49 protein-coding genes (2 of these 49 running past the window's edge) are annotated in these 57,671 nt (G+C 53.4%); 26 read left to right on the forward strand and 23 right to left on the reverse strand.

Annotated elements, in window-relative coordinates:
• The 8 genes from ACOVRA_RS15240 to ACOVRA_RS15275 all read left to right on the forward strand — a co-directional run.
• Positions 1–418: the 3' portion of a hypothetical protein gene (locus ACOVRA_RS15240; RefSeq protein WP_421721038.1), read on the forward strand. It extends 152 nt beyond the left edge of the window; the window shows 418 of its 570 coding nt (coding positions 153–570); the start codon falls outside the window, past its left edge; it ends in the stop codon at positions 416–418.
• A gap of 36 nt (positions 419–454) precedes the next feature.
• Positions 455–1,060 (forward strand): 3-isopropylmalate dehydratase small subunit, encoded by a 606-nt coding sequence (gene leuD, locus ACOVRA_RS15245; RefSeq protein WP_421721039.1) that lies wholly within the window; start codon positions 455–457, stop codon positions 1,058–1,060.
• Positions 1,061–1,159: 99 nt separating this feature from the next.
• Positions 1,160–1,363, forward strand: a complete 204-nt coding sequence (locus tag ACOVRA_RS15250; RefSeq protein WP_421721040.1) for a hypothetical protein — start codon at positions 1,160–1,162, stop codon at positions 1,361–1,363.
• A 56-nt stretch (positions 1,364–1,419) separates the two neighbouring features.
• Positions 1,420–2,487, forward strand: coding sequence for a 3-isopropylmalate dehydrogenase (leuB, locus tag ACOVRA_RS15255; RefSeq protein ID WP_421721041.1), 1,068 nt, complete (start codon positions 1,420–1,422; stop codon positions 2,485–2,487).
• Positions 2,488–2,786: 299 nt separating this feature from the next.
• Positions 2,787–5,354 carry a TonB-dependent receptor gene (locus tag ACOVRA_RS15260; protein ID WP_421721042.1) on the forward strand — a complete coding sequence of 856 codons (2,568 nt, stop codon included), beginning with the start codon at positions 2,787–2,789 and terminating at the stop codon, positions 5,352–5,354.
• 106 nt (positions 5,355–5,460) lie between these two features.
• Positions 5,461–6,510: a chromophore lyase CpcT/CpeT gene (locus ACOVRA_RS15265; RefSeq protein WP_421721043.1), complete on the forward strand. Its 1,050-nt coding sequence runs from the start codon at positions 5,461–5,463 to the stop codon at positions 6,508–6,510.
• 165 nt (positions 6,511–6,675) lie between these two features.
• Positions 6,676–8,760 carry a methyl-accepting chemotaxis protein gene (locus tag ACOVRA_RS15270; protein ID WP_421721044.1) on the forward strand — a complete coding sequence of 695 codons (2,085 nt, stop codon included), beginning with the start codon at positions 6,676–6,678 and terminating at the stop codon, positions 8,758–8,760.
• A gap of 121 nt (positions 8,761–8,881) precedes the next feature.
• Positions 8,882–9,703: a TauD/TfdA dioxygenase family protein gene (locus tag ACOVRA_RS15275; RefSeq protein ID WP_421721045.1), complete on the forward strand. Its 822-nt coding sequence runs from the start codon at positions 8,882–8,884 to the stop codon at positions 9,701–9,703.
• Here the strand turns inward: ACOVRA_RS15275 and ACOVRA_RS15280 are convergent.
• On the reverse strand, positions 9,700–11,901 hold the full coding sequence (locus ACOVRA_RS15280) for a S9 family peptidase (RefSeq protein ID WP_421721046.1): 2,202 nt from the start codon (positions 11,899–11,901) through the stop codon (positions 9,700–9,702). The genes ACOVRA_RS15275 and ACOVRA_RS15280 overlap by 4 nt on opposite strands.
• A gap of 135 nt (positions 11,902–12,036) precedes the next feature.
• Here ACOVRA_RS15280 and ACOVRA_RS15285 point away from each other — a divergent pair, with 135 nt between their 5' ends.
• Genes ACOVRA_RS15285 through ACOVRA_RS15295 form a run of 3 tightly spaced genes read left to right on the forward strand, consistent with a single transcriptional unit; the run spans position 12,037 to position 14,680 of the window.
• Entirely contained in the window at positions 12,037–12,921 is an 885-nt protein-coding gene (locus ACOVRA_RS15285; RefSeq protein ID WP_298230209.1) for a hydrogen peroxide-inducible genes activator, read from the forward strand.
• The gene (locus ACOVRA_RS15290; protein WP_421721047.1) at positions 12,918–13,700 is read left to right on the forward strand and encodes a sterol desaturase family protein; all 783 of its coding nucleotides are present in this window, start codon (positions 12,918–12,920) and stop codon (positions 13,698–13,700) included. The genes ACOVRA_RS15285 and ACOVRA_RS15290 overlap by 4 nt, the downstream gene beginning before the upstream one ends.
• Positions 13,701–13,759: 59 nt before the next feature.
• On the forward strand, positions 13,760–14,680 hold the full coding sequence (locus ACOVRA_RS15295; protein ID WP_421721048.1) for an alpha/beta hydrolase: 921 nt from the start codon (positions 13,760–13,762) through the stop codon (positions 14,678–14,680).
• Positions 14,681–14,683: 3 nt separating this feature from the next.
• On the opposite strand, the gene ACOVRA_RS15300 is transcribed toward ACOVRA_RS15295, so the two are convergent.
• The 4 genes from ACOVRA_RS15300 to ACOVRA_RS15315 all read right to left on the reverse strand — a co-directional run bounded on the left by ACOVRA_RS15300 (position 14,684) and on the right by ACOVRA_RS15315 (position 19,479).
• Positions 14,684–16,705, reverse strand: coding sequence for a glycoside hydrolase family 97 protein (locus ACOVRA_RS15300; RefSeq protein WP_298230206.1), 2,022 nt, complete (start codon positions 16,703–16,705; stop codon positions 14,684–14,686).
• Between the two features lie 77 nt (positions 16,706–16,782).
• On the reverse strand, positions 16,783–17,670 hold the full coding sequence (gene folD / locus ACOVRA_RS15305; protein ID WP_421721049.1) for a bifunctional methylenetetrahydrofolate dehydrogenase/methenyltetrahydrofolate cyclohydrolase FolD: 888 nt from the start codon (positions 17,668–17,670) through the stop codon (positions 16,783–16,785).
• A gap of 84 nt (positions 17,671–17,754) precedes the next feature.
• Entirely contained in the window at positions 17,755–18,045 is a 291-nt protein-coding gene (locus ACOVRA_RS15310; RefSeq protein WP_290801732.1) for a YggT family protein, read from the reverse strand.
• A 69-nt stretch (positions 18,046–18,114) separates the two neighbouring features.
• Entirely contained in the window at positions 18,115–19,479 is a 1,365-nt protein-coding gene (locus ACOVRA_RS15315; RefSeq protein WP_421721050.1) for a tetratricopeptide repeat protein, read from the reverse strand.
• Between the two features lie 516 nt (positions 19,480–19,995).
• On the opposite strand from ACOVRA_RS15315, the gene ACOVRA_RS15320 reads away from it, so the two are divergent.
• Both ACOVRA_RS15320 and ACOVRA_RS15325 read left to right on the forward strand, forming a co-directional pair.
• Positions 19,996–20,997: a transglutaminase-like cysteine peptidase gene (locus ACOVRA_RS15320; RefSeq protein WP_298229876.1), complete on the forward strand. Its 1,002-nt coding sequence runs from the start codon at positions 19,996–19,998 to the stop codon at positions 20,995–20,997.
• A 135-nt stretch (positions 20,998–21,132) separates the two neighbouring features.
• The gene (locus ACOVRA_RS15325) at positions 21,133–21,915 is read left to right on the forward strand and encodes a metallophosphoesterase family protein (protein ID WP_298229878.1); all 783 of its coding nucleotides are present in this window, start codon (positions 21,133–21,135) and stop codon (positions 21,913–21,915) included.
• A gap of 24 nt (positions 21,916–21,939) precedes the next feature.
• Here the strand turns inward: ACOVRA_RS15325 and ACOVRA_RS15330 are convergent, their stop codons facing one another.
• Together ACOVRA_RS15330 and ACOVRA_RS15335 are read right to left on the reverse strand one after the other, a co-directional pair.
• Entirely contained in the window at positions 21,940–23,220 is a 1,281-nt protein-coding gene (locus ACOVRA_RS15330; protein ID WP_421721051.1) for a hypothetical protein, read from the reverse strand.
• A 231-nt stretch (positions 23,221–23,451) separates the two neighbouring features.
• Entirely contained in the window at positions 23,452–24,741 is a 1,290-nt protein-coding gene (locus ACOVRA_RS15335; RefSeq protein WP_421721052.1) for a cell wall hydrolase, read from the reverse strand.
• A 440-nt stretch (positions 24,742–25,181) separates the two neighbouring features.
• On the opposite strand from ACOVRA_RS15335, the gene ACOVRA_RS15340 reads away from it, so the two are divergent.
• Complete coding sequence (locus ACOVRA_RS15340) at positions 25,182–26,519, forward strand: O-antigen ligase family protein (protein WP_421721053.1); 1,338 nt, start codon at positions 25,182–25,184, stop codon at positions 26,517–26,519.
• Here the strand turns inward: ACOVRA_RS15340 and ACOVRA_RS15345 are convergent.
• Positions 26,494–27,126, reverse strand: coding sequence for a hypothetical protein (locus tag ACOVRA_RS15345; protein ID WP_298229886.1), 633 nt, complete (start codon positions 27,124–27,126; stop codon positions 26,494–26,496). The two genes, ACOVRA_RS15340 and ACOVRA_RS15345, sit on opposite strands and share 26 nt — an antisense overlap.
• A gap of 604 nt (positions 27,127–27,730) precedes the next feature.
• Between ACOVRA_RS15345 and ACOVRA_RS15350 the strand changes: the two genes are divergently transcribed.
• The 12 genes from ACOVRA_RS15350 (at position 27,731) to ACOVRA_RS15405 (ending at position 42,090) form a co-directional block, all read left to right on the forward strand.
• On the forward strand, positions 27,731–28,366 hold the full coding sequence (locus ACOVRA_RS15350; RefSeq protein ID WP_421721054.1) for a sugar transferase: 636 nt from the start codon (positions 27,731–27,733) through the stop codon (positions 28,364–28,366).
• Positions 28,367–28,628: 262 nt separating this feature from the next.
• Positions 28,629–29,717, forward strand: a complete 1,089-nt coding sequence (locus tag ACOVRA_RS15355) for an SLBB domain-containing protein (RefSeq protein ID WP_421721055.1) — start codon at positions 28,629–28,631, stop codon at positions 29,715–29,717.
• 224 nt (positions 29,718–29,941) lie between these two features.
• Positions 29,942–30,391 (forward strand): hypothetical protein, encoded by a 450-nt coding sequence (locus tag ACOVRA_RS15360; RefSeq protein WP_298227789.1) that lies wholly within the window; start codon positions 29,942–29,944, stop codon positions 30,389–30,391.
• A gap of 124 nt (positions 30,392–30,515) precedes the next feature.
• Positions 30,516–31,859, forward strand: a complete 1,344-nt coding sequence (locus tag ACOVRA_RS15365) for an outer membrane beta-barrel protein (RefSeq protein WP_298227787.1) — start codon at positions 30,516–30,518, stop codon at positions 31,857–31,859.
• A 264-nt stretch (positions 31,860–32,123) separates the two neighbouring features.
• Positions 32,124–34,337 (forward strand): GumC family protein, encoded by a 2,214-nt coding sequence (locus tag ACOVRA_RS15370; protein ID WP_298227785.1) that lies wholly within the window; start codon positions 32,124–32,126, stop codon positions 34,335–34,337.
• A 157-nt stretch (positions 34,338–34,494) separates the two neighbouring features.
• A complete protein-coding gene (locus ACOVRA_RS15375) occupies positions 34,495–35,706 on the forward strand; it encodes a nucleotidyltransferase family protein (protein WP_421721056.1) in 1,212 nt (403 codons plus the stop codon).
• Entirely contained in the window at positions 35,703–37,532 is a 1,830-nt protein-coding gene (locus ACOVRA_RS15380; protein ID WP_421721057.1) for an ABC transporter ATP-binding protein, read from the forward strand. Before ACOVRA_RS15375 ends, ACOVRA_RS15380 begins: the two co-directional genes overlap by 4 nt.
• 150 nt (positions 37,533–37,682) lie before the next feature.
• Positions 37,683–37,970 carry a PqqD family peptide modification chaperone gene (locus ACOVRA_RS15385; RefSeq protein ID WP_271817171.1) on the forward strand — a complete coding sequence of 96 codons (288 nt, stop codon included), beginning with the start codon at positions 37,683–37,685 and terminating at the stop codon, positions 37,968–37,970.
• 117 nt (positions 37,971–38,087) lie between these two features.
• Positions 38,088–38,243 (forward strand): hypothetical protein, encoded by a 156-nt coding sequence (locus ACOVRA_RS15390; protein ID WP_271817172.1) that lies wholly within the window; start codon positions 38,088–38,090, stop codon positions 38,241–38,243.
• A 299-nt stretch (positions 38,244–38,542) separates the two neighbouring features.
• Positions 38,543–40,432: an asparagine synthase-related protein gene (locus tag ACOVRA_RS15395; protein ID WP_421721058.1), complete on the forward strand. Its 1,890-nt coding sequence runs from the start codon at positions 38,543–38,545 to the stop codon at positions 40,430–40,432.
• A gap of 260 nt (positions 40,433–40,692) precedes the next feature.
• The gene (locus ACOVRA_RS15400) at positions 40,693–41,100 is read left to right on the forward strand and encodes a lasso peptide biosynthesis B2 protein (protein WP_421721079.1); all 408 of its coding nucleotides are present in this window, start codon (positions 40,693–40,695) and stop codon (positions 41,098–41,100) included.
• A 36-nt stretch (positions 41,101–41,136) separates the two neighbouring features.
• Positions 41,137–42,090, forward strand: a complete 954-nt coding sequence (locus ACOVRA_RS15405; protein WP_421721059.1) for a hypothetical protein — start codon at positions 41,137–41,139, stop codon at positions 42,088–42,090.
• 342 nt (positions 42,091–42,432) lie between these two features.
• Here the strand turns inward: ACOVRA_RS15405 and ACOVRA_RS15410 are convergent, their stop codons facing one another.
• From ACOVRA_RS15410 to ACOVRA_RS15480, 15 genes are all read right to left on the reverse strand, one after another.
• Positions 42,433–43,263 carry a glycosyltransferase family 2 protein gene (locus tag ACOVRA_RS15410; RefSeq protein ID WP_421721060.1) on the reverse strand — a complete coding sequence of 277 codons (831 nt, stop codon included), beginning with the start codon at positions 43,261–43,263 and terminating at the stop codon, positions 42,433–42,435.
• On the reverse strand, positions 43,260–43,838 hold the full coding sequence (locus ACOVRA_RS15415) for a colanic acid biosynthesis acetyltransferase WcaF (protein ID WP_421721061.1): 579 nt from the start codon (positions 43,836–43,838) through the stop codon (positions 43,260–43,262). Before ACOVRA_RS15415 ends, ACOVRA_RS15410 begins: the two co-directional genes overlap by 4 nt.
• A complete protein-coding gene (locus ACOVRA_RS15420; protein WP_421721062.1) occupies positions 43,831–44,988 on the reverse strand; it encodes a glycosyltransferase in 1,158 nt (385 codons plus the stop codon). The genes ACOVRA_RS15415 and ACOVRA_RS15420 overlap by 8 nt, the downstream gene beginning before the upstream one ends.
• Entirely contained in the window at positions 44,978–46,405 is a 1,428-nt protein-coding gene (locus tag ACOVRA_RS15425) for a hypothetical protein (RefSeq protein ID WP_421721063.1), read from the reverse strand. The genes ACOVRA_RS15420 and ACOVRA_RS15425 overlap by 11 nt, the downstream gene beginning before the upstream one ends.
• A gap of 2 nt (positions 46,406–46,407) precedes the next feature.
• On the reverse strand, positions 46,408–46,998 hold the full coding sequence (locus tag ACOVRA_RS15430; protein ID WP_421721064.1) for a glycosyltransferase: 591 nt from the start codon (positions 46,996–46,998) through the stop codon (positions 46,408–46,410).
• 126 nt (positions 46,999–47,124) lie between these two features.
• Positions 47,125–47,697 (reverse strand): hypothetical protein, encoded by a 573-nt coding sequence (locus tag ACOVRA_RS15435; RefSeq protein WP_421721065.1) that lies wholly within the window; start codon positions 47,695–47,697, stop codon positions 47,125–47,127.
• A 38-nt stretch (positions 47,698–47,735) separates the two neighbouring features.
• The gene (locus tag ACOVRA_RS15440) at positions 47,736–48,926 is read right to left on the reverse strand and encodes a glycosyltransferase family 4 protein (protein WP_421721066.1); all 1,191 of its coding nucleotides are present in this window, start codon (positions 48,924–48,926) and stop codon (positions 47,736–47,738) included.
• Positions 48,927–48,931: 5 nt separating this feature from the next.
• Positions 48,932–49,948 carry an acyltransferase family protein gene (locus ACOVRA_RS15445; protein WP_421721067.1) on the reverse strand — a complete coding sequence of 339 codons (1,017 nt, stop codon included), beginning with the start codon at positions 49,946–49,948 and terminating at the stop codon, positions 48,932–48,934.
• Positions 49,945–51,225 carry a glycosyltransferase gene (locus ACOVRA_RS15450; RefSeq protein WP_421721068.1) on the reverse strand — a complete coding sequence of 427 codons (1,281 nt, stop codon included), beginning with the start codon at positions 51,223–51,225 and terminating at the stop codon, positions 49,945–49,947. Before ACOVRA_RS15450 ends, ACOVRA_RS15445 begins: the two co-directional genes overlap by 4 nt.
• A gap of 151 nt (positions 51,226–51,376) precedes the next feature.
• Positions 51,377–52,507 carry a glycosyltransferase gene (locus tag ACOVRA_RS15455; protein WP_421721069.1) on the reverse strand — a complete coding sequence of 377 codons (1,131 nt, stop codon included), beginning with the start codon at positions 52,505–52,507 and terminating at the stop codon, positions 51,377–51,379.
• On the reverse strand, positions 52,504–53,550 hold the full coding sequence (locus ACOVRA_RS15460) for a glycosyltransferase family 4 protein (protein ID WP_421721070.1): 1,047 nt from the start codon (positions 53,548–53,550) through the stop codon (positions 52,504–52,506). The genes ACOVRA_RS15455 and ACOVRA_RS15460 overlap by 4 nt, the downstream gene beginning before the upstream one ends.
• Positions 53,537–54,547, reverse strand: coding sequence for a glycosyltransferase family 2 protein (locus ACOVRA_RS15465; RefSeq protein WP_421721071.1), 1,011 nt, complete (start codon positions 54,545–54,547; stop codon positions 53,537–53,539). Before ACOVRA_RS15465 ends, ACOVRA_RS15460 begins: the two co-directional genes overlap by 14 nt.
• 139 nt (positions 54,548–54,686) lie before the next feature.
• The gene (locus ACOVRA_RS15470; RefSeq protein ID WP_421721072.1) at positions 54,687–55,631 is read right to left on the reverse strand and encodes a glycosyltransferase family 2 protein; all 945 of its coding nucleotides are present in this window, start codon (positions 55,629–55,631) and stop codon (positions 54,687–54,689) included.
• Positions 55,632–55,633: 2 nt separating this feature from the next.
• The gene (locus ACOVRA_RS15475) at positions 55,634–56,974 is read right to left on the reverse strand and encodes a glycosyltransferase family 4 protein (RefSeq protein WP_421721073.1); all 1,341 of its coding nucleotides are present in this window, start codon (positions 56,972–56,974) and stop codon (positions 55,634–55,636) included.
• Positions 56,975–57,057: 83 nt separating this feature from the next.
• Positions 57,058–57,671: the end of an ABC transporter ATP-binding protein gene (locus tag ACOVRA_RS15480; RefSeq protein ID WP_421721074.1), read on the reverse strand. The gene runs 625 nt beyond the window's last position; only the last 614 of its 1,239 coding nucleotides appear in the window; its start codon lies beyond the right edge, outside the window; its stop codon occupies positions 57,058–57,060.

Below are 57,671 nucleotides of genomic sequence, written 5' to 3' on the forward strand. Positions count from 1 at the left end.
ACCACCGCCGCCTGCGGCGAGCAAAGACGCTGCGCAGCTAGCGGCTGAAGAGAGCGCTACAGAAGGCAAAGCAGACGCAGCACCAGATGCCGCAAAGACGCTGAGGCTCAATGACGCCCCTTGGCTGAAAGCCATCATGGGCGGCGTGTTGGGCGAGTTTCGCGGCACTGTCGTTAAAGCGCTTCAAAAGGAGCAAGCCAATGGCAACCTCAATTGTAGCCCGGTTTTGACGAAGGCTTCAGAAGCTACCCTGAGTGCCTTGGAGGAAGTGAGCTGTACCGACAAGGAAGGTGCTGTGTTCACAGGGCAGTTCGATTCGGACGGCGAAGGTACACTAGAGATCAAGTCGCAAGATAAAGAGAAGGTCACGATCGAGAAGTCTGGCGGTTCATTTAGCGTCACCGTCAACGAGCCCTAACCCGCGATCGCCACATTTCTAAACAGGACAAATCCCATGAAGAAGTTCACAAAACTGGCCGCCCATGCAGCGCCCTTGCCCGTCGCCAATATTGATACCGATCAGATCATTCCTAAGCAATTTTTGTCGACGGTGGAGCGCACGGGCCTGTCGCGAGGTCTCTTCTTTGATATGCGGTTCTTGTCCGATGGATCACCAAATCCGGATTTCGTTTTGAATAAGCCAGCCTATGAGGGTGCAAAAATCCTGATTGCCGGGCCTAACTTTGGCTGCGGTTCGTCGCGTGAGCATGCACCTTGGGCCCTGTTGGATTATGGCATCGAATGCGTGATCTCCGCCTCCTTTGCAGACATCTTCTTCAATAATTGCTTCAAGAATGGCGTGCTGCCGCTTATCTTGGATGCGAGCCAAGTTGATGCCTTGATGAGCCAAGCCAACGGGCAGAATGCGCGCTTTGAAATTGACCTTGCCGCCCAAACTCTTACCGGCCCCGATGGGAATATTTACCATTTTGAGATCGATCCGGGTCGGAAAAAGTCCTTGCTGGTGGGTTTAGATGAAATCGGGCAAAGTCTTATGCAGCAGGATCAAATCTCGGAGCACGAACACAAAAGAAAGTTAATGACGCCTTGGTTGGGCTGAAGTACCTAAAAAAATTAGATTAAATGCTTTTCAATTTGATTCATATCTGCTTAACTTCTGTTACCAATTCGTTAATGGTATCAGCAAGAGGCAGATTTCGTGCTCGATCAATTCTTGGATCCAGGCTTTTTGAGCGCTTTAGCAGCGACAATTGGACCATTGGCGGTGTTCGTTGCTCCGACTGAAGAAATCGAAGCGATGATTTTCGATTCCTACGCGAATGAAGAAGCCCTGACATCGGAAGAAATCGGTGTCACTGCGGCCCAACCCATCTTGCCAGCGGGCTACCGCGAAGCCGCTTAGGCGATCCCTCTGCATTCGTCCGTGACAGTCACGCATTTCGTGGTTATGGGCGATGCATGACAAATAAACTCCTTCTATTGCCCGGTGATGGTATTGGCCCTGAAGTAATGACTGAGGTTGAGCGCGTGCTCGACCGATTAATGTCTCGGCACGGCCTACAGCTTGATGTTGAAACTGCCTCGTTTGGTGGGGCGAGCCTGGATGTGCAGGGTGTCCCAATAACCGATGCGGTGGTGGCAACGGCCAAATCCGCCCAAGCGGTGTTGATGGGGGCGGTTGGTGGGCCAAAATGGGCAAACGTTGCCCGCGAGCTTCGCCCAGAAATGGGCCTATTGCGCCTTCGCAAAGAGATGGACGTCTATGCCAATCTTCGTCCTGCTCTCTGTTTCGCCGCATTGGCCGATGCCTCAGGTCTAAAGCGACACCTTGTTGAGGGGCTCGATATTGTCTTTGTTCGTGAACTGACCGGCGGGGTCTATTTCGGCACGCCGCGCGGGATCGAGACCTTGGCCGACGGCAGCAAGCGTGGCTTTGACAATCAAATCTATACCAGCGCCGAAATCCGCCGCGTCGCCCGGGTTGCCTTTGAACTTGCGCGCAAGCGTTCCAACAAGGTGACAAGCCTTGAGAAGTCGAACGTCATGGAATCCGGACTTTTATGGCGTCAGGAAGTCACGGCTTTGCATGCCAGCGATTATGGTGATGTCCAGCTAGAGCATATGTATGCCGACAATGCGGCCATGCAATTGGTGCGCGCGCCACAGCAATTCGACGTTCTATTGACCGACAATCTCTTTGGCGATGTCTTGTCTGACCTTGCCGCTGCTTGCACAGGCTCCATTGGGCTTTTGCCGTCCGCAGCTCTCGGGGATGCTGGTAAGCCCGGGCTTTACGAGCCGATCCATGGCTCGGCACCCGACATCGCTGGCAAGGGCCTCGCCAATCCGGTTGCCGCAATCCTTTCGTTGGAAATGGCCTTGCGCTGGTCCTTGGGGGAGGTGCCGCTTGCAGACAGACTCTTCATGGCGGTTGAAGCGGCTTTGAATAAAGGGGCACGCACAGCAGATTTAGGCGGTAGCCTCTCGACCGCCGATATGGGCACCGCGATCCTCGCCGGGCTTTAAGACAAGTGCAAGCCGGCCCCCTTTAATCCGTCGCGGAACCTCGATCGCTTGAGTGCCTTCCTGCCAAGGGAGGCACTCAAAGGCGTGACCTAAACAGAGTATTTAGCCCGAATATCGGATCATTTTGCGCCCAAGTTGGCGATAAGTGTTGCTCATTGGCCACTAAAGCAAGACAACGATATAAATTTTCACAGAACACACCTTCCCAGAATTTGATATACTCTTTACACAAATGTCATCATCCGTGATCCAGTCGTAAGTGTGTGCGGCGGGGACCACATTCCATAGAGGAAGACCATATGACACAGCGCTTACTTTTGACTGGTTCTGCAGCCCTGATGGCCCTCGCAATTGCGATGCCCGGTACTTCCTTCGCTCAAGCCGCAACGGACACGGAAGCAGATCGTTCCAAAGTTGAAACCATCATCGTGACGGCTCGTAAGACTCAAGAGAGTTTGATTTCAACGCCAGTTGCCGTAACCGCGGTTGGCGCATCGGACGTGTCGCGCTTGAACATTCAGGCGATTGACGATTTGGCGCGCTTCACCCCCGGCCTGTCTTTCTCCAAGGCCTTTGGTCGCGCAACCGACCGCCCAGTGGTTCGCGGTGCAGCGTCCATTCTGGCAGGTACCCAGCCCGGCGTGGAAGCCGGTACCGCTTACTTCGTCGATGGTGTCTATTATCAGGGCGATATCTCCTCGATCGATTTGGCCGACGTGGCCCGCGTGGAAGTGATCAAAGGGCCGCAATCGGCACTTTATGGTCGCAACACCTATTCGGGTGCGATCAACTTCATCACCAACAGCCCAGGCACCTCTTTGAAGGCTGGCGCAACGCTGTCGATTGGCACGCATAATGAGCAGACTGCGAACTTGCGTTTGGCGGGTCCGATCACGTCTTGGTTGTCGGGTGGCTTAGCTGCGCGCTATTATACCTATGACGGGGAGTGGGGAAATTCGGCTGCACGAGACGACAATCCACTCGGTTCCGAGCAAACCAAGTCCGTAAGCGGCGTTTTGGAAGCCCGTCCTGTCCAAGGCCTCACCCTGCGCGCTCGCGTTGTCCATGCTGAGGACGAGGATGGTCCACGTGCGTTTGGCTTCCAAGCGTCTAGCAAGAACAATTGCTATCCCGGCTATCGTTCGAACGCCTATCGTGGGGCTGCGGCCACCACCGATAATAATCCAAACCAATGGTTCTGCGGCGTTATCAAGGATACCGGCGTTTATTTCCAGAACACAGGTGGTGGCGGCACGCGCCCAGCTGCGCCTTTCTTAGGCGTTGAGCGCGACCTGACTTTTGGATCGCTGATCGCCGATGTCGATCTGCCGAACGACTACACGGTCAATGTCAGCTATGGCTTCCGTGATGAAACGCTGAAGACCGGCTCTGACTCGGACTTCTTAAATGGGGCATCTTTCCCGCAGACGCTCGGTGCTAATGGGATCATGGCTTCCAACTCTTTGTTCGGCAGCTCTGGTTCGACGGAGTCCAAGGACATGTCCTTGGAAGTGAAGCTGTCTTCGCCGCAAGATAAGCGCGTCCGCTGGATGTTGGGCCTGTATGGCTACAGCCTAGACCAAACGGGATTCTCGATTGACTTCGCCGCCGATGCGGGTGCGACAGCTACCCCCGTCAATGGCGTCATCATGACACAAAAGAACTTGACCAACTCCACCTCCAACGGGGCGATCTTCGGTCGTTTGGGCTTCGACATCACCGACACGCTGTCGATCGACTTGGAAGCCCGCCAGCAAGCTGAAAAGCGGTCTACGCAAAACTTCTGCGCCGCTGTTCGTTCGAATCCAACAATTGCGCCCACCTGCACAGGCTTTGTTGGCGGTTCCAACGTGGCCGGCGTGGCAGTCGGTGGCTTGACCTATGATGACTCGCGTAACTTCGACTCCTTCACGCCACGTGCGACGCTGACTTGGAAGCCGAATGAGAACCAAACCATCTATGCCATCTATGCTGAAGGCACCAAGCCAGGCGGCTTGAACGGTACTTTGGGTATCGCCAACGGCTTCCCACAATTCGACCCAGAAACTTCGACCAATTACGAAGTCGGCTATAAGGCCCGCTTGTTTGATGGTCGTGGCACCTTGGCCTTGTCGGCTTACGACACAAAGGCAGACAAGATGCAGTTGACGACGGCTGTTTCGGGCTCGAGTGGTGTTTTGACCTCGATCGTTACCAACCAAGGTAACGCCGAAATCAAGGGCTTTGAAGCGGACTTCCGCTTCCGTGTGACCGATAATTTAGGCTTCAGCCTGAATTACTCGCATATCAGCACAGAATTCACAGAAGGCTGTGACGAGTTCCAATACACGCTGACTTCGGGCGGCTATCAGATTGGCACAACCTGCACCAGCACACGTCGTGTCGCCGGGTCGCCAAATCCACCAGCCTTGCCAAACGGCTCGGTCGTGCCACTGCCAGGCGCGAATGGATCTATCGTCGGGGCTAAGATCCCCTTGGTGCCGGCTGACCAAGCCAGCTTCAACATCGACTATTCCCGTCAATTGGGCGCGAATCTGGAATTGTTTGCGTCAGCCGACCTTTCTTATGAAGGCACCAAATATATCCAAGTCCATGGCGGTGCAGAAACCGGTGAAACCACTTTGGTGGGTGGCCGCGTCGGCGTGAGCGGTGAGCGTTGGAAATTGTCGCTCTGGGGCAAGAATTTGACCGATGAGGACTCGATCCCCATCGCAACGCGTTGGTTCGACGTGTTCCAAGGCTCCGCTGCTGCGGCGGGTCTGACTGGTGCTGCGGCATCGGGCATCGACACTGGCAGCCCACGCGCCTTCTTCTTCATGCCACGCCGCGGTCGCAGCGTTGGTTTGGAACTGAAGGTCAACTACTGATCTTTGGCATGACCTAGCAGCAATTAAGCCCGGCGCTTTCCGCGTCGGGCTTTTTTATGATCATATTTCCAATTGTCCGAGATTTTATACCCAAAAGGTGGCCCCCATGATCGCGAAGCTATTCCCCTCTATGACCAGCTTGGCTTGGTGTGGTCTGGCTTTATGCGCTGGCTCGGCCGCAATGGCGCAAGAGCGTACCCCGACCGCGCAAGACGTTCTGGCGAAGGATTTGCGCGTTCTGCTCGAGTATTTCCCCGGTCGCTACGACAATGATCTGCAGGTCTATTTTGACGGTGAACTCAAAACGCCGGAGATCGAACGCAACGGGCGCATTCACTCAATTTTTGCTCCAGTTACCTTACCGGCGTTCGGGCCGAACATGTTTTATGTCGAGCAATATGCCGATAATGATCCCAACAAAATCTATCGCCAGCGCCTATATCGCTTCTCCGTCGATGCTGCAGAAAAAGCAATTAAGCTTGAGATTTTTGCGCCTTCAGTCGACCAGGCACTGGCGATCAAGGGGGCATATCAGGACCCTGCAAAGCTTGCACAGCTAACCCCGACGAATATGACGCTCTACCCGGGCTGTGAGGTTTATTGGCGTCGGCAAGAGCAACAATTCGTCGGGACGATGAAGGCCGGTGCCTGTCGGGTGAAGTCGCAGCGCAGCGGCAAGACGTTGGTGATCACAGATAATCTTGTCTTGAGTAACCGCAGCCTCACCATCCTTGACCAAGCGGTCGATGAGACTGGGGCCTATGTCTATGGCAACAAAGCCAATGTTCCGCACAAACTCAACAAAGCGCGTCCATTTACGTGCTGGACCTCAGTCCTGCGGGGTGCAAAGCACGGCGACACCGGGGTAGGCCCGGAAAGTTGGACATTTGACCGCGGCTGGATCCATGATCAAGGCGGCGAACTTGCCATAAAGACCGATGAGTCGCCCGCGCGGGAGTTTTATCTGCGCCTACGCCTAGCAGAATGGCCATATGGCACCAATCGGCCGTCCCTAACGCTTTACGTGCACGAAAAGGGAAACCCACGCGCCATCTCCTATTCTTGGGCAGATGAGGGGGCCAATCGGGTTGGCATCAATCTCCGCTGGCTTCAGGCAAGTTGCACATTGGCGGGGCCCGAGCGGCAGTTCTATTAATAGATTTACTGACTGGTTCGAAGCTTTAAATCTGATAAAATAAGTAAACTGCTCACTTGTTTGTGAGTGACATCACGCATCCGTCATCCGACCGCATATATTAAGCAATAAGAAACACTATAAACATTATGTCTGATCATAGATGATCTATGATTGGAGCTAATCATGTCTATGAAGACTATCGCCATGGCTGCCTGCGCTGGCATTACACTTACAACCATTGTGTGTTCTGCTTTTGCGCTCTCTCAATCCTGGGAGAAACGGCAAGCCGGTCTGGCGCTTGTGTCGTCAGTGTTGGTAAGTGACAAATTGTATGACGCAACCACGAAGTTGTCGCTTGAGCGTTCGCTGACGCAGGTCGGCTTGAACCTGCCTAGCGCTCTACCAGCTGAGCTTGCTGGCCTGCTGACTCAACAGCGCGCAATCGTCGATAAAGGGTTCAGCGAGTTGAAAACTCTGGTGGCTGAAACCCCTCACCTTGATCGGCCCGATCTATTCGCCAAGTCGCTATCGGGTTATCTCGAAACCATCAAGAACCAACGGACAAGCGCGGATCCGGCCTTGGCTGTGGATGCTGCTGCCCGGGATGCAAACTTGGTGCGTTCCGTGCCATCCAGTATCAAGTCTACAGTTGAAGCAATCCGCTCGTTGGATTCTGAACTGATGCCAGCAAATGCGGTTGCCCCTAGCGCCGTGATCAACCTTCAAACAATTCAACGTTTGGCTTGGGAGTTGCGCGAATTTGGTGGACGAGAACGCACTATTCTAGCCATTGCCACCGCGACTCAAGCACCCATTTCGGCCGAGCAAATGGGCCAAGCCAGCGTGTACGCTGCTCGGGCGCAGGCGGCCATGACCGAGATTAAGATGCGCACCAGCCATCCGCATACGCCTCAAGCGGTCAAGACTGCAGTCTCCAAGATAGAAGCGACCTACTTTGGTTCCTACGCTCAAACCCGATCTAAGCTGTTCGCAAGCGCAGCAAACGGGGGCTATGGCGTCGATCTGAACAGCTTCTTTGGCGAATCCTCGGCCGCACTCGCAACAGCCGAAGAGCTGGTGTCGCTTGCCGGGCGCGACCTCGACACTGAGGCCAGCAAAATCTCCGATGCAGCCAACAGCATGCTGATGTTCACGTTGTTCCAAGCGGTGGTGTCGCTCTTCATGGTCGGCTTCTTGACTTGGTTCATTAGCCAACGCGTAGCGGCCCGAGTGGTGGCGATTTCGGGCGAGATGCGCGCCTTGGCCGAAGGCAAACTCGATGGCGATATCGACCGCTTTGCGTCCAATGACGAAATTGGCGGGATGGTCGCTGCGTTGAAAGTCTTCCAAACCAATGCTCGCGAAGTCAAAGCTTTGTCGGACAGCCAAGCCGAACAGCGCGAGCAGGCCGAAGCAGACAAACGGGCCATGATGAACGGCCTCGCCGACAGTTTAGAGCGCTCGGTTGGTCAAGTGGTTGAGATTGTCGCAGCCTCTGCGTCCGAACTGACCGCGACTTCAGAAGCGCTGGCTCGCACAGCGCGAGATACCAGCGCGCACTCTGACTCAGTGGCTCATAGTGCGGCCACATCTTCGGCCAATGTACAGACGGTGGCGTCAGCGTCTGAGGAATTGAGTGCCTCGATCCGCGAGATTGCTCAGCAAGTAACCTCAGCGGCTTCAATTGCCCGCCAGGCAGAGCAAAGGGCCACGCTCACCAATGACACAGTCCATGCCTTGTCCCGTGCTGCCGAGAAAATTGGCCAAGTTGTCTCGTTGATCTCGGACATTGCCTCGCAGACCAATCTGCTGGCGCTGAATGCGACAATTGAAGCCGCTCGTGCCGGCCCGGCTGGTAAAGGGTTTGCCGTGGTAGCTTCCGAGGTCAAAAGCCTTGCAGAGCAGACTTCGAAGGCTACCGATGAAATCTCTGTTCAGATCAACGAGGTTCAGGCCGCAACGAATGAAGCTGTCGCGGCTATTTCCGGCATCAGCAGCACGATTGGCGAGATTAATCAAATCTCGGCTTCTATCAGTGCTGCGGTGGAGGAGCAGATGGTTGTGGTTAATGAAATTACCCGCAACACAATCGACGTTGCCAATGGTACGTCTGAAGTCTCGCAGTCGATTGGCCTCGTCCAAGCGGGCTCTGCCGAGACAGGTGCCGCGTCTGAGCAATCCTTAGCCGCCGCACGAGAGCTTGGCATTCAAGCAACCAAGTTGCGCGACGAAGTCGACAACTTCCTGATCCGCGTGCGCGCCGCTTAACGTAACTTGAGGGCGGGCATGTCTTGGTTCCAGCATGCCCGCCCTATCACGTAATCCGAGCTTGACCGCCGCGCATTTCCCATCACACTGCGGCCTAAGAAAAAAGACTTAGGTGGTGAGGATGCAGCTAGAGGCTTTGAGCGGAGTTGGTGCCGTCGTGCACGGGGTGGATTTGCGCGGATTGACAAATGGGCAAGAAGCCCTTTTGCAGCAGGCATTTGCGGATCATGGGGTGCTGTTCTTCCGCGATCAAAGCTTGACGCCCGACGACCATATTGCCTTCGCTCGCCGCTTTGGACCCATCAATATCAACCGGTTCTTTAAGGCTACGCCGACCCATCCAGAAATTGCCGAAGTCCGCAAGGAGAAGGATCAAACCACCAATATTGGTGGGGCGTGGCACACTGATCATTCTTATGATCAAGAGCCAGCTTTGGGGTCTGTTCTGGTCGCGCGCGACCTCCCGCAGACAGGTGGAGACACCTTATTCGCATCGATGTATGCGGCCTATGATGGCCTGTCAGACGGCTTGAAAGACACATTGTCGCGGCTGCGGGCAGTGCACTCCAGTCGTCACGTGTTTGGGGCGCAAGGCGCTTATCGCGGTGACGGAGAACAGCGGATCGGCAACGCCGAAGCGGCAACCCAAGATGCTATCCACCCCGTGGTGATTACCCACCCTTTAAGTGGCCGTAAGGCGCTTTATGTGAACCCAGCCTTCACGTTGCATTTTGAAGGCTGGACACAGGAAGAGAGTTGGCCGCTGTTAAGCTATCTCTACCAACATGCGACGAATGACGCCTACACAACCCGCTTTGTGTGGCAGCCGGGCTCAGTCGCCTTTTGGGACAATCGAGCCACCTGGCATTACGCCCTCAACGACTATCACGGCGACTTTCGTCTCATGCACCGCATAACCATTGAGGGCTGTCCGCTGGTTTAGGCTTTGCCGACGCACCAAAGTGCGAAGGCGTGGCTGTCGGCCACTTCTTTCAGACGATCAAATCGACCAGATGCGCCGCCATGGCCCGCCGTCATGTTCACATTGAGCATGAATGGCCCTGCCTCGGGGCTCAATTCCCGCAGTTTCGCTACCCATTTGGTTGGCTCCCAATAGGTGACTTGGCTGTCAGACAGCGCAGTCTGGGCGAACAGGGGTGGATAGGCCTTGGTACCAACTTGGTCGTAGGGGCTATAGGCCATCATATAGTCGAATGCCGCTTTCGACTTGATCGGGTCGCCCCATTCGGTCCACTCTGGTGGCGTGAGGGGCAATTCCGCGTCGGAAATCGTGTTGATCACGTCGACAAAGGCCACACCGCCAATAACCCCGGCGAACAGCTCAGGCCGCTGGTTCATCACGGCACCAACCAAGAGGCCACCTGCTGAGCGACCTTCAATGACGATCTGCTTAGGTGCTGCAAACTTCTGCTCAACCAAGGCTTCCGCCGCACGGGCAAAATCCGAGAAGGTATTCTGCTTCTTCATCAACTTGCCATCGAGATACCATTGATAGCCACGATCTTGGCCGCCACGGATGTGCGCGATGCAATAGACCATGCCGCGATCGACCAAGGGCAGACGCGCAGTCGAGAAGCTGGCCGGCATTGAAATGCCATAAGACCCATAGCCATAGAGCAGGGCAGGTGCCGTGCCGTCGATCGGGGTTTTCTTATGGTAGAGGATTGTCAGCGGCACACGTGCACCGTCGCTCGCAACCGCCACTGTGCGCCGCACGACATAATTATTTTTGTCATGGCCCGACGGAATTTCTTGGGTCTTGCGCAAGGTGCGAGCCTTGGAATTCAGATCGTAATCCCACGTCTCGGTTGGGGTTGATGGTGAGTTATAAGTAAAGCGTAGATTTGTCGTCTTCCACTCAAACCCACGCAAAACCGACAAATCATAGGCTTCTTCTGGGAAGTCGATCTGATGCTCTTTGCCGCTCGCCATGTTGCGTACCGTCAAGCGGGGCAGGGCATCGACCGATTCTTCGCGGACCATATGGCCGGCATAAAGGTTGACGCTCTCAATGAAGCGACCTGCTTCATGGGCGACGAAATCCGTCCAGTTCGCCGCATTGGTCTTGGCGACTGGTGTTTTCGAAATCTTGAAGTCAATCGCGCCGCCAGAATTATTGCGGATGTAGAAATGCCCACCATGGTGATTTGGTAGATATTCAACGCCCTTGCGATAAGGTGTAAACCGCTTTGGCTTGGCGGTTGGTGTCGCCAATGGCAGGATTAGAACGTCAGAGCTCTCGCTCTGCGACCGATAAATAAGCAGGTAATCGCCTGAGGAAGTTTTACCAATACCGGTCTGAAAAGAGGCGTCCTTCTCCTCAAAGATCATCACGTCGGTCTTTGGGTCTTCCCCCACGACGTGGCGCATGATTTTAGCGACACGGAAATTGTCGTCTAACAAGCAATAGAAACAGGTTCGGCCATCTTTTGCCCAAACGAGGCCCGCAGATGCGCCCTCGATCTTATAGGGCAGATCAGAGCCATTGGCGGTGGCGCGGAACCGTAAGGTGACCTTGTTGCCGCCTTCATAGTCAACGAAATAGGCCAAGAGGTCTTGGTCAGGGTTTTGTTCCCAATCCTGCAAGCGCCAGAATTTTTCGCCCTTGGATTCCTTGTCGCCATCGATCAAAATTTGCTCGGCGCCCGTTACTTCGCCCGTGGCGGGATCCACAGCCTTGCGGTAGACGATCGGATACTGGCCGCCCGTACGGAAACGAGTGGCGTAAGCCCAAGCACCGTCACGGGCCGGCACGCTCGAATCATCCTGCTTGATTTTGCCCTTTAGCTCTTCAAACAAATCTGCGCGCAACTTCGCGGTTGGGTCCAAAAGCACGTTCTTCGTATAGGCGTTCTCGGCTTCAATATGGGTGCGGATTTCGTCGCTCAGCTTTGACGGTTCATCAATGACGGCTTGCCAATTGGCGTCGCGCAGCCAGTGATAATTGTCCGTGCGCGTCTGGCCATGTTGTGTGATCTCATGGGCAATTTTCTTGGCGATTGGTCCCAAGGGGGCACCGCGGCGAGGCGCAGACGATTGGGCGAAGGCGGGCAAAGCGGTTGAAGCGGTCATAGCAGCACCTGCAAGCAGAACAGATCGGCGGTCAAATAATTGTTGCATGTTGGTCTCCCAAACACTTAGAGGCTTAACTTTACGTCGGATCGGCATGGGCGATCCCTACATGACCGTCAAGTTGCAATTCGTTCATCTTGATGCGGATAATGACATTCCTGCGGTTTGGGATATAGCACTCCCATGTCTCAACCCACTTTGCGTCAATTATCCTTTTTAACGGCGATTGCCGAGCATGGCTCGTTTGTCGCCGCTGCTGAACAAGCCCTCGTTACCCAGCCGTCACTGTCTGCGGCGATCAAAGAGCTGGAATCCATTCTGGGCACAAAGCTGATTGAGCGAGGCCGGAGTGGGGCGACGCTAACACCAGCTGGCGAGATTGCCGCCGCCCGCGCCCGCGCCATCCTGTCAGCAGTCGATGAATTGGGGGAGGCGGTACAGGGTGCTGCAGAACCTTTGACCGGGCCATTCCGTTTGGGTGTCATCCCAACGATTGCGCCCTTCTTTTTGCCTAAGGTCCTGCCGCGCGCAAAAGCGGCTTTCCCCAAACTCAAACTCTATTTGCGTGAGGATTTAACCAGTCGATTGATCGATGGACTTCGCGCGCATACCCTAGATGCAGCATTGATTGCATTGCCTTATGAAGCCCAAGGCATCGACACCATGCCTTTGTTTGACGATGAGTTTTTGTTCGTTGGCCCACCAGACCATCCGCTTTCCAAGAAGGCTGACTTGTCGGCAGCAGACTTGGAAGGCGAGCCCGTTTTATTGTTGGAAGATGGTCATTGTCTGCGCGATCACGCGATTGGCGTATGTGGCATGACGCGGCCCGGCCAAGAAGAAGTTCGAGCGACATCATTGTTTACCTTGGTGCAAATGGCCGCTGGGGGACTCGGCATTTCGTTGTTGCCCAAGATCGCTGCCGATGCTGGCATTGCCGCCGACGGACTCGTGGTGCGCGCCTTTACCCCACCGGTGATCGGACGACAAATTGGTCTTGCCTGGCGGCGCAGCTCCGGACGCTTGATTGAAATCAAGGCGCTTTCGGGGATATTGAAATCGGCATGACCGATGCCTCGCTCCGCCTCGCTACGACACTTGGTCTACTAGCCCTGTTTGCGATTCTTGAGTGGATGCGCCCCGCTCGCTCGTCACAAGTTACAGCCGCGCGTATCGCCCGCCACGGAGCCCTATCGCTTTTGGGATCCTTGGTTTCACGCCTCGTGCTGGCTGGTGGCTTGGCATCCGTGGCAAGCTTTGTGCAACAGATCGACTTTGGCTTGGTGAATTGGCTGGAACTGAGCGGAATTTGGGTCTGGGTCGCGTGCTTCTTGATTTTAGACCTCGCAGTTTGGAGTCAACACGTCCTTAGTCATAAGATTCCCTTTTTCTGGCGCCTTCACCGCCTCCATCACAGTGACGTGGTGATGGATGTAACCACGGCCTTGCGATTTCATCCGTTTGAAATCATGGCATCGCTGATTTTTAAGGGTAGCGTCGTCGCGCTCTTGGGCGCCCCGCCTGCTTTGGTGTTTGCCTTCGAATTGGTTTTGGGTGCCGGGGCCTTGTTCACGCACGCCAATATTGCGCTGCCCAAGCCTTTAGACACAGCGCTGCGCTGGGTCTTCGTGACTCCAGCCATGCACTTGATCCACCACAATCCCAACCCCGTGGCGACCAACAGCAATTATGGGTTTAGCTTTTCCTTTTGGGACCGGCTGTTTCGTACCTATCGGGCTGATGCCCCAATTCCTACGCTGCCGTCCGGTTCTGACATCGGTTTAGAGAGATGGCGTAGTCCACAAGATCAGACTCTCAAAGCCATGGTACTGAACCCATTCGCTTAGCTCTTGCTTGCATACCCATGGCCTCTGCTGCACGGTAGGATAAAATAGGGGGAAACAACATGGGCCACGAAGTTCCAGCATCCATCAGTCAGGCTGAAGTCGCAGCGGTGCGCGTGCAAGTACAAGCGATGACGGATCAGCTACGCGAGCCGCCCAACGTCACCAAGTTGCGCCTCGATTACGATGCCATGGGGCAGCTCTATCCTTTGGCTGAGGGGGTAAGTGCGACAGAGGTTAGCCTCAATGGCGTGCCGGCTGAGAAACTCACGGGATCGGACACGTCGGGAACTGCGACTTTGCTGTACCTCCATGGTGGTGGCTATGTGATTGGGTCGCCCAAGAGCCACAGCCACATGGTCGCGCAATTTGTGGCAACCTCGGGCATGAGTGCCTATTCAGTTGACTATCGCTTGGCACCCGAGCACCCATTTCCCGCCGCGATTGACGACGCCGTCTTGGCCTATCGCGCCTTACTGGATCAGGGGATTCCGGCTTCGAAAATCATTATCTCAGGCGATTCTGCCGGCGGTGGTTTGACCATGGCAACGGCGTTAAAGCTGAAGGCGGAAGGTCTGCCCCAACCCGCAGGCCTTTTTGTTATTTCCCCTTGGGCCAATCTTCAACAAGAGGGAGCAAGTTATGCGGCTAAGGCTGAAGCCGACTTTATCGTCGACAAGGCAAGCCTAGACCGTTGGGCGGCGGTCTATTTGAACGGCGCGTCTGCTCAAGGGCCTTTGGCGTCGCCCGTTTTGGCTGATTTGTCCGGCCTTGCGCCCATCCTGATCCATGTCGGCTCTGAGGAGGTTTTGTTGGCCGACTCTCTGCGCTTGGCAAAAGCCGCTGGACTGGCTCTGGTCGATGTGAGGCTCAAGATCGTGCCACACATGCCCCATGTGTTCCATTACACGTGGCCCCAAGTGACCGCCGCCCGCATTGCCATTGGCGAAGCCGCCGCTTGGATGCAGGCGCGGACCGCATAGGATCTATTGGGCGACAAACCTAATCGCTTGGCCACCCCCGGCTGCCAAGCGGATGTCGAGCACTTGGTTGCGGGTCACGATCTTTTCCTCAAACACGATGTTGAGTGGATTTTTGTCCCAATCGGCATTGGGCCCGTCGCGATAGATTTGCGCCTTATAGGTTCGCCCAGCATCAAGGAAGGTGAGCGGTACCTTTAAGCGTCGCGCATTCTCGTCGGTGATCGCACCCAAATACCAATTGTCGCTCGCCCGATCCTTGCGGGCGATGGTGACAAAGTCACCCACCTCGCCATTCAAGGCCCGCGTCTCCGACCAATCGACGGGCACGTCCTTGATGAATTGGAAGGGCATCGGGTTGGCCAGATAATGCTCCGGCAGGTCTGCGGCCATCTGGATGGGGCTATAGAGCGCGACATAAAGCGCAAGCTGCTTGGCAATTGTCGTCCGCGCCCGATGGCCTTCTTGGGTCGGATTGATGGCAAAGATGCCGGGTGTGAAGTCCATAGGGCCCGCCAACATGCGGGTGAACACCAAATTAACTTCATGCTCTGGCGGGTTCTCGGGATTGCCCCACGCATTATATTCTTGGCCGCGAGCCCCTTCGCGCGAGACCCAGTTGGGATAGGTTCGGCGCAGGCCCGTGTCCTTGATCGGCTCATGGGCATTGATCGCAATTTTGTGGCGGGCAGCGGTTTCAACGACCCGGAGGTGATGGCGCACGGCTTCTTGCCCATCGTGCCATTCAAACACGATTTGGCCATTGGCATCGCGGTAGCGTGCCCCGCCCGCATCGGCGACATAGCCCGTCTTCACGCTATCGACGCCCAAGCTCTCATAGAGAGCAAAGGCGGCTTCCATCTGGGGCTCATAATTGGCGATATTAGCCGCTGTTTCGTGATGCCCGACCAGATGAACGCCCTTTGACCGGGCATAGTCTGTGACCGCCTTTAGGTCGAAATCGGGATAAGCGGTGGTAAAGTCAAAGCCTGTCTCGCCGCCGAACCAATCGCCATCCCAGCCCTTGTTCCAGCCTTCTATCAGGACGCCGCGAAAACCGTGCTCGGCGGCAAAGTCGATATAGCGTTTTGCATTCTCCGTGGTTGCGCCATGCTTAGGGCCGCTGCCCCAGGTCGACTTGTTGATATGCATCTCCCACCAGATGCCGATGTATTTAAAAGGCTTGACCCAAGATACATCGCCCAAAGCGTTAGGTTCATTCAAATTGAGGATCAGATGGCTCATCACCAGCCCAGCCGCATCATCGCTGATCTGGATCGTCCGCCACGGGGTGGCGAAGGGCGCTGTACGTACCACCTTAGCCCCGCGCGAGCTGGGTGAGAGCGTCGAGATAAACTTTGTGCCGCCTGCATGACGCAGCCACATCGATGAATAATCCACCAGCGCGGCCTCGTGGAAGGACAAATGCAGGCCGCTCTTTGTGCGCACGGTCATTGGCGTATGGGCTTGGCCCACTTCGCGGATTGGTGTGCGGTTATACAGATATTCATAGCGGTTCCATTCGCCCGCCGGTTGCCACCAAGCGGTGCCATCTTCAGCGAGATTGAACTCCGTCATCTCTTCGCCGATCGCGACTTGCTTCAGGTTCGGCTGGTCTGGGAAGTTGTATCGGAAGCCAACGCCATCATCATAGACGCGGAAGGTAACCGAGAATTGTCGTGGCGCACCCCGGCCATCTTCAAACGTGACTGTCAGTTCGTTGTAGCGGTTCAAGACTGACTTGGCTTCGCCCCAAGGCAAATCCCAAGTTTCTTCAAACGAGCGCGTGGTGTGGCTGATCGCAGATAGCGAGCGGTCAAATTTCGGCGCATTGGTGAACAAGAAGCCCATTTTGGAGCGGGTGATGATTGGCTTTCCCGCGCGGCTGATCTGATAGGTGGCTTCGCCGTAAGAGCTGCCAACCTCAACCACAATTTTTCCATCGGGTGAGGTGGCTTTAAAGGATGGGTCTGCGAGAGCAGGGCTTGCCCAGATCAAGCACAGGCAGGCGATCAGAAAACGCAGCATGATAGTTCCCCCAGGACAGGATTCCGCCCCTGCCTTGTCGCACATTGGCTCATTCTGGCAAGCAGGACTGGCTGTGGTTAGCCCACGGACCAGCCACGTCGCGCACAAGCGGCCTGCAACGTGTTTTGTAATAGACAGGCTATGGTCATTGGCCCCACGCCGCCAGGAACTGGTGTGATTGCACCAGCAACTTCAAAAGCCTCTTCATAGGCAACATCGCCCACAAGGCGTGTGGCACCGGGGCCTTTAGCTGGATTATCGACGCGGTTGATCCCCACATCGATCACCGTCGCACCGGGCTTCACCCAAGCGCCCTTAATCATTTCCGGCCGGCCGACGGCTGGCACCAAGATGTCGGCTGAGCGACAAACGGAGGCGAGATCCCGCGTCCGCGAATGGGCCAGCGTAACCGTGCAGTCTTCGGCCAAAAACAAGAGCCCTGCTGGTTTGCCAACCAGAATAGAGCGGCCCACCACGACAACATGTGCGCCCTTTAGGTCGCCCAAAGTGCGCTTGGCCAAGATGATGCAGCCCGTCGGCGTGCAGGGGCGTAAGCCTAGACGGCCCAGAACCAGTCGCCCGGCGGAAACTTCGGTCAGGCCGTCCACGTCTTTGGCGGGGTCGATACAAGCGATCACAGCATCGCTATTCAAGCCCGCTGGCAAAGGTAGTTGCACGAGGATGCCGTCGACGTCGGGATCAGCCGACAGGGCTTTAACTTGGCTCTCTAGTTCGGCTTGGCTGACACTGGCGGGAAGTTTGATCTCGCGCGAGATCATGCCAGCGGCTTGGGTCCGGCGGCCCTTATTGCGCACATAGACTTGGCTAGCGGGATCATCGCCAACGAGCACCACGCATAAGCAAGGCGGCGCGCCATAGGTCTGGACGAGGCTTTCAACATCGCGCGCAACTTCTTGATCGACCGCCTCTGCAATGGCTTTGCCGTCAATAATCCGTGCGCTCATGGGAAGTCCTCGCCTCAGGGTCAGTGAGGCTTTTCTCTATCCTGTGTGGCCCCATCCAAACAAGATCAGGGCACTGTGTTCAGATCAGAACGGAATGAGGGGAACGGCGAAGTTTTGCAGAAACTGGATGCCGATGATCAGCGCGACGGGGGATAAGTCCACACCGCCCAAATTGGGGATGACTTTGCGGATCGGGTTGAGCGCTGGCGTCGTTAGGCGCTCACACGTGTCATAGATTGTCGCAACAAAGCGGTTTCGTAGATTGATGATGTCAAAAGCGACGAGCCAGCTCATCACAGCTCCCGCGATCACGACCCACAGGTAGAGACCCAAAACTGTACCCAAAAGCCATTCAACTGGACCTGGTGGACCCATGACATTTCTCCTCGCGTGGTCGATCTAGCGCCACTAGCCGCCCTCAAGTGGGCGAAAGCACGCCTCTATTCAAGGGGTTTGCTGTTGATCCTGTTCAAATCGTAGTGAGAGCGCTGCCTCAAGGCCGCTTAGCTGCGTCCAGAGGCGTCGCTCTGATTGGGGGGCGCAGCCCAGTCTTCGAGCGCGTTCGGAGACAGTGGCAGGCGGTGCGGCGATTGAACTGGTCGTTGATGGCTGCAGCTTTCCTTGCCGGTCGGTTTGAAAGAAGAATTGGGGCGTGACTTCTCCCGCATCACAATTCACTCGGAACATAGCAAAGGTCTTGTCGGCGTAGGGCGGCGGCCGTGGGCTGCTACCGCCGATATCGATCATAAGCAGGAGTGTTTGCTCCCCATTTGCCGTTTGGCCTGCCAATTCAATTGAAGGGTTGACTTGCATGACTGTGTTCTGGGCCAATGCATTGGGGGCAATGGTCCATTGCTGGCTCAGGAAAGCTCTCAGGGCGGTCTCATAGTGGCTTTGACAGCCCGCCAGTGATTGGATGCCAGCGGGGAGGGTGGCCCCTGATCTGCTGGCTATAAGCATCAGAAGGCCAATTGTTTGTGCGTCACCTAAAGTGACAGCTTGTACGGATGCGGGGGGATTCCATGTTGGCTTTGATGGCGTGAATTCGCGCGCCGTGTTCCATTGTGTTGTGACGTAGTCCCAACAAGTATTCGGAGCAGCTTGTGGTCCTGATGCCGCTGTCATGGCCGGGGCAGGATTACTGGCGAGCCGGCCGCGCAATTCTGTCGTCGATACCGTTGGCGCAGATGGCTTTTGAGGTGAACCGGCGGGGGGGCGGACTTGCGGTGCCTGGCCGATTTCTTTGATCGCTTGTAGAGCTAACTCATTATCAGGCTGAAGCGCCAAAGCGCGATTGAGGTAAAGATTGGCTTCTTTAGGGTTAGGCGGGCCAAACAAGCCCATTCTATACATGAGGCCAAGATTGACGCAGGCCATAGCGTTGCTGGCCTGACAGGCCTTCTGCATGACGTTTTGCCCTTTTTTGGCATCCGCGGCCACACCAATGCCTTGCACAAGCATCAGACCCAAACCCTGACAAGCGTTGGCATTGCCAAGGTCGCAACCTTTTTGAAATAGCGCAACACTTTGCTCTGGTGTGCCCATCTTGGTCTGGCCTTGGACGATCATTTCCCCTGCGACCGTGCACGCAATGGCCGTTCCTTCTTGGCAGGCGCGGTCGGAAGAGGTAAATGCCGCCTCGCCTTCGCCGCGCTGCAAAGCCAATTGAGCGGCTACCCAATAGGTGTTCCCCTCAGTTGTGGTACTTCCGAGGTCGCCCGTTCCAGCCGTCGCTCTTTGAGCTTTTACTTCACTAAACTGGGTGGCGAATACAAAGACGAGTATAATGGCAATGAAAGGCTGATTCATAATTTTCTCTGGCCTTTCATTCTTTTACCCAACGCCTCTGACTATAACGTGCGCCCCGCCTATTGGAATAGATTGCTATCACAATGGGTGCGGCATTTCTTATGCTTACTCGTTGGATATTTGGCGGGTGAGGTGGATATTTGCTGCTCTCCCTAAATGTTCCGGAAAATCAGAAGAGGCCATGCATCATGGCAGCCAATTTGGCTTTTTCAACACGGGAAACATATATTTCTACTAGATTCGCTCTGAGAATTCAAAAATTATACTTGATATTAACTTAGTATAAATCAAAATAAGCTAGAATAAATAATTCATTTATCAATTTTAATGACGTAGAATAAAATTTTATCAAATAGAAAATCCAAGTTTTATTATGTTTGTGGGACACTGACCTCTCAACTGGGGGATGGTTCAGTGAAGTTACGGTCAGTCAGCTTACTCATACTTGGTCAAATGCTTTGGCTTACGGCGGCCTGCTCCACAGTTTCCACACATCGCCCAGTCGATAATTGGTCAATGCCGTCGCCACAAGCAGCCGTCGAGAAGGTACCGCATCGTCTAGCCGTCGGTACCGAAGCCAGCCCTGTCGATAACAGTCTCGTAGCGCGCCGCATTGCCAATCAGGAAAGCATCGAGTCCTCGTCGAAGGCCTATTGGCAAGAACCGGTTGCAAGGCCACAGCCGGCAAGCCGGCGTCAAGCCACTGCGATGCTGGTAGGCGTTCGTGAAACCGCGCCAGACGGACTGCGTGAATTCTGCCGTCGCTTACCTCAGCAGTGCAACATCACCGTCACAACGCGCGCCCGGCCCGAGCGACAAGAAGACGGCTTTATGCTGACGGGCTTGGGTCCCGATTTGAGCGATTCTATCCCGGCCCGTGTTATGGCTGCGCCATCTGCTCGACCCATTCGTGCCTTTAATGCCACGCGTGAGCAATTAGCCCAGATCAATCAGATCAATCGCCAAATTAATCGCGCGATGATTGGTGTGACCGATCAGGTTGCGTTTGGTCGTACCGAATTCTGGACGATGCCACTTTCTGCCCCGGAATATCGCACCGTGCGCACACGGCCCTTAGCCGATTGCGAGGATTTTGCCCTCGAGAAGCGTCGCGCGCTGATTAATGCCGGTATTCCGGAGAACGCACTTTATCTGGCGGTTGCCGTTTCTCCGCGCACGAGCTTGCATGCAGTCCTTGTGATCTCCACTGATCAAGGCGATCTCGTGTTGGATAATCTCAATGATTGGATCGTTGGCTTTCAAGAGACTGGCTATACGTGGGTCAAGCGGCAGTCGAGCACATCCATGCTAGATTGGGCCGATGCGGTCCAGTCTGAGCAACCCAGCTCGCGCCTTTTCACCAATCTCGAAACACGAGTCTCCCCCGTGCGTCGCGAAAGCGAAGCGCAGTCGCCGACAATTGCCTTGGCTTCAGCTTGGGAAACTACTTCTGAGGGGGCCGACATGTCTGAGCCGGTCGTCCTATCTATCCGACCCACGGGTGGCCGGTCCGAATAGCATCGGCAGGCCCCACGGGGGCTGTTTCATTCACGACGCCGCAGACTCTGCTTCGCATAAGGGATAAATGCGGCTAAGATGTCGCTCATGTTCAGCCAGTCATTTTTCTCAGGTCCAAAAGGTGTTTTGGCGTAGATGTCGTTTTGGAAGTGGTCAAAAGTAGAGAAGACGCGCACCCAATTCATGCCCGCGGGCAAGGTCGCTTACGCGGTCGGCGACGTTCATGGCAGCCTAGGCCTCTTGCAAGCTATGCTCGAAGCCATTGCCAATAAAAGTGCGCAACTTGATCAAGTTCGTCCGACGATCATTTTTTTAGGCGATTATGTAGACAAGGGCGATGACCCAAGTGGGGTGATCGACACGTTGATTGAAGCCAAAGCGAATGATCGATTTAACTGGGTTTTCTTGAAGGGGAATCATGAAGACGCGCTTTTGACGTTCCTGCAACATCCCGAATTTGGTCCCCAATGGCTGCAATTTGGCGGTGCGCCCACCATGCTTTCTTATGGCGTCACGCCGCCGACGGCGCGGTCTGAGCCCGAGGTTTGGGAGGCTGCAGCTCAGCAATTGTTGGGCTCCATCCCCAGTGCCCATATGGATTTTTATCAGAATCTCGGACTTGCCTATCGCCTAGGCGGGTACTTCTTTGTCCATGCCGGTATTCGCCCAGGCAAAGCGATTGAAGCGCAAAAGGATGATGACCTTTTGTGGATCCGTAGCGAGTTTCTGGAGGATCGTCGTGCTCTGCCAGTGATTGTGGTGCACGGCCATTCGCCAGACATGGAGCCTTATGCCGATCATCGCCGCATCGGAGTGGATACCGGAGCCTATGCCACCGGTCGACTGACCTCAGTCCGCTTGGAGGCTGACAAGGTCGACTGGTTGCACGTAACGCGTGCAGACTTGAAGCCTGGTTGATAGGTTAGCCGCTTTGGCGAGCCCCTAGTTTCGGTCCTCGGCACGGCGGTTTTTGACCAGCTTGTCATAGGTGTATTCTGCTGGAACCAGATGCGAGACGCGCCGTCGGGGCTGCTTCGCAAAGCCTGCGGCCGCGATCAACGACGCCCAGTGCAATAAGCCAATGCCGCTGACTGAAAACACAATGGCTTCTCCCAGCGCGCAGACAAGGAACAAAATTGCCAACGCGCGGCCGACGGGGCCTGTTTCAGCCACGCGGTAAAGCATGAAGAAGAAGAGCGCGAGCCAGATCGGAGCGCCCAGCAAACCGGCCTCCTCAAAAATAGCTACATAGGAATTGCCTTTATCAATGAGAATCTCAAACCGCCCTTCGGTCTTGAGGATCCTGAGATTCTCGATGGCAGTGTAGGGATCCAATAGCCTTGGATCAGAAGGCACCCCAAACCCGATCCCCGTTGCAAGGTGGCCTTCAATATTGCCATAGGAACGCGCAATCGGCATGCCCCGCGATGCGGTGTAGCCCTCCAAATTGAACAATTGGGATGGTGCATCAGGCTTGATCACTGCCGTGGATGTCCCGCTAGCATACCATAAGGACCCGATAACACAGGCAGCATAGAGGCCCCCTAATCCCAGCCGTGAAAGGCTGCGACGCAGGCGCTTGCCAGACCCCTCTGAGGCGCTGGCAGGCTTCCACAGCTTCTTAAGGGCAAAGCGCGTCGCTTCAATCGCAGCGACCAACACAAGCCCGCCTAAGCCAGTTCGGCTCCAGGCCAGCCAAATCAAACCAACGCTTACAGTCAGTATCGTAAGCCTTAACCAGAGCGAGAGCCGTCTCAAATAAAGGATCAAGACGGCCAGTGGGGCGAGAAATAGCCCTACAATCTGGGGCTGCCAGGCTAGGCCGTTAAAATCGACCTTATTGTATTCATACCCGTTGCCGACAACATAGACCCCGAGACAACCAAATGCGAAAGCAGTCAAAACGCCCGCGACCGCATATGGGGCTTCAAACGCGCAGGTCGTTGGACGAAAGAGATTGTCTAGCCATATGCTTAACGCGCACAAGGGCACTAAGAACTGGGCGAGCGCAAAGATGCTGACGACCAAGGCACTGGATGTCGCGAGGGTTATCAAGCCGCCGAGCCCGGCTGCAATCAAGGTGATCTTTGTCACCGTTCCAATACGCCAATCGCCGCGAACAATCAGGAGTGCTGATAAGAACAGAGCCGCCCATACCAATATGAATTCGATCGCAGGTTCGCCTGCTTCAGGGCCAAAAATGTTCAAATTGCCTTGGGGCAACAGTGCGGCCAGTCCCAATAAGCAGAAGATGGCTGTCGCTGGTCGCAGTAGGAAAATAGAAAACACCAGACCGAACAGCGCGCTAAGCCAAGGACTGATGCTTAGGCAGATCAGGCTCCCTCCGGTCAGAATGGCACTTCGCCAAAACACACCATTTCGCGTTCTCGCTCGGAGCACGAAAGATCGGCTTTGGGTCAGATAAGGTTCCATACAAATGCGACCGGTCTGAGGTTACAGACCATCCAAGGCACGACTGCTCTGCTTGTCGCGTGCAGGAGTGCCTTGTTGGGTAGCTGGTGAAGCCGCTTGCGCCGATTGGGCGCGAGGGCTTGCTTGCTCCGGCACTGTACGCGGCTTCGCGACCAACTGGGAAATATCGGGATCCGGCATTAGTCCGTCTTTACCCGGTGCTGGCAAGCTGAAAGGGGCGGCAGGGTCGGGGTCGTCCAAGCCGCTTGCGCTGCTTTGCTGGGCGGCTAGGGACTCAGCGCGCGCGCGGACGTTGACGATTTGATTTTGCTCAAGGCCATTGGTTCCACCTTGAGGCTGACTTGCCATATTGGGCGTGCGTAATGCATTCAACTTAGCCAAATCGATTTCGCTAAGCCCTGAACCATCAGTCGGGTCTGGTTCGATGATTGCCTCGCCCAATTCAGGAGCGGTTGCTGCCGCCTTTCGGGGCCAAGCCTCTTTTCCCGGGTAGGGCGCTGTGAAGGCCACAGGCGTGCCACCTTTGCCCTTCCAAGTATAAAAAATATGTGTGCCGAGTTGGGTTAGCTTCTTCAAGCTAGGGGCCCATCGCGGTGCCACCCAATCGGTGTGGTAATGTGTTGCTAAGCCCACTTCGGTGGCAACATATCCGCTTAGGGCAGACGAAGCCACGGCTTGGGCCATCCGCCAACGTCGTCCACTTGGCGGCCGCTTCAATGCGCCATCACACGTGAAGGTGAATTGGCAACCGGTTGGCCGCTCGGACCCTTGGAACACGACACCACACACAGAGTGAGGCCACGCAGGATGTCGCATCCGATTGATGACGACTTGCGCAACAGCATGTTGGCCGCTGGCGCTTTCAGAACCTGCCTCATAATACACCGCTAGGCTCATGCAATGCATGGCACGTGAACGTTCAAGTGGGCTGTTCGCCGTCAAGATGAAGGGGCGAGCTGGGGCCCCGAGTTCTGTTGCAAATGGTAGGTTTTGGTTGAAGCGGCGGGCGTCTTCTTTGCTGACATTGGCATAGACTGAAGGGTTGTTAGCCGTCCCTTCAACGTTGAATTCAGATAAGTTCCAGTCTGGCCTGTCGGATCCAAATGCAAGCTCCATAGGGTCATTCGGGATCGCTGGGGCCGGTGGCAGCCGTGGCAGCGTCTCTATACCCGCGGGCAAAGTCGTGGGAGGTGCGTAAGAGCTCCAAATAACAACGCCCGCAGAGCCGATGACAAGACTCGACAGTCCGGCCAGCGCGATTATCGCTGGCACCCGGTTTGGACGTGGTCTAGGTCCGCCGATTAATTTCATCCAATTTCCACCCGATCTGGAAAAGTCGGTAATTTGAAAGGTCCAAAATGAGAACTCATGATGGCTAAAGCAAGTTTGGTGCCGCAGTCCCGCCGCAGCATATGATTTAGAAGACTTTAGAATTCCAACAAAGAGTGCGCGTTTCTCTACACCTAACCATCTTTCAAATGAACCCCATATGAAGCATTTTGGGCTGCCAGTTTAAGTGGGATTGCTTAGAGCTACACTTGCACGTTATGAACGCCATGGGCAGACAAAGCCCTATCAGAAAAGCGGTTCAACTCTCAACTAGCTAGGGAACGCAAATTTTGGCGACGGGGGCATCCAGGCAGAACCTGCAGCGGGCCAATCGCGACGCCGAGCAACCGGTGGCATTGCCACAACGTCCAAGCGAGCTCAGCCAGCTTTGGCACGAAGTTTTAAGGCCCTGGTTTTGGCCATTGATCGCGCTTGGCGTGCTTTTTGGCGCAATCTATCGGCACGGCGCTGAGGTTCCCCTTGATACAGCTGCCTTTGCGGCAATCAGTTCCTGCCTCTTGGTCCTGGCCTTAATCGACAAAAAAAATCAAGCCGCACTTGCCAAGGTGCCAAATCCAAAATGGGCCCTGATTGGATTGGTCCTTGTCTGGTTGGTCATGGCCGCCCAGCTCCTCCCGATTCCCTTTTTGACGGGTGGCAACAAATCTTGGTTTCCGGTTCAAAGCGTCACAGTTGATGTTGACCTGACGCTTCGTGCGATGGTTTCCATGGGCTCCGCCGTCGCCTTTTTTGTGTTTGGCGCTATCTTTGGAGCGGATCGTGAGCGTCGTGAGATTGTTCTTTGGCTGCTCGGCATTTTGACATTTTCGGTGATTATGTATGCATTCATGCTGCATTCTTCAGGCTTGTCGGCAAGTTCGTTCCAGCAGTCAGGCGGTGAGACTGTCATGGAAGGACCATTCCTGAACGCCAACACCTTTGCAATTCTAATGGTTATGGTCTTCTCGGTATGTCTAGGAACCTTTGTTGCTGAAGATCGCCGACACAAAGGCAAGCAAAGACTGTGGGTCAGGGTTGGGGCTGTCGTGCTCGCTGCCGCAGCGGCCGTTTGTATATTTCTAACCATGTCGCGCGCCGCTTGGATTTTGTCGTTGGGAATCATATTCGGCCTTGCCCTCATCGTGCGGCCGGGTGCGCACCTTCGGACGAGCATATTCGGTGTCGCGGCTCTGCTTGTTTTATTCATTGGCTGGAATGCTTCGGAGCAACTGGGGTTGTCGATCCAACCGCTCGATTTGGCGCAAGGATTTGATGGGCGATTTGCCGATTGGGAGCCAGGGCTGGATCTTACGCTTACGCGGCCAGTCCTCGGTTGGGGTGCGGGGACGTTTGCACGAGCAATGGAGCCCTTCCGCGACGCCCCCCAAATCGCATCATCGATGATTGTGATTACGCCTCAAAACTCAATCTTGTTGATAACCTCCGAGACAGGCCTGATTGGCATGGTGGCTTGGGGTGTCCTTTTGACCGGTATCGTTCTCTTTGCGGTTAACGGACTCAAAGTACGGTCGTCTTCGCCAGTCCTAGCCGTGTCCCTACTATTGGGTGCCAGTGCAGCAATCGCCCAAAGCTTGGTTGATTTTCCGATGTCTATTCCTGCAATCGCGGCGTTTTGGGCGTTTTTGTTAGGCTATTGCGGCGGGCTGGGTGGCAAGGCACGTCGTAAGAAGCGTCGAAATCGGCCTGAAGCATCAAACAATCAATCCGGCAGGTTTAGCCGCCAACGCATTTCTGCTTGACCCGTTCCAGGCGCAATGCAGTGGCCAGCCCCGCATCCGCGTCAGAGCCATTGACGAACTGAATCGTCCTTTGTTTCCCCCATCGCAAGCACAGATCCTCGGCATCACTCAGCGCCCGATCGCGTGCCTCAGGGTTGAGCTTTACCCAACCTGATGCTGCAATGGCCAAGCGCCAGTCCTGCATAGTGGTGTCGTGTGGGGATAGGCGGTGCCATTCGAGAAAGTGCTCGTTGAAGCTACTCTCGGATTCTGGCTTCCGCAAAGCCAGATAAGTCTCGCGCATGCGAATTGACGACCGCATAGGGGCAAGCAAACGGGCCCTTGTCAGTGCAGCACGCGCCGACGCAGCGTTTTCTTCTAGGCTAATCTTTAAAAGCCTGTCGGCCTCAAGTTCCCATAGGCGCGCGTCACGTGGCAGTCGGAGGTCATAAGTCGCTCGGCTCATGGCGGCTTGAGCTGTGGCACCGGGAGGAAGGCTGGCATAGAGGTCAAGGCCGATTGCGGCGCGCTCAGCCCGCCAAGACTGATAGGTGAAGAAGCTTCCTGCCGCCGAAATCGCCAGTCCGACAACAGCGATGCTTCCCTTCAGATATTCTGTCCGAGACAATTTCGATTCTCCAATGCCTGCCATTAAAACCGGGCCGTCTCAGCGCGTGCTCGTCAGGGCTTCGTATCGTGCTTGCATCCTTAGCCAACAGCCGACCACATCAAAAGCTACAATCGACAGGACAGATACTGATTTCTGGTTATATGATCAATGAAAACAATCGTCGATCCATGTAACCGATGTGCCACAATTTTAATCAAAATGTTCTGAGAATGAATTTCTATTGTTCATTACAAGTAAATACCTAAACCAGATAAAACGAAAACTCATCCAAAAGAGAACCGTAAATTCTAAATTGTTTCTGACGGTTACCATTTCTGATCAACATCTTACTTATGAGTTAACGCATAGATCGAGAAAAGCGCTTGGACCTGATTCAAGCTTGCCTTCCACTTGAACTTATATCCGCGAAGGGTCATTGAAGACCCGCTAGGGACAAGCATTTAATATTGAGAGTTTAGAGATGTCACGTCGTAGATCGGGATTATTGCCGACGCCTGCCAGGCAACGTTTTAGCCGGCCACGCGTTCACCCAAAGGGCGAAATCGCCTCCGTTACGTTTCGGCCCTCGGGCGCGACAAGACCGGACAGGATGAGGGGACGGATGTTGAGTTTAGATAGGATGGAAGGGCTGTATGCTGAGGGAGACGCGTTGTGTACGCGTGTGAACGGCTATGGTGGTAAGCGTTGGTTTGACGTGATGGTTAGTGGGTTTTTATTATTGTTTTTGTTGCCATTTTTGATGTGTGTATGGGTGGCGGTGAAGGCGACGAGTAAGGGTCCTGGTTTGTATTGGTCGCGTCGGGTGGGGCTTGGTGGTAGCCAATTTATGATGCCGAAGTTTCGCACGATGCAGGTAGAGGCACCGTCGATGCCGCGCGAGGCGTTTGATGCGACGTGCGGGTATTTGACGCCGATTGGTCAGTTTTTGCGTAAGCTGAGCATTGATGAGTTGCCTCAGCTTTGGTCGGTGGTTGTGGGGGATATGAGTTTGGTGGGTCCGCGTCCATTATTGGGCAATGACCCGACGACGAAGATCCGTCGGACGCTGTTTCCGGAGTGTTTTAGCGTGCGTCCTGGGATTACGGGATTGGCGCAGGTGAATGGTCGCAACAGTGTGAAGCCGAAGGCGAAGGCGCGTTATGATGCGTTTTATGCGGTGCATTGTCATGCGGGGATGGATTTTCACATTTTGTTGCGGACGGCGGGAGCTGTGCTGGATTTGCGTCGGATATTATAAGACTTGCGGGCTGGAGCCCGCGAGAGAATACCCGAGCGGGTTGGAGCCCGCGAGAGACAAAAATACCCAAGCGGGTTGGAGCCCGCGAGAAAATACCCAAGCGGGTTGGAGCCCGCGAGAAAACAAAAATACCCGAGCGGGTTGGAGCCCGCGAGAAAATACCCAAGCGGGTTGGAGCCCGCGAGAAAACAAAAATACCCGAGCGGGTTGGAGCCCGCGAGAAAACAAATAAGGAAGAGCAATGCTTGTATCTGGTGAGGGTATGAAGAGAGTTTTAGGCGGTTTGTTGCTGGCTGTAGGGTTGGTGGTGAGCGCGTTGATGATGACTGGGTCGCTGGGTGTGGCGCAGGCGCAGGCGCAGTTTGTGCCCCAGGTGAGTGGTGGCCAGATGGGCAGCCCAGTGGCGGTCCAGACGGGTGGTGAGAGTGCGACCGCTAGCGGCGCAGGCACGGGTTTGGATTATGTGTTGGCCCCCAATGACCGGGTTAGGTTGATTGTGTTTGGTGAGGCGGATTTATCGGGTGAGTTTGTGATTGACTCTGGCGGTATGGCGTCGATTCCCTTGGTGGGCGAGGTTCAGGCTGCGGGGATGAATTTGCGCACGTTCCAACGCGAGGTGGAGCGCCGATTGAAGAATGGTTATTTGGTTGATCCCCGAGTGAGTGCGCAGATTTTGAACTTCCGGCCGATCTTTGTGCTGGGGGAAGTGAAGGCTCCAGGCGAGCATCCGTTTGCGTCGGGTTTGACGTTGTTGAATGCGGTAGCCCAAGCGGGCGGCTTTACGACCTTGGCCAATACCCAGCGTGTGTTTATTCGCCGCGAGGGGGCGTCTGGGGAAGAAGAGATTGTGGTGCGCAGTGGTGTGCCGGTGATGCCGGGGGATACGATCCGGATCGAGAAGTCGGCGATGTTTATTTATGGCGAGGTTCGCACCCAAGGTGAGATGCCGATTCCGCCGGGTTTGACGGTGCGTACGGCGGTGGCCCAGGCGGGTGGTTTTAGCGAATTGGCCGATACCCAGACGGTGTTTGTTAAGCGTGCGGGTAGTGAGCAAGAGATTGCGGTGCCGTTTGATTCAGGGGCTTTGGTGCAATCGGGTGATACGCTGCGGGTGGATAAGTCGTCATTTTTCATCATGGGGGAAGTGGCCAAGACGGGTGAGTTGCCGATGCGTCCTGGGCTGTCTGTGACCAATGCGGCGATTTTGGCGGGCGGATTTACGACCCGTGCCGATACTCGGACGGTATTCATTCGCCATGCAGGAGAAACGAAGGAAAAGCGTTATAGACTGACCAATGATCTGGTCGTGCAAAAAGGTGACACTATTCGGATTCCTGAACGGTTCTTCTAGGTAAGACTGGACTCGTAAATGTTATTCCTTGATAATAAGCGAGTATTTGCCTGAAAGCAGGTTTAAGGTTTTGGAAGAATAGTCGGTTTGACGAAAGAGGCTTTCGAGGGGTCCATAGGGTGGATCTTGAGGGGGCGATAAGAGGGTCGAGAAGACAGGCCTCAAGACACGGTCGGGAAAGACTGGCTTGGGCTTGGATGCGTGGTCGGGTAAGGAAAAAGACAATGATAAAGAAACTGATGGTGGGTGTGGCTGGGCTCATGATGCTTGGCTTATCAGGCGTTGCGGTTGCCGCTGAGACAGCCCAATCGCTGCAGATTAAGTTGGTCAGCGCGATCCAAGCGGCCTCGAGCGCCAATCAGCCTTTGGTGCCTGCGGTTTCGTCGACGATTGAAGCCTCTGGGGCGAGTTCTGCGGTTGTGGTGGATGCGCTGACGCGTTTGCTGGGCCAATGTCCGTCTGGGGAATTGCTGGAAGAATTGCGCAAACGCGCTCCCGAGCGGATCCCTTTATGGTGCAGTGAGGCTGACCAAGCTGGGCTTCGGGGCTTGCGGTCTTTGACTTTGGCCCAAACAGGGGGCGCTACGGGGGATACAGGCGGTGGCACGGGTCTACCCTTGCCGCCAGCAGGAGCAGGTGCCTCGACCGGCTCGAGCCATCAACCCGCGCCTTAAATGAGGCCAGAAGGCAGGTGGGCTTTTTCATAAAGCCTGATTGAGAAAATTTTTATGCAGACAGGCTAGAAGGTCTGTTGAAGATCAATCCGACGCTGGCAACAGCGTGAGTGTGGTGAACGAGATGATGCGAACGATACAAATTGGACTTGTGGCTAGCCTTGTGGGTCTTCCGAGCTTGGCGTTTGCCCAAGTTATCAATCCCAATCCGACTTTGATCCAGTTTGGGACCTTGCAAGCGGTTGGCTCGAATAGTTCGGTGTCGAGCTATCGGGGCCAGTTTGTAGACCGGGGCCGCAACAGCGGGGTGCGCGATAAGCCCCGTGGTGCGGGCCTTGAGCCGGTCAATGTGCGTCTGGGTGCCTTTGTTTTGAGCCCGACGATTGATTACGATACGTTCCAAACCGACAATGCCAAGCGGTCTAACACCAATAGTCAAAGCGATACGGGCTATATTATTCGTCCGCGCATGACTTTGGCCTCCAATTGGAGCCGCCATGCGGTGAGCTTTGGGGCAGGTGTTGCTGGTACGGTGTATCAGGATTTCTCGACGGAAGATTCAACCGATCTTGAGCTGCAGGCTGCCGGGCGTCTCGACATTCGTCGCGGTGCCAATTTGCAAGCCGCTTACCGCTATTTTGAAGGGGTAGAGAGCCGCTCGACGGCAGGCCTACCGGTCAATGTGGCAGAGCCTGGCCAGTATGAGTCGAGCGCTTTGACTGTGGGCGGTGTGTGGGAACTGACCCGTACGCGTCTGTCGGCCAATGTGGACGTGAGCGACGTCAGCTTTGATCCGGTACCTTTGACCAATGGCACCACCTTGTCGCAGGTTGATCGTAATTCGGAAGGGGCGGCTCTGACGCTGCGCACCGACTTTGCGCTCACCCCCAGCACAGCCATTTTCGCAACCGCAACCCATGGCACCCGCAATTATCAAGAGCGGACAGGCGGCTTGTTCCCCTCGCGCGATTCAACGCAAGACCAAGCTCTGGTTGGGGTGAATTTTGACTTGTCCAACCTCGCACGCGGCGAAGTGGCCGTGGGCTATTTGGCGCAGAACTTTGACGCGGCGCTTTATGATGACACCGAGGCGTTTGGGTACCGGGCGGCTGTGGAATGGTTCCCAACGACTTTGGTGACAGTTGGTTTGGTTGCCACGCGCAACATCACCGATTCTCCGGTTCAAGGTTCGGGTGGAGCGGTTACGACAGGTCTGGGCGCACAAGTGGATTGGGATGTACGTTCCAATTTGGTACTGTCAGCGCGCGCCCAGCGTGAGATATTTGAGTATGATAATGTTATACGTCGTGACGAGCGTACCACTTTGACCGCTTCGGGGGCGCTTTTGCTCACCCAATGGCTGTCTGTGGTGTTTAATGTCACCAATGAGAAGCTTGAAACCAACAATGTGGCTGGCCTGAATTTTGATGAGACACGCTACAGCGTACGTCTGTCGCTACGTCGTTAGGGGTTTTTGAGGGGCAAAGCGTGCTTTTGTCCCCTCAGGAGCATCCGATCAGGTCATAGATGACGCCAGTTGTTCCATCTTGGGATAGGTGGCGTTGTCTCATATGGGGGCAAAGCGTCTTCAAGCGCATTGCTCCGGTCTTGGGATTGTTATGTCCCGGGAGCTCTTGAGAATCTCTGGTTGGGGTCTTTGGGCTCTAAGAATTCAAAGTGAGTGGGCCATGATAAGGCTCGCTGACATGTCAGTATGTGATTGGAGTTTGGAATGTCAGAAGCAGGCTCGCTATCGTACTCAGGTGCGCGTGCCGCCCGGGTCGCCCCCAGTGATGATGGTTCCATCGGGACCATGATTGACACAGCGTTTAACTTGCTGCGTCGCCGCTGGCCGATTTTGTTGGCAGGTATTGCCTTGGGTTTGATCGCTGGGTTTGTGAAAACAGCTGTCACCCCGGTCAGCTATGTGTCTTCCACCTCCATTTTGATTGAAGATCAGAGCAACCAGATTGCCAGTGAGGATACCGCAACGGTTAAAGCGGTCAGCCCGCGCCTGTCGAACGAAGTGCAGTCATTGCGTTCGCCAGCGTTGATGGAGCGGGTGGTTCGTCAGTTGAACCTGCAAAACGACCCTGAATTCAATCCGTATATGTCCTATCAGGCACCTGCGCCAACGTCTCCCAAACTCCCAGCAGCAACACCCAATAAAGTTGCCTTGCCAGTTCCCGATGCCCGGCAAGTTGAAGTGACAAAAGCCATGCTGGCGCGCGCATTAAGTGTTGAAACCGTCACCGGCAGCACAGTCATCGTCATCAAGATGAAGGCGTCAAACCCCCTCAAAGCCGCTCAAATCGTGGATGCGGTCGCTGAAGGCTATTTGGCTGAACAATTGGATTCCAAGCTCTCCACCACCCGTCAGGCCAGCGTGTGGCTGCAACAACAAGTCGAACAAGTTGGTGCTGATCTGAAGCGGCAATCGGCTGCCTTGCAGGCCGAGCGTGCCGCCAGCGGGCTCAATGTCGCCGGCGGGTCGAGCCTTGCCGACCAACAAGTCAGTGCCTTGTCGGCTCAGTTAAGCCAAGCCCGCGCCGACGTCGCAGCGCGCCAAGCGCGCGGTTCTGGCGGGGGTGTGTCAACCGGTGTCGGGGAAGTTTATGATTCCCCCGCCGTTCAGGCCTTGCGCGTCAGTGAAGGTGAAGTCCAGCGCCGCATCTCTGAACTCTCAGTCCGCTATGGACCCGCCCACCCGCAGATGCAGGTCGCCCGCGAGCAGCTCGTCGATATCCGCCGCCAGCTCCAACAAGAAATTGGCCGCGTCTCACGGGGCAGCTCCAATGAGCTTCAGGTTGCCCAACGCCGTGTCGCTGCCATTGAGGCAGAACTCGCCCGCTGGACCGCAGCTTTGGGTCGCGACACCCGCCGCGCCTCGGTACAACAACAGCTGCAAAGCCAAGTCACCGCCACCGAAGCCACCTATCAAGGCTATGTGCAGCGCCTGCAGCAAATCACCGACCTTGAAAAGCTTCAGCGTCCAGACGGCCGTATCATCGTACGTGGCCAAGTCCCAGGCCGCCCAGACTCACCCAAGCCCGCCCAAGATCTCGCCCAAGGCCTGCTCGCAGGCCTTGCCCTCGCTGCAGGTCTGATCGTGCTCCTCGAAAGCCTCCAGCGCGGCCTACGCACCCCCCAAGCGGTTGAAGACTGGACCGGAGCCCCTTGCCTCGTCTCCGTCCCCAAGCTCACCGCACGCGAAGTCAAAGACCTCGCCGCAACCGGGGGACAAGGGCCTGCGGACTATGTCGCAGTCAAACCCCTCTCGCTCTATGCCGAGGCCCTGCGCCAACTGCGCGCCGACCTCATCCTCGCCCCCGACGGCGAAACAATCCCGCAAGTCATCCTGTTCTCGTCGGCCGTCGCCGGGGAAGGCAAGTCCACCACCGCGCTGGCCTTCGCCAGAACCCTCGCCATGTCCGGGGCTAAAACCATCCTCATCGAAGCCGATATCCGCAGGCCAACCATCGCCGCCATCGCCGGCCTCGAAGCCAAAACCAATCTCGTCGAGGTCATCAACCATCACGACCGTCTGGAAGCCGCCCTCTCGCGCGATCTCCTCACCGATCTCGATATCCTGCCAACCCAAGCCATCAACGACCGTACCGGCGTCGATCAAGCCCTCGAGCGCTTCTCAGGCCTCCTCGACACCCTGCGACCCCACTACCAGTTCATCGTCGTCGATACCGCACCCGTCCTCGCCGTCGCCGAAACACAAACCATGGCCCGACAAGCCGATGCCGTCATCCTCGTCGTCCGCTGGGGTGCTACCACCGGCGACGCCATCCGCATCGCCGTCCACGAACTCCAATCCGCACGCATCACACCTCGCGGCGTCGCACTCAACTCCGTCGACTTCAAAGCACAATCCAAATACACACGCGGCGACTCCGCCTCATACTACAACTCTTACTCCAAATATTATTCACAGTAACAACAGGCGAAACTGGCTCGAAATTTGCTGTGAATAACTGCGGAGACTGAGAAGTCAAACCGCTCATATTGGATTGGTCTGCGTGCGCTTTCTAGAATAAAGCGCTGGGATGATTCTATATCTGTGATGACTATAAAGGTGATAAGGACTTCTAGAGATGAAGAGTTTAGCTGAAAAAGGTCCTGCAAGAAGTGATGCAACAGCGCAGTTGTTGTTGCTTCTGGCGCGTGACACGCTTTCACCTGAGTTGACCGCGACCGCATTGAACCTGATGGATCAGATTCAAGATTGGGAAGAGCTCGTTATCCTAGCTACCCACAACGCAAGTCTGCCGTTTGTTTACAAGCATCTGTTTGCACTTAAGCCCAAGTCATTGCCTGAGGCGATCCTGAGCGACATGCGTCTGATGACCATGGCTCAGACTTTCAGCGCCTTAAAGCTGACTGCCGGCATGACAGCCTTTCATCGTGATTGCATTGCACCTGTCGGAGCTTGCCATGCCTATATGAAAGGGCCCGCTTTAGCGCATCGCTTTTATCGCGATCCGGCAATGCGTTCCTGCGTTGATGTCGACATTCTGGTTGCCGAGCGCGACTATGCGAAGGTTGCGCGCCTCGCTCACGCCCAAGGTTATCGCTTTGTGTTGGACCCAGACGCAGGGACCTTCATTGAGCACGAACAAGATTTATCGTTCGCGATTCGACATTCAGATGTCATTTCCCTGTTCAGCAAAGATAATGTGCATATAGAGCTGCACCGCTACATCGAGAAATCCACACCCATTTTTCCAGTTGCGCGAATATTGAATGAAACTCACAGCATGCAAGTGGGGGATCAGACAGTTCAGACTTTGTCGACGGCCTGGCATTTTGTGTACATCACTTATCATCATTCCCGCCATTTCTGGTCCCGCCTACATTGGGTCGCCGACGTCGACGCATTAAGTACGCATCCAACCTTTGACCGGCAGGAAGTTCTCAAGATTGCGACAGAAGTTGGACTCAAGCCTACGGTTGAGGCCGCCATCGAGTTTGCGCGTCTGACGGCGGTTCCCTCAGAATGGCCGTCCGTGCTGAACCAGACTCCGGGCGGGATATTCTTGGACGCTGCGCTGCGGGGGCTGCCGGGTGACTCGGCCTTTGAATTGGAAAGTTGGGACGCCATGTTCCTCTTTGACTTTGGCGACCAATGGCAATTCGATGCCGATCGGAAATTCTCTTTTTGGCTTCAGTCCGCACTTCGTAGAATGCAGCCAACTGTTTATCAGTACATTGCCAAGCGGCGCGCTAGACCTTTGGAATGGCTCTATTATCTCGAGAACTTCGCGGCGCTGTTCGGTAACTTTAAGAAGCGGTTGTCGGCGCAGTGAACCAAGCCAACGGCATCAGCTTGGTCGGCCAAGTGCGAGCGACCCTGCAAGCGGTTTGGGCGACTTCCAGACGCGTTTGGAGCATCTTGATCGAAAGTGGTCCATGGCTGACCGCAGGCGTGATTCTGGCAACTGTGCTGGAGGCGGCCCTTTCAATTGGATCGCTTTATGCCATCAAACTGCTTGTGGATTCAATTGGTAAGGGCTTGCAGTCGTCGCACGCCAACCAAGAAATCTTCTTCAATTTAGCACTGACTGGCGGTAGCCTAATCCTTGCCGCTATGGCGCAGTCGTTGGCTAATCTGTTGCGTATGCGTCAGGGGTTCCTCGTAGGCGACTTGGTAAGCAGTAAGATCCACACACGAGCTATTGAGCTAGATCTGAGCTTTTATGAAAGCCCACTCTATCTTGACTCACTTCAAAAGGCGCGCGAGGCGGGCGGGCAACGGCCGGCACAAGTTATTGGCAATGTCATTTCCGGACTTCGCGGTGTTGTTGTCCTTGTCGCCATCCTAATCATGCTCACCGCCATTGAGTGGCGTTTATTGCCTGTCTTGCTCGTAACCGTCGGCCTAGCCCTTTTGGTGCGCCTCATCTTCACGCGACGGCTGTTTCAATGGCGCATGACGCGGGCGCAGCTTGAGCGCCGGGTCAGCTATTTGGACTGGATGATCACGTCCAACCATCACGCCAAGGAAATGCGGATCAACGGCTTAGGAGGCTTCTTTGCTTCCCAGTATAAGGAGATGCAGACTAAAATTCGCGTGGAGCACATGGCCATTGAGCAAAAGCGCGCTGTGGCAGAACTCATTGTGACGGCCATCGCGTCCCTGGTGTTTATGGGGGCGGCTGCCTTTTTAATTGATTCCGCGCTGAAAGGTACGCTGTCGCTGGGCCAAGTTGTCATGTTTGTTCTATTGCTTCGTCGGGCTGAAGGCTCTGGAAACGAAGTTGTCGCGAGCATTTCAAAGCTGGTTGATGACCATTTGTATCTGGGACGTCTTTTTGAATTCTTTGACACGATGCCGCGAATTGTCCGCGATCCTAATCCAGTCGCGATTACGCTTCCGATGAACCGTGGCATTTGGATGGAGAACGTCAGCTTTACCTATGAAGGTGCAAGTCGGCCGTCAGTATCAGGTCTGAATTTTGCCCTGCAGCCCGGGAAAATCATCGCTTTGGTAGGTGAGAACGGGTCCGGCAAGACCACGCTCATCAAGCTTTTAAACCGTTTGTATGATCCGACAGCAGGCCGAATTCTTCTCGATGGTGTCGACATTCGGAAGCTTGATCCTGATGCCTATCGCGAGCTCTTCAGCGTAATTTTCCAAGATTATTCCTGTTATGCTGAGACGGTTACCAACAATATTCGTTTTGGAAATGTTGCGCTTCCGCATGGGGAAGCGGAGATTCGTCAGGCAGCAACCGAGGCAGGCGCAGACTCCTTCATCGAAGAATTACCGCTGGCCTACCAAACGCCGCTGACAAAGCTCTTTGATGATGGCCATGACCTCAGCATTGGCCAATGGCAACGCGTCGCTTTGGCGCGCTCCTTCTTTCCAAAGTCTCAATTCGTTATTATGGACGAGCCGACCAGCGCGGTTGATCCAGCAGCGGAGTATGAGCTTTTCGAGAATTTCCGAGAGCGACTAGGTGGGCGCGGCGCTCTCATCATCAGTCATCGGTTATCCACCGTTCGCCAGGCAGACTATACCTATGTCCTCGAAAACGGAGAGATAAGCGAAGCAGGTACTCACGATGAGCTTTTGCTGAGAAACGGAGCTTACGCTCGGCTTTTTAATATGCAGGCAAAGAACTACTTGTAAGCGGCAAGTTTAACAATGGTTGGACATCCAGGGTAAGGTTGATGAAATTTCACAGATGCCCTATCCCGTCCAAGTTATCTTCAGAAGGCCACCTAATCAAAGGTAGGTTTGTTCCGAAAAGTCCAAAACCAACAGAACGAGAGACATGTTATGACTGAGAACCCAGGGAAACCCATCTACGTACGCGCTAATGTTCAAGGCAGTATGCTTGGTGACGAAATTGTCTTCTTTGACGAGCGAGCTGGAAAATACTTCGCCACCGGTAGCGTTGGCGCAGACATCTGGAATCTGCTTGTGGACCCCATGGATATCGATGGTATTTGCGCTGCGCTTATGGAGGCCTATGAGGTCGATCATGAAACCTGCTACGGCCAAGTGATTCATTTTTTAAAGAAAATGGAAGAAGCAAATCTCATTGTACTGCGCAGTACTGTATAAAGTCGGAAAAATTCGCCTATTAGGAGACTAATGCATTGGAATTATTTAAAAATCATTTGACTCACAATAGAGCCCTGTTATACATATGGTAATCATAACGTAGAAGGAGATAACGTGATGATGAAAAAGACTTGGACTGCACCAGTCGTTGAAGAACTGGATATCGCAGCTACCTTGGGCGGCATTGTAGCTACCCAATTTGAAAATCAAGTGACCAACTTCAACAATGGCACGCCGCCAGCGTTTGGTTCTATCCCAACCGGCAGCCGTTAATTTGTTGCCGATTGTCATTTCCCTTGCTTCGGCAGGTATTTGATTTTTGGATTACTTTATTACGACACTGAGAAGGGCTTAACTCTTTTGGAGTTAAGCCCTTCTTGCTTCAATCGAAATGAGTTGAGTTCTCAACTGGTGAGTCGCAGTTAGATTAAGTTGACGGGTCGTCTGTTTGTGACGACTGGGACGCGATCCAAAAGCAAAACTCTTGCCGGTTGCCTCTACAATGAGGGATAGAACTTCTAGTCGGGATTTCGCTCTCTTTGAGCACTGGGCGGCTAAGGCGTCGTGGGTTTATGGGTGCAATCTTCGGGCGATTTGATCGCCAAGGTGCTAAAGACACCGAGACCGAAAGAGAGAGGGTCGCCGCTGAGCTTCGTATTTGGGGGCCGGACTCTTTTGATCAAAAATATTCATCGTGTAGCTTTATTGCTCAATCGACACTCGTCATTTCACCACATGCCGTATTTGAGAAGATTGTTGTTACGCCGTCAGGCTTTATTGTATCCGCCGACGCCATAATCGACAATCGGACTGAACTTTTACTTGAGCTAGATTTACTAGAAGCAGACGCTACGGCGCTCTCTGATACAGCACTTATCGCGCTTGCTTGGGAAAAATGGCGAGAAGCGTGCGTGTCTCACATCGTCGGGGATTTTGCGTTCTCCGTTTTTCATCCAGATCTCGACTACCTCTTTCTGGTGCGCGATCACATTGGAACACGACCGCTTTTTTGGGCGCAACGCAATGACACCCTTGTGTGGTCCACCAGCGCCAAAGTCATCGTGGACCATCGCGAGTGGACTTGGCCGATTGACGACATGGCAATCTTAGCATTCCAGGCAAGCCCGGAAAATCCACTCCCCGATACGTTCTATCAAGACCTGCATACGCTAAAGCCGGGAAATTTTGTTTCTATCGACCGGGGTCAAACCAAAACTGTCAGATGGTGGAATCCAACCGTCAAATCGAAGATCGAATTGGAAAGTCCAGAGGCTTATGCGCGCGCCTGCCGGGCGATTTTAGAGCGCGCTATCCAAGACCGATGCCACACAAGCCATCTTGTTGGAGCCCATCTAAGTGGTGGGATTGATTCAACTGGGGTAGCTGTCCTTGCATCTAGATATTTGAAAACGAAGAACAAAAGCCTTTGCGGGGGTTATACTTGGTCGCCAGCCTTCTCAAAAGAACACCCAGACTACGGCCCTAAAGACGAGCGCCGTCGCATTGTTTTGGTGGGCGAACAAGAAGATATTCCCATCAAATTTGGCAGATCTAGTGGTTCAAACATTTTTGAGTTCTTCTCCCGTCCCTTAGATGTTGAGGGAATAGCGGATCTGGCAGACGAACTGCCCACGCTCTCAAACGCGTCAAAGGATGGCGCTCGAGTTGTTTTATCGGGCTGGGGTGGAGATGAGGGTTTCTCCTCACATGGGTTTGGCTATCTTGGCTATCTTATTCCTCGGCTGAAACTCAGGAACGCCGCAAACTTTATCCGCTTTCACACACGCGGTCTTAGGAATATTCCAAATGTTCTGAGTATGGTTTGGAGGGGGGGATTTTACCTAATGCTCCCTGATTTTCTGCACAATCTAATTGGTCGGTTTCAAAACAAAGTTGAGAGATCGACTTTTATGCGGACAGACGTTTTTGCAAAAAATAGTAGGTATATCCGCGACATAAAGAGGGCTTTACGTTTTTATCCAGATCCTGCGAAGAATATCAAAGCTTGCCTTGATCATGGGCACATCGGTATGCGGATGGAAACTTGGGCTGCGTGGTCGGCACCCCATCAGCTTCAGTATCGATACCCCTTAACCGATCGTCGCTTATTAGAATTCCTTATGATGCTGCCGCCAGAGGCTCTACTTCTAGACGATCGCCCTCGTGGTTTGTCCTTGCGCGCCTTAGAAGATGTTATTCCACCCAATGCGGAGAAACACGACTTAGCGAACGAAAAATTTCGCAAAGCCGCGCGCGAGGAGAGCCTGCAAATCACGATGGAAGCCGTGCAGAATGGCCTCCTCTCTGAAGACTGCCCATGGTTCAATATGCAAGAATTTCGCGATGCCGCGACCAGTCCTGCCGATCAGTCCACCACAGAGGGCGTTATGAAGTTTGCTGAAGTGATGACGGCTATGCGGTTGTGGTTCTTCTGGCGCCGTGCAGGCCAAAGCAGAAATTAGGTGCAATACTCATCGCGTTGTGCATCGATTGGCAGAGTATTTCAGAACAAGATGTTGTATAGCAAGTGCCTGAATGACGGCTCGATTATCTGCAGAGTGCGGTTTAGTAAAGGCACGACATTTGCATTCGAGGAGCATGGTGGCGCGGTAGTCTAAATTGGGATCCGCTTGATGCTATTTGGAAGTTGGGTATGAGGAAGTTGAGAAAGATCTACTGGGCCTTTCGCCGATTTTGGTTGCTACCAGTCGAGCGGAAACTCATGTACGCAGAGGCCTTTGTGCGATTAAGCAGCGCGTGGCTTTTAATTCGACTCGTTCCGTTTTCGGCTTGGCGCGGTCTGATGGGCCAACCAGGACCGCTTCCTCAATCAAATGCTGCCCGTGATCAAGACAAGGCCATTGCAAGCGAAATTGCCTCCCTTCATTTCGTGGTCCATCGGGTTTTCGGCACACGGTTCACGTGCCTCATGCTGGCGCTCTCCGCGCGTGGAATGTTGAAGGTCAGGGGGATACCAAGTGAGCTGGTCTTAGGCGTGAAGCGCAAACCCGATAACTCCCAAACCGACAAACTTGGTGCCCATGCTTGGGTAAGAAGTGGCCCAATAGAAATCATTGGTCAGGAAGGTAGTGAGGACTTCACGCCTGTGGCTGTTTTCGGTGCGTATTGACCATTAGACAAGAATAAGAACAGCAGGATTCATGTAATGACCGCCACGGCCCGACCAATCTACTATTACAAGCTTTTTGGACTCGCAGTTCGTTCCGAAATTGAATTTCCGGAATTCACGATGATGGAAGCCGAAGAGATATCCTCGACCGAGCGGCCTTGGGCCGAACTCATTCATTCGGATGTGCCTCTCGCTTTAGAGGGTAGCACGAAGATCGCTGAATGGGTGGAAGTTACCACCAGCGAATGTTTGTTCTCCGTCGAGGACAAGTGCCGGTTGTTGGTCAGTGGCGGCAACAGAATCGTCTTGGACCTCTTTGATGGTGTCCCGTACGAGGACGTAAGGCCCTATTTGACGACTTGCGGCTTTGCTACATTGGCTTTTCAGCGCCAATACATTCCCCTTCATGTTAGTGCCGTGGAAACGCCCAAGGGTGTTTGGCTGTTCACTGGTCCATCTGGGGCAGGCAAGTCGACGCTTTCGGTTGCACTCTCTAAAGCCATGGACTGGCCTCTTCTAGGTGATGATTTGGCTGTTATGGAGTTTCCGGATCCGGCCAATACGATCGCGGGCGGTTTGTGCCATTTTGGCGTGAACAAAGTTAAGCTATGGGACGACGCCGCAACCTCACTTGGGATTGATCGTTCCAAGCTGGAGCGCGATTTCTTCCGACCACATAAGTATCATGTCATGATCCCAGCTGGCCGCGGGACAATTGCCTGCGAGAATATTGTCGGCATCATGAGCCTTTCTTGGGGCGACGACGATCAAGACGTGACCTTAACGCCGATGTCAGGATCAGCAACCTTCTCGACTCTGATGAATGGTATCTACCCGCCGTTCATGGCACCGGCTTATCTTGATCTTAATCGGCTGCGAACGCTGCTCATTGGTCACTCCCAGACCCTTAAAGGCGTGTCCGCAGTTCGTCCGAAACGCGAAGGCTCGCTGGATGAGGCCATCAAAGCCATCGCGGCCTTGATCGGTTAGATCTGACTTGCACACATTGTTCGGGCCTGTTGTGATTAGAGTTTCCCACTTGGATATAGTACCGCAGTTTTCGGGCCGGACGAAGGCAGAGTTTCCCGGCCTAGGTCATGTTGGCGGTCTGGGATCGCCAACACGATTTATATATCAAATCGGAACTTTTTGCAGATGGTGCCGTATGACCTGACCTAGTTATTGTCCGTGAGAAAAGGCTCAAACTTTTCCTTCGTGTCCGAAAGGAACAAAAATCAACTAGTGTTCAAGCAACTAGTGCGGAATATGCCATTGAAGCTCCTAGGACGACTCAGGGATCATGATCTATGTGGAAGCCACATTGTAGGTAATTTACCGCGATTCCGACCTCGAAAGTATGCCTATCAAGTTAAAGTACCACATCTTATGAAACGCATATTGTAGGCCAGCGTAACCATCGAGAAATCCAAGCTTGAATATCCATTGATACAGGAAATAGAAAATTGGAAACAAAGAATTATTCAACATTGCATATTTAATCTTTTGCCGCTTTGTCAGGTTATGGGCTGAATTCTCGTTGCCCGCTTGAAGCCTCTTCGAGCGCGCTACCTCCCACTTTGCGTATTGGACATGCCTAGCAAGGAATTTCTCAATACCCCGATCATCATTATGCTCGATGGTAGCTCGAATTTCCCCAGCTTTCCCGTTTAGAATTGGGTGCTCGTGGATTTCCATGTCAAGCTGGCTCCAGCTATCCTCTTCAATACGCTCGAAGTATCCCGCACCAAATCTAATTAACGCAAGCTTTCGCTGTGGCACACCAAACCTAAGCTTTCGCCCAAGAAAATAGTTCGTATAATTCAGCCAATGGCCATTGACGTCTCTATCCTTGATGGCAGTTTCGGCTTCCACGATGAAACTTTCAGACAAAAACTCGTCGGCATCCAAAAAAAGTACCCAGTCGCACTTTGGCTTAAAATTCAATAGATACCAGTTGCGCTTTTTCGGAAATTTTCCGTCCCATTTGAAGTTAAGGCACGTCGCCCCGTGCGCAATTGCGATCGACACTGTGGCATCGTCACTGTCCGAATCCAGTACGACTACCTCCTCGAAATTGGACAATCTTTGCAAACATTTTGCTAGGTTTGCCTGTTCGTTTTTCACAGGAATGACAACGGTAATTGGAGTCTTGGCACTGGTCATGTTCGTACAGAAACCTGAACTGCGGGATTCCCGCCAACGATGAGATCGCTACCCACGTCACGAACAACGACGGCAGCAGCAGCGACGATGGTCCGCGCACCGATAACAGTATCGGGTCCAATGAAGGCATTCGCACACACCCAGACCTCATCGGCGATGGTAATCTGCGCCTTTATTAAGGGCATGTCGACTTGGCGGAAATCGTGAGTACCAGCACAAAGATGCGCATATTGTGACACAGTGACACTCCGGCCTATTTTTATCGGTCCGAGGCAATAAATAATGGCGCTGTCGCCGATCGCAGAGTAATCGCCGACTTCAAGGTTCCATGGGATTGAAATACGAGCTGTCGGATGGATTTGAACAGCATTTCCGATCTTGGCACCAAACTGCCTTAGGATAAACCGCCTCCACCACCAAAGCTGGCGTGGCGTCCACCGGAAAAGTGGACGCTCTAAGACCTCCCAAACAAGGCGCCAAAGCAACTCCTTTCGGGTCCACTTTTGAGCGCGCCTGTTGGCATCAATGTCCAGAGCTCGTTTATCCATGTTTGTAAAATAGGCCCATTCAGTCAAGTCTTATACATGACGGCATTGTGTCGCCCAACTTTAGCCACCGATAGACTGACGCCATTTCAGCTCCGATGGCAGGCCATGCGAAGTCTCGCCCCATCCAGTCACGCCCGCGCTGACCCATTTCCGCTCGCTGGCCTGGTGGTATGGCCATTGCAGACAGAAGAGCAGCCGCCAATGGCTCGACCCCATGATCTATCCACCAGCCGCACTGATGACTTTCTAGGCCCCCCCATGGGGCACCTTTTGTCGAAATGACAGGTAAACCACTAGCCAAGGCTTCAGCAACAGTAATTCCAAAATTTTCATTCAAAGTAGGCAAAACAAACAAGTCGGCATCATGATAGACTTGCCATTTTGTGTCCCCAAATGACGGCCCTTCTAAGGTGAATCGCCTCAAACCTAGTTTTTGGGCGAGAGCCAAAAGCTCGATATCATGACCAACTTCAGCATTTCCTACAAGTTTGAGTGACCAATCGGGGACAGTATGTTCTATCTTCGCCCATGCATGCAACAGCCGATCAAGGCCCTTCTTTGGGTGAATTCGCCCGAGTGAAAGTACCTGTCGCTGCACGCGGTCTCTGCGGTCAGGGAGCTTATCTATAGACGGCAGATCAATCCCGTTTGGAATAATGGCGACAGGATTTAATAAGCCTGCTTGGCGGATTTCTGCATACTCAGACTCAGCTGTTGCATGTAGACAATCGGCAACTCTCAGCGCCTCACGCTGCCAAAGCCACCAGATTGGCTCCTTTTTCCACCAAGAAATCCGCCGCGCAGCCTGACCAAGCATCCCTCTCGGGGAATGCACAAGCTTTGCTCCCGCCGCGCGATGCTTGGAAACTGCCCAAGCAGGATAGATATTCGGCATCAACCAAAGGCCATGTGAATGCAAAACGCTTCCCTCTTCGGCGTATTCAAACACCCGATTCCTTAGCGCATTTGACCATCCAAGCTGACGGAGAAATGCAAGCTTGGACCTCTCGTCATGAGTAACTGTCAATTTGTAATGGTGTAGCGCTTTCGATTCAAGGGTCAACAACGCTGTCGGGAAGTCATTAGTGACTAATGCGTTCGCGAGTGCTGGAACACTATAGGATGGGCCTCCAGCCTCATGCCTTAAGCTGGCAATAATTTGGGCGCTACTTAGCATCAGTCATATATCGAATATCATGCCTCTTGGGCCCGCCACCAACAAGTTTAAGCAACATCGGAAGGGCCAGGCGTTGCAGCATCAAAGCGGTGATGAATGCAACCAATAGTGACCCAATAAACTTCGTCAAAGAAGTTTCAAAAATTGCAAGCGAGAGTACCGTTCCCATGAGAAGGCCAACATTAAATATACTGGGTACGGAATTAAATTGCAGTATTTGCTTGTATAGAAAACCAATAATCAACCCAATCACTAAACAGCCCAATACAGCCCCTATAACACCATAATCTATATATAGCTCTGCCATGTAACCAAGGCTAATGGAGGTGCCTTCATTAAATCCTTCATGAAGCCCTGTATACTGGTTGGTCAATACTGTGTCTAGCTCGAGCGGCGGTTTATTTGGGTACAATAATCTTGGCAACAGAACATGAAGAATGGCCTTCTTTGTTTGTTCCCCGTGCGCATGGGGAATGATCGACGGTACCCGGCCCATAACTACAGCTGGATACTCAACATAGGCAATGCGATCCGCCAACTGATTGAAGCCCGTCTCAAACGACCCGCCGTCAAAGTTCGAGGCAGCGTCGAAAAGGTATGCCATGCGCTCACCGTATGGAACCAAAACAACTTGAGAATTTGTGCCCTGATTTACAAATTCTCGATAATCTGGCTTGACATAGGTCCAAAAGGAGGCGAGCCAGATCATAAAAAAGAACGCCCCTCCTCCAAGAAGCATGGCGCTAGGCCGCAATCTAGTTGCAGCAACCAAAATGGCTCCTAGCACGATGTAAATAGGTTCTCGAAAGCTTCCAAAAAAGCCGCCAAGACCAAATCCAATTTCAGTTAAGGACACTGCGATTGCTAGGATGCTAAAGCGGGGCCTTCGATAAGCCACCCACACAAGGACGAATAGACCTGCCCATTTTGATACCGCGAGCCCTTCAAATAACTGTCTGGACGGGGCTGCCAATGTAGATAAGATATCAAATCCATGTCCGAGCCCTATCAGAATCAATGCAGTAGTAGCAATTTTGTTGTACGAATAACCACCGGCGTCAACTGAGATTTCCGCCTTTCCAGAGCGCCTTCGTGAAACAAAAGCAATCCCTATAAGAATAGCAATAAGACAAGCAGAGCACAGCAACATGGCGGGCTCGACATCGTATCCAAACATCGAATACTCGTCTATTGATTTTCCGCTAAAGCTAGATTGTATAGATCTGATGTTTATTTGTAGAAATTGAAATCCAAATGGGATAATCAAAATAGGCGGGCCATCGCACTTCGATATTAGCTGAATTGCTCCTGCCAATGCTGCATAGCTAAAAAATACAATAAGTGAGACATTGAATATGCCAAACAAACAACCAATCAATAAAACGGCGAAGCTTATTTTATTTAAAGCTAATTTCATTACTAAATTCTTTGGCTTTCGGGTGTCTGTCGAATGAGGGCGTACCATGCATCTTGGAATGCAGCGTCGGTACAACCGATACGCTCGAGAGAGGACTTCGCACTGTCGCCAAACTCCTTAATTCGACCAGGTTCAGACAAAAATGACCTGATTGCCACGACCAGAGCATCTGGCGACTTTTCTGTGCAGACAATTCCATCGACGCCATCAGAAATCAGCTCAACCAACCCACCACTTGGATAAACGATTGATGGAATACCAGCTGATTTTGCCTCTATTACCACCAAACCAAACGGTTCCTCGAATATTGATGGCGCTACATGAACATCTGAAACGACAAAGCGGCCTCGGACATCTTCGACGTATCCAATAAATTGAACGGAATCGGAAAGCAATGGGTTGGCTTGGACAACTTTTATGATCTGATCCGGGAAGTCATCATGTGTCCAACCGCCTGTTGGCCCAACCAAAGTTAGGTTTATCAATTGCCCTTCGTTCAACAAGATAGAAACGGCTTCAATCAAGTGACTGACCCCCTTTTCGTATCGAATTTGGCCCACGTAAATTAGGCGAAGTGCTCCGTCCAATGCCATACCCTTTCGTTCTCGGTCCTACCAAGAAAACCCTAACTAACAGGGCCCCATATCTGTTCGACTGTACATAAATTTTTGGGAACAGCCAGTGGAAATCAATTGCGCAACCCTTCAGACCTTTATTCGTCATCGATATGGAACGGTTGGCCGCACCACAATGATTCTTTCAATGGGAACTCCATCTGACGACAATTTTTGCCTCATGAAGTTACTATCGACGACGTACTTGCTAACACTCTTTTTTAAAAGGGGAACAATTATCCATCGCCATAAAGGGTTGTGATTTGGCAAGCTGGAGCCACATCTATAGATCACCCGAACATTACAGAGCCTAAAGAGCAGCCCATAACCTAACAATATTGAAGCGTCTGATATCAAAATAGTTAGTGGCACGTTTCGTCTTTGAGTTTTACGGACAAAATTGTATAAAGTGTAGTTGCTTGTTAGTGCGCGCGGTAAAAATTCAATAACAAAATCTTTGATCCACCCTTTCAACGGCAGATCAACGCTGCGCCATCGATGAATTTGGACACCAGTGTCTCCAAAAAAATCGACCATATTGTCCGTCCACGGTTCATCTCGCAGGACCAGTTCGATATCAATTCCTGAGCTTTTGATCGCGCGAATTGCATCTTTGAAAGCTCTTTCGTTACCGAATATCACCCGACTAAAGCAAATTGCCAACACCATTTCACGCATAAACCACCCCTTAAATTAGATCTAAATGCTATCAGAACTTAAAGATTCTTTGATTGGCCGGAAAGTCGATTTACCTGATCCGAAAGCGACTCAATAATGCCCGCACAGGCCGCTTCGATGGAATGTGCATCGGACACTCGCGCAACTGCCTGATAGGAAGGTGGAAAAGCTAAGCATGCCTGGATTGCTTCAGCCAATGCCCTGATGTTCCCCATCGGGAAAATCCTGCCAACGTAGCCATCGTTAGCCAGATCTGGGCCGCAGCCAACCTGATCTGACACAGCAATAGGCAAACCGCTCGCCAAGGCCTCATTTGCGACAAGGCCCCATGTCTCCCGTCCGGTCGATGGCAGGACGAGCAAGTCGGCCGCTGCATAAGCGGCAGGCATTTCCGACTGGTTCTGGAAACCAAGCAGGTCCAGCGGGACCTCCGTTGCCTTAGCTTCATGGATCAATTCAGCTTCTAACGGCCCTGAACCTGCAACCATTACGCGACAGTCTAGGCCCTCAGCTCGCACCATTGCCACGGCGCGAACCACATCGAGTGGCCGCTTAAAGGGTAAAAGCTTGCCAGCAAACAGCACCACAAAACTAGCGGGGTTGATGTTAAGGCGCTTTCTAAGCGCTGATCTGGCTTCAAGCGTTGCACCCCTCGCAAACCGCTCAGTCTCCACACAATGCGGCGAATGAAAAAGTCGATCCGTGGGGAATCCGTACGCGCGCCAATAATTGTAATTGTTTTTGCCGACATAAAGTGCGGCATCAAAGGCTCTTAAAAGGATTGGATAGGCGAGGGCCTTCACCCACCGCTTCATCAAGCTGCGGGGTGTCGATAACTGACTGTCCCCACGGACCAAAATCGGCAAGCCGAGCCGCTTGGCGGCAAAGACACCTTGAATCATGGATTTCAAATGCCAGCCAAGTGTCAAAACAACCGTGAAATGTCCGCCCTTGAGGAGGTCATAGATTTCCGGTGTGTCGCACCCGCCAAACCAATCCGTCCCTGGCCGCTTTGAAATATTGTTCAGGAAGCTGAATGAATAACCCTCAGTTAGTGGAATGTCCCATTCAAATGCACGTCCAAAACCGGCCGCCGCTTGCTGCTCTGGAGTCGCAGAGTGTGCATAAAAGACATGCAAATCAACACGCTTAGCAAGCTCTCTGAACATTGGCGCATAATATTGTACGGGATGGGAAGCTAAGATTGCAAGGCGGATACTTGGCGACATCAAACTTAACTCTTCTGCGCTTCTGAATGTCGGCTTGGAAGCAATTTCTGGGCCAGTTTGATGGCGGGAACCTCGACCATTTTGTAAAATACAAACGCTGCCGCAATTGAAGCGCCTAGGCCGGCCAATGCAACAACCATATAGCCAAAATCATCCGCCACAAATCTCTTGCCCAGATTGACCACCCGGCCACCAATGGGAACGTGGATCAGATAAAGGGAGTACGATATGCGACCAAACCAAAGCAAAATTGGCTCAGCATATCTGAATAGACGCACTATCTTGGTGTGAAACAGAATTACCAATGCGGTGCCAAAGCCAACTAAAGCTTGCGCCGTGGCGTCCCGAAGGATCATGACCAAGGCGCAACTTGCCAAGACCATAAGTGAGGTCACTTTGTTATCTTGTTTGGCAAGGCCTCGGAAGACAACAAATCCCATCACAAACAACAAAACAAGTTCGGAGGCATATCCAAAGCCCACTAGGATAACAATGAACCCGACGGCAGATAAGAAGTGCACGATCCGGTTAGCGCCACTTAGATTAGGAAAAAAGATTGCCATGGTGATGTAAAAGGCGAACTCATAGGCAAGGGTCCAATAAACAGGTTGCAACCACTCATAATCGGTAAACGGCACCAAATAGAACAAGTGGGCAGCAATTTGCCCAAGGTGAAAGTCTGGTTGCTGCCCTTGAAACCCCGGTACTAAACTTGAAACAAACCCCAAGACCAACACTATCAGGATACTGATGATGTAGGGTGGTTCAATCCTAAGTACCCGGCGTCCAAGGAAATGAGGTAAGTCTGCGAACCGATAAGCAGAATAACTCGTCCAAAGTGCAAAGGGGATGACAAAACCTGATATTACAAAAAAAGCCTCAACCCCAAGCCAACCACCAGATCCCAACCAAGCCACCCAAGAGCCATTGAAGCCATTTGTCATATGAAACCAGGCAACCGCTAAGGAGGCCAGTCCTCGCAAGTACTCAACAGCAGGTATTCTCATCGGCTGTCCGGTCATGCGATTATTTCGTCGAACAGGCTCGCATAGCGTCCTGCGACACTCGATGCCGTATAGTCTTGGTATGTTTGAGGGTTTGGTGGAGCCAACTCCACCTTTTCTTCGGCAAAGAGGCGCAAATTCTGTTTCAAGATTGGCAACAAAGCTTTCAACTGATCTAGCGTCTCGAAACTATGACTAAAGCCACCACCTGCCCGAGAAAGAATGTCATGGGCGCTAGAAGCTTGATGAAACATAGACACGAATGGGGTACCGGACATGAGCGCCGGGTAGATTTTTGAAGCCGTATAATGGGGCTCGTCAGAACCAATCAGCATTAGCCCATTTGAGTTGGCCAGGATGTGGAGGGCCTCCAAGAACGGTACGCGCTGTGGTACCTCGCGAACAAGGTCGTCAACCTTCGCTGCTTGAGCCAGCGGACTAACCAAATGCGTGCCGCCACCATTTGGCTGGTTGCTCGTGCCAACAAAATTGAGCACCAGTCGATTCGCTAACTCTGGTGCCTCACTTCGAAACTGTGCAAGCGCTTCAAAGAGCGTACTGACCAGCGGTCCTGCCTTGGGTAGGAAGGTTCCAACATAACTCAAGTGAATGCGGCCGGCTTCAAGTTTAACGATTGGATTTTGGGGTGGCGACGCGCGCAAGGCTTCGAAATCAGCTGGGTCACCGCCAATTGGGATGCCTGCCATCCGGCTGCGGTCCAACCACGAATAACGGTTTGCCATTTCCTCGTTTTGCCGATCGGAGACGGATGTCACGAAGTCGGCATGGCGAAGGGCTATTGGCTCTAACGTGAGCGCCAATTGATGAGCGAGAGCACCTTTTGAAAGTTTGGGGCGGAGCGCACCTTCGGCTGACACCCAAGGGTCCTGGAAATCCAACACAACGGGCAGACCGAACCTCTTCTTGATCCAGCCAGAAAGAAGTAAGGGATAGAAGGGTGAGCCTGTGATAAAAATCACCTCAGGCCGTTCCTTCTCAATTGCCAAGCGAATAGCGTCTTTGATCTGGAAGTAGGCCCGCAGGCCAATATCTCCGATCCCAAACCGACGCGCAATTGAAGCCGGGAATGCTGAAGTCTTTATCTGCTGCACAGTATCAGGAACCAGCCGAGCAAGATCAGGATCAAGGACCTCGGTATAATGTTCGTCACCCGCCCGAATGATGATGGGGGTCCAGCCGTGCGTCGACAAATGCTTGGCCATATGCCGAGCACGATGAACGCCAGCGACAGTCGCCGGCGGGAAGTGTGGGGCAATGATAAGAACAGTTGGCACGTTTACGGCGATCCGGTTTGTAGATGAAGCAGGGGACTCTTCAGGCTAGAAGTACTGGGCTGAGGCTGTGAGTTAAAGCGAAGAAAATCATGCGTTTTGATGCCGGAATGCGAGATCATCTGCATCTTAAGCTTTTGCCAATTGAGAAACATCATCGCCCAGCCGCCACTTTCTCACAGAAGCTCTCCATCGCAGCTGCGATTGCGGTCATGCTGGCTGCCGTTGTTGCTGCCTGAATGACACCTTCGCGCAAGCATAGAGGTTTTTCTGAATCCTGAGCCAATTGGCGCATGGTGGTAACATACTCGGCTGACGTATTGGCCTCGACCACGCCGCCCTGCTCCCAAACATAGCCTCTGCGTCCAATCGTGGTTGTCAGGATGGGTATCTGCCAACCCAGCGCCATAGCCAGCTTAGTGCTGCAACCGCGGGCTTGGCAGAAGATCGGGTTCAAGAAGGCTGACCAGGTTGATGCTTCACGCTGCATGTCGGCATCATTTAGGGCCCCTAAGTATTTCACATGGCGGTAACGCTGCACCAGCCACTCACCTAGCTTAGGCGGGTTTCCGACAATATGGACCTCCAGTTCGTCCGCACCTTGGCGCTGACATTCGTCAAGGACTTGAACAAGGCCTTCCAAGCTCGGGGCGTGATCCAAAGTTCCAACAAATCCAAAGCGGCCAACAACAGGCGACCAGTCCAATGCATCGGGCTTGACGGTCCGTGGCACCCAAGTGCTTGCAGCGCTACCAAGCCAAGTTTCAGTCTGAGCGTCATAATCCGACAAAGAAATGACCCCATCGATATGGGCCCTAGCATCTACTTCATCGCAGAAAACCTGCGCGAGCGCCTGCTTACGGGTCGGCCGCAATCGCGCGGACAAGGGCAATTGACGATTAAGCCGGGCCACGTGGAGGAGGTCGGTTATCTCGCAGCCATGCGAAAGCGCAATGATCGGAATTGAGGGACCGATGACCGCTTTCAATTGCGACGCAACAGCGCATAAGGCCACCTGGTTCAGAAAAACGATATCCGCTTTACGCGCCGCCGCCAACACGTGCTCAAGATCCGTTGATGCTACTGGACGGAAATAAGGTGATGAATTGAGCCGCCGGAGGATTTTGGTATCAAGGCGTTGATCATTCCGGATTCGAACAATCTGAACCTCTAAGCCCATCGCCTCAAGCGTCTCAAGATACTCGGCGGTGCAGCGCTGTACCCCGCCCTTGCCGTCGCCAATATGCTGGTGGTGAGTTACAAAAACGGCTTTCTGAAGGGTCACTTTGCAGCCCTCTGACTGACCAGCTTCTGGTACAGATTGGCATATTGGTCGACGATCACGCTTTCAGAATAGAAGCCTTCCGCGCGATCGCGACAGGCTCTGCGATTAATTGAGAGCGGTGCGTTGATATGCGCAATCAGCTCGTCGACGGTGTCGCAAACAATGCCGGAAATGCCATGTTCAACCACTTCAGGGACGGCCCCGCGACGTAATCCTACAACCGGTGTCCCGCAGGCCAGAGCCTCCGCCATGACGATCCCAAATGGCTCCTCCCAAAGAATAGGCATTAAGAACGCCGAGGCTTGACCAAGGAGCTGATTTTTTTGAGCATCGTTGACTGGCCCAATATAGGTAATCTGTTGGCCATCGACGTGGTTCAACACATTTTGCTCTACCCATGCGCGCTTGTCATCTGGAATATTGCCCGCAATCACGAGCCGCCGATTGGTTCTTTTTGCAATCTCAATGGCGAGGTGCGGACCTTTGATCTCCTCGATGCGCCCCAAAAAAACGAGAGGCGCATCATCTGAGACCTCCGAAACGAAGTCATAGATCGACAGATCAACGCCATTGGGAATCATATGCCAAATGCCAATGTCACTCACAGGCTGGATCATCCAATCACTAATGGCGCTGAATTCCAGACTTCCACCTGCCAATTGATAGGCAAGTTTAGTGGTCTTGCGGCTTATCTCACGCTGATAAGACATCAGCTTAGGCGTTCGATCCGCTAGAATTGGCGCAAGATAGGCGATGCGCGAGAAACTATGTACCAAGTCGAACTGCCCCGATCGAACATGGCTCCAAAGGGAAGAGGCGTTTTGAACGCTGTGCCAAGGATTTCGACTGTTTTTGCCTCGCCATTTCACCAGCTTCCCAGCAGATTGGCTGTCACTATGTGCAAAGAGCGTCACTTCATGGCCACGCTTAACAAGACCCCGCGCCAACATATCAATAATCCGCTCAATCCCACCATAAAGAACAGGGGGAACTGGCAGTTCCGGGTCTGCTGTGAGAGCGATTTTCAATTTATGGCTTGTCACTGTGGGCTCTCTGTCTTTTGGGACTACGATTGGCTTTGTTCAATTTCAACGTTTCGGCCAGTTTTTGGACCCGCTTTGCCGATTTCCATCCAATGATGCGGCGTAGTTTTTGAAACCCGGGAGGCCCATCTGGTGGGAGGTTGGATCCTCCGAGCTCCGAAATCCTTCCTACAGTAATGCGGCGGTACTCAGGAAAGCCAGGATAGGTGATGTAAACAAAATCCTGCAGACAATTTGCGCAGGCTAGCCTCGCTTCTGCTGAATTCACCTTTGCCAACAAGTGGCTTGTACCTGCATGGACTGAATGAAACGCGGAGGTGATGGCATTGGCGCTTCGCTTTGCCGAAAGGCTGTTGGTGACCGCCGAGCGATAGTAAAGGCCTGCCTCGGCAGCAAAAGCCATGTGTTCTGCTTGCGACAAGATGCGTCCAAAGAACTCAAAATCATCATTCAGGCTCAAGGACTCATCCCAACCGCCGTAGTTTTCGATCATGGAACGCGGCAAGAGGAACATCGCCGACTGCATCATCTGTCGCGCATTGGTCCATTCACAAACCAACCAGTCTGGTCCTGACATGTCCGTTTGGTTTGGCCGAGACTCAAAGCGAAGGGCTTGATGATCACCTTTGAACCGAATCCAAGGTGAAAATGGAACGATGAGCGAGGCAGGCGCACTTCTATGGTACAGGCTTTCCAAATGCTTTGGGTGCATTATGTCGTCCGCGTCAAAATAGATGACTTGCTCGCCTTGGCAGGCGGCAAACGCGGTATTCCGGGCGCTTGACGCCCCCCTGTTTGGCTGCGAGATCACTTTTATTCGCGGATCACGTAAGCTTGCGAGAACTTCCCCTGTTCCATCTGTCGAGCCATCGTCAACAATAATGATCTCAAAATTTTGAAACGTTTGTTGCAACACACTCTCGATCGCTGCCCTAACAAAGGGAGCGGCGTTGTAACACGCTATCAAGACAGAAATCGCGGTCCGATCGTCAGGCATTATTGTTGATCACTCCCACGAAAACACAAATTTGGAGCATGCACGGTGCGTGCCAATATGCTGCCGGCAAAAGATAGACAGGCTTAGTATGCATGCATTGTTTCAGGCTGTTGGCGTTTGACTCACTCGTTGGACCCAATCACGCCTTATTCCTCAACGCGGGCTTCAAGAGTCTAATGCCTGCCTCTCGAACCAGCAGGCTATTTATAGGCAAGAATTGCGCGATTTTTTCAAAAATGACCGAACCAGTTGGCCGCGATTCGGGCGCAAGCCGCAGCGCAAGCTTTGCTGACTCAATCGCCTCATCATTTTGATCATAGGACAAAAGCAGTGCCGCAACATTCCATAGACCCGCAGCAATCTCGCTGTGATATCGCTCTGCGCCCTCATACTGGAGACAAAGCTTCAGAGACTCCATGTTCGAAATGGCACAATTTAGTCGGTTTTTCGCCGACATCGATGTGCCTATTCGGTAATTGATGATCGAGACTTCTGCTTCACTCGAGAAAGTCAGATTGCCGAAGGCCAGCTTTCGATGAAAGGCCGAGTCCTCTGCATATAGGATTTTGCGATCTTCATCATAACCGCCAATCGCCTCGTAGAGAGCATGACGATACAGCCCACAAAATGGATTGATCTGTTTGCCTATCGAATAGCGCTTGGGATCGGCTTCTAATGCCGCGCGGTCAAACCGTTGCGTGAGAATGAGCTCATGGGTCTCATTGTCCCGGTACTCATAATCGAAAAGCACGACATCAAAGTGATCTTGCTCGATCCATTTGTGAGCCAAAGCAACAAAATTGGGGAGCAACTCGTCATCGGCATCGTGGAAATGGATCCAATCGGTCTTTACATGGCGAGCGAGCGCATTCTTACCTGCGCTGCAGCCCTTATTCACATCCCCGCGCAATACTTTTGCCCCATGAGCCGCCGCGACTTCAGCCGTATCGTCGGTGGAGCAATCATCATAGACCCAGATTTCATCAAATGCTTGGGTTTGAGCATGCGCAGACTTGAGGAGCCGGGGTAAGTAGGGTGCCGCATTATAGGCGGGAATCAGGAGCGAAAGCGTCGGTCTTGGCATACTCACTTGCCCTTAAGTTTACTGACAACACGTCGTCCAATGTGATTTACCAATGGCCGTAGCGGGAGGTTGTTGAGGAAATAATACTTCTCGGGGCTATGCTGTCTAGGCTTTGCGACCTGAAGCAACCAATCTGGCGCACTTGCTTCAATTTGCTTGTTGTCGATGGCTCGTATGTAGGCGTCGATGCGCTGCTTTGCAATCAAATCGGGGTCCAATAATGAGGCAATCTGAGCTTGCGCCGCAGCGCCCATCTTGAGGCTCTCCTCTGGGCTAAGCGCTAATGCGCGTCGCAAAGCCGCCGCAAGAGCCTGCGCAGAGGTGCCGTCATAGACAAAGCCAGTCACGCCATCCTCAATGAGTTCCGCAGCCCCTGCGCGGTCCGAGCAGACTACAGGGCGCCCAGAAGCCATTGCCTCGATCACCGTGAAGTTAAAAACATCCCAAGTCGAAGGAATGAGGTTCACGAGAGAAGAGGCTTGCAGGGTTTGAACCGCCTCAGGTGGTACAGGGTCATGCGTAACAACACGTCCCTGCCAAATGGCCGGATACATCTTGAGCAATTGGTCTTTAGTTGTACCGATACCAGTTTCAGAATTAGCGAGATCGCGACCGTACCAATGCACGACTGGACAATCAGGTAGCAAAGTCAAAGCTTCCGAAAGAATCTTTGGCCCCTTCCACATTTGAATGCGGCCGAAGACAGATATTACGGGCCTTATCGTTGCCGGCTGGCTTTGCGATCCTGACCCAATCCAAGCTGGAGGCAGCAATTCAACCGCATGACTGCCTGATGCCCGGTTCCAATAATCCTGATTTGCTGCACTGTAAGTTTGACAAGATGCCACTAAACGGGCGGCTTCTGACTCAATAGCAAGTGACAGCGCGCCAGCAATTTCTTCGCCGATTGCTGGGTCTTTGCTTTGAATTTGTCCACTACTACCATGCATTTGAGCAATCACGGGCGTGTTGCCGGCGAGCAAGGGCGGGACCATTAGCAACCCAAAGTCCGTTGCCTCTATGATGTCAAATGGCCCATTTTCTTGGGCTTGTTCCCAACTCGCCCAGGCGGCGGCGAGATGACGACTGAGAGACGGCAATGCACTCAGGTGGTTCATCTTATCCAACCAGGCATTCACCCGAGCCGCTTCCAGCTTCTGAATCACCACGCCGTCGACGGATGTCCGCGAAGGCATGGCTGAATTGGCGAAGCAGCTTCCCTCGATTACAGTTACTTCTACCCCTGCGCGCACCAAGGCAGGTGCTAAGCATCTGTAAAATGTGCCGATTCCACCACCAAAGCCGGTGTACTCCGGTGACAGAAAGCAGATCTTTAGCGTCACTTGATTGTCCTATCTTTAGCGGGCACGCAGGCTGCGCAGCCTTTTGAGGTAAAAGGCAGCACTTTGCATCTGGTTTGAACAACTCAATCCCGCAGCTCCAAGCTCAATGGCAAGCGATTGAAGCCCAGTCCCCAACTTGCATCCAAGGCATGATTCTCGCCCGCAAGCGGTGGAGGGGCGAAGTCAATTTCATCAAGATTTAGGCGTGAGACGACTTTATGCGTCTGCACATCCAAAACCTCAATCGTGACAAGATAGATGTCATGCGCGAGATTAGGCATCTCAAGAACCAAGCCGACGTTTCGCTGGTTTTGTGAGATCTCGAGGCCTTTACTTCCAAAGCCTCCGACAGAGCCGATGCCAACGGCGGTACCGGAAACAGCGGTGAGAAACGCCCGAACTTCATATGTGCCCGCGGGAACCGTTAAGCCGCCAAGATCAATTTGAATTTTTGGGACGCCATTGAAATCAACAACTAAGCGCTCAACATGCAGGTTGTCCATATTACCCGTCGTCGTCGAGGACCGAGCTAATTGCTGACTATACGCATCCAAAACCCCTTGGATTTCGCCAGTGTGTGCAACCGTACCGTGCTTCATCAATATCCCCGCCTTACACAACGACTTAATCGCCCCCATGTTATGGCTCACGAACAAAACGGTACGGCCTTGGCCGGCAACATCCTGCATTTTTCCAA

Origin of the sequence: Aquidulcibacter sp. (genome assembly GCF_049239865.1) — a bacterium.
Taxonomy (GTDB): Bacteria; Pseudomonadota; Alphaproteobacteria; order Caulobacterales; family Aquidulcibacteraceae; genus Aquidulcibacter.

Bases quoted from the DNA above. Each gene is read 5' to 3' on its own strand.
- leuD (WP_421721039.1), top strand. From the start codon at position 455: ATGAAGAAGTTCACAAAACTGGCCGCCCATGCAGCGCCCTTGCCCGTC.
- leuB (WP_421721041.1), top strand. From the start codon at position 1,420: ATGACAAATAAACTCCTTCTATTGCCCGGTGATGGTATTGGCCCTGAA.
- ACOVRA_RS15260 (WP_421721042.1), top strand. From the start codon at position 2,787: ATGACACAGCGCTTACTTTTGACTGGTTCTGCAGCCCTGATGGCCCTC.
- ACOVRA_RS15265 (WP_421721043.1), top strand. From the start codon at position 5,461: ATGATCGCGAAGCTATTCCCCTCTATGACCAGCTTGGCTTGGTGTGGT.
- ACOVRA_RS15270 (WP_421721044.1), top strand. From the start codon at position 6,676: ATGTCTATGAAGACTATCGCCATGGCTGCCTGCGCTGGCATTACACTT.
- ACOVRA_RS15275 (WP_421721045.1), top strand. From the start codon at position 8,882: ATGCAGCTAGAGGCTTTGAGCGGAGTTGGTGCCGTCGTGCACGGGGTG.
- ACOVRA_RS15280 (WP_421721046.1), bottom strand. From the start codon at position 11,901: ATGCAACAATTATTTGACCGCCGATCTGTTCTGCTTGCAGGTGCTGCT.
- ACOVRA_RS15285 (WP_298230209.1), top strand. From the start codon at position 12,037: ATGTCTCAACCCACTTTGCGTCAATTATCCTTTTTAACGGCGATTGCC.
- ACOVRA_RS15290 (WP_421721047.1), top strand. From the start codon at position 12,918: ATGACCGATGCCTCGCTCCGCCTCGCTACGACACTTGGTCTACTAGCC.
- ACOVRA_RS15295 (WP_421721048.1), top strand. From the start codon at position 13,760: ATGGGCCACGAAGTTCCAGCATCCATCAGTCAGGCTGAAGTCGCAGCG.
- ACOVRA_RS15300 (WP_298230206.1), bottom strand. From the start codon at position 16,705: ATGCTGCGTTTTCTGATCGCCTGCCTGTGCTTGATCTGGGCAAGCCCT.
- folD (WP_421721049.1), bottom strand. From the start codon at position 17,670: ATGAGCGCACGGATTATTGACGGCAAAGCCATTGCAGAGGCGGTCGAT.
- ACOVRA_RS15310 (WP_290801732.1), bottom strand. From the start codon at position 18,045: ATGGGTCCACCAGGTCCAGTTGAATGGCTTTTGGGTACAGTTTTGGGT.
- ACOVRA_RS15315 (WP_421721050.1), bottom strand. From the start codon at position 19,479: ATGAATCAGCCTTTCATTGCCATTATACTCGTCTTTGTATTCGCCACC.
- ACOVRA_RS15320 (WP_298229876.1), top strand. From the start codon at position 19,996: ATGCCGTCGCCACAAGCAGCCGTCGAGAAGGTACCGCATCGTCTAGCC.
- ACOVRA_RS15325 (WP_298229878.1), top strand. From the start codon at position 21,133: ATGTCGTTTTGGAAGTGGTCAAAAGTAGAGAAGACGCGCACCCAATTC.
- ACOVRA_RS15335 (WP_421721052.1), bottom strand. From the start codon at position 24,741: ATGAAATTAATCGGCGGACCTAGACCACGTCCAAACCGGGTGCCAGCG.
- ACOVRA_RS15350 (WP_421721054.1), top strand. From the start codon at position 27,731: ATGTTGAGTTTAGATAGGATGGAAGGGCTGTATGCTGAGGGAGACGCG.
- ACOVRA_RS15355 (WP_421721055.1), top strand. From the start codon at position 28,629: ATGAAGAGAGTTTTAGGCGGTTTGTTGCTGGCTGTAGGGTTGGTGGTG.
- ACOVRA_RS15360 (WP_298227789.1), top strand. From the start codon at position 29,942: ATGATAAAGAAACTGATGGTGGGTGTGGCTGGGCTCATGATGCTTGGC.
- ACOVRA_RS15365 (WP_298227787.1), top strand. From the start codon at position 30,516: ATGATGCGAACGATACAAATTGGACTTGTGGCTAGCCTTGTGGGTCTT.
- ACOVRA_RS15370 (WP_298227785.1), top strand. From the start codon at position 32,124: ATGTCAGAAGCAGGCTCGCTATCGTACTCAGGTGCGCGTGCCGCCCGG.
- ACOVRA_RS15375 (WP_421721056.1), top strand. From the start codon at position 34,495: ATGAAGAGTTTAGCTGAAAAAGGTCCTGCAAGAAGTGATGCAACAGCG.
- ACOVRA_RS15385 (WP_271817171.1), top strand. From the start codon at position 37,683: ATGACTGAGAACCCAGGGAAACCCATCTACGTACGCGCTAATGTTCAA.
- ACOVRA_RS15390 (WP_271817172.1), top strand. From the start codon at position 38,088: ATGATGAAAAAGACTTGGACTGCACCAGTCGTTGAAGAACTGGATATC.
- ACOVRA_RS15395 (WP_421721058.1), top strand. From the start codon at position 38,543: ATGGGTGCAATCTTCGGGCGATTTGATCGCCAAGGTGCTAAAGACACC.
- ACOVRA_RS15400 (WP_421721079.1), top strand. From the start codon at position 40,693: ATGTACGCAGAGGCCTTTGTGCGATTAAGCAGCGCGTGGCTTTTAATT.
- ACOVRA_RS15405 (WP_421721059.1), top strand. From the start codon at position 41,137: ATGACCGCCACGGCCCGACCAATCTACTATTACAAGCTTTTTGGACTC.
- ACOVRA_RS15410 (WP_421721060.1), bottom strand. From the start codon at position 43,263: ATGACCAGTGCCAAGACTCCAATTACCGTTGTCATTCCTGTGAAAAAC.
- ACOVRA_RS15420 (WP_421721062.1), bottom strand. From the start codon at position 44,988: ATGCTAAGTAGCGCCCAAATTATTGCCAGCTTAAGGCATGAGGCTGGA.
- ACOVRA_RS15425 (WP_421721063.1), bottom strand. From the start codon at position 46,405: ATGAAATTAGCTTTAAATAAAATAAGCTTCGCCGTTTTATTGATTGGT.
- ACOVRA_RS15430 (WP_421721064.1), bottom strand. From the start codon at position 46,998: ATGGCATTGGACGGAGCACTTCGCCTAATTTACGTGGGCCAAATTCGA.
- ACOVRA_RS15435 (WP_421721065.1), bottom strand. From the start codon at position 47,697: ATGCGTGAAATGGTGTTGGCAATTTGCTTTAGTCGGGTGATATTCGGT.
- ACOVRA_RS15440 (WP_421721066.1), bottom strand. From the start codon at position 48,926: ATGTCGCCAAGTATCCGCCTTGCAATCTTAGCTTCCCATCCCGTACAA.
- ACOVRA_RS15445 (WP_421721067.1), bottom strand. From the start codon at position 49,948: ATGACCGGACAGCCGATGAGAATACCTGCTGTTGAGTACTTGCGAGGA.
- ACOVRA_RS15465 (WP_421721071.1), bottom strand. From the start codon at position 54,547: ATGCCTGACGATCGGACCGCGATTTCTGTCTTGATAGCGTGTTACAAC.
- ACOVRA_RS15470 (WP_421721072.1), bottom strand. From the start codon at position 55,631: ATGCCAAGACCGACGCTTTCGCTCCTGATTCCCGCCTATAATGCGGCA.